The 57,671-nt window shown below is 33.9% G+C and carries 46 protein-coding genes (1 of these 46 only partly in view); 29 read left to right on the forward strand and 17 right to left on the reverse strand.

The window, feature by feature from the left end:
* Positions 1-172: 172 nt before the first annotated feature.
* The 5 genes from ACHRV0_RS20835 to ACHRV0_RS20855 form a co-directional block, all read right to left on the reverse strand.
* Positions 173-628: a hypothetical protein gene (locus tag ACHRV0_RS20835; protein ID WP_395442354.1), complete on the reverse strand. Its 456-nt coding sequence runs from the start codon at positions 626-628 to the stop codon at positions 173-175.
* A 370-nt stretch (positions 629-998) separates the two neighbouring features.
* A complete protein-coding gene (locus ACHRV0_RS20840) occupies positions 999-2,417 on the reverse strand; it encodes a TolC family protein (RefSeq protein ID WP_395442355.1) in 1,419 nt (472 codons plus the stop codon).
* 324 nt (positions 2,418-2,741) lie between these two features.
* Positions 2,742-5,906: an efflux RND transporter permease subunit gene (locus ACHRV0_RS20845; RefSeq protein WP_395442356.1), complete on the reverse strand. Its 3,165-nt coding sequence runs from the start codon at positions 5,904-5,906 to the stop codon at positions 2,742-2,744.
* A gap of 12 nt (positions 5,907-5,918) precedes the next feature.
* Complete coding sequence (locus ACHRV0_RS20850) at positions 5,919-7,136, reverse strand: efflux RND transporter periplasmic adaptor subunit (protein WP_129023681.1); 1,218 nt, start codon at positions 7,134-7,136, stop codon at positions 5,919-5,921.
* A gap of 249 nt (positions 7,137-7,385) precedes the next feature.
* Positions 7,386-7,979 carry a TetR/AcrR family transcriptional regulator gene (locus ACHRV0_RS20855; protein ID WP_071638568.1) on the reverse strand — a complete coding sequence of 198 codons (594 nt, stop codon included), beginning with the start codon at positions 7,977-7,979 and terminating at the stop codon, positions 7,386-7,388.
* 563 nt (positions 7,980-8,542) lie between these two features.
* Here ACHRV0_RS20855 and ACHRV0_RS20860 point away from each other — a divergent pair.
* Entirely contained in the window at positions 8,543-8,977 is a 435-nt protein-coding gene (locus ACHRV0_RS20860; protein ID WP_129023674.1) for a cupin domain-containing protein, read from the forward strand.
* Between the two features lie 228 nt (positions 8,978-9,205).
* On the opposite strand, the gene ACHRV0_RS20865 is transcribed toward ACHRV0_RS20860, so the two are convergent.
* Positions 9,206-9,523 (reverse strand): GIY-YIG nuclease family protein, encoded by a 318-nt coding sequence (locus tag ACHRV0_RS20865; RefSeq protein WP_395442358.1) that lies wholly within the window; start codon positions 9,521-9,523, stop codon positions 9,206-9,208.
* A 651-nt stretch (positions 9,524-10,174) separates the two neighbouring features.
* On the opposite strand from ACHRV0_RS20865, the gene ACHRV0_RS20870 reads away from it, so the two are divergent.
* The 3 genes from ACHRV0_RS20870 (at position 10,175) to ACHRV0_RS20880 (ending at position 11,720) form a co-directional block, all read left to right on the forward strand.
* Positions 10,175-10,408, forward strand: a complete 234-nt coding sequence (locus ACHRV0_RS20870) for a hypothetical protein (RefSeq protein WP_129026296.1) — start codon at positions 10,175-10,177, stop codon at positions 10,406-10,408.
* A gap of 153 nt (positions 10,409-10,561) precedes the next feature.
* Positions 10,562-11,014: a hypothetical protein gene (locus tag ACHRV0_RS20875; protein WP_395442359.1), complete on the forward strand. Its 453-nt coding sequence runs from the start codon at positions 10,562-10,564 to the stop codon at positions 11,012-11,014.
* Between the two features lie 10 nt (positions 11,015-11,024).
* Positions 11,025-11,720 (forward strand): hypothetical protein, encoded by a 696-nt coding sequence (locus ACHRV0_RS20880; RefSeq protein WP_395442360.1) that lies wholly within the window; start codon positions 11,025-11,027, stop codon positions 11,718-11,720.
* A 116-nt stretch (positions 11,721-11,836) separates the two neighbouring features.
* Here the strand turns inward: ACHRV0_RS20880 and ACHRV0_RS20885 are convergent, their stop codons facing one another.
* Together ACHRV0_RS20885 and ACHRV0_RS20890 are read right to left on the reverse strand one after the other, a co-directional pair.
* A complete protein-coding gene (locus ACHRV0_RS20885) occupies positions 11,837-12,181 on the reverse strand; it encodes a hypothetical protein (RefSeq protein ID WP_395442361.1) in 345 nt (114 codons plus the stop codon).
* Between the two features lie 99 nt (positions 12,182-12,280).
* A complete protein-coding gene (locus tag ACHRV0_RS20890; protein WP_129026304.1) occupies positions 12,281-12,625 on the reverse strand; it encodes a hypothetical protein in 345 nt (114 codons plus the stop codon).
* Positions 12,626-13,638: 1,013 nt separating this feature from the next.
* Here ACHRV0_RS20890 and ACHRV0_RS20895 point away from each other — a divergent pair.
* Genes ACHRV0_RS20895 through ACHRV0_RS20905 form a run of 3 tightly spaced genes read left to right on the forward strand, consistent with a single transcriptional unit; the run spans position 13,639 to position 15,689 of the window.
* Positions 13,639-14,523 carry a hypothetical protein gene (locus ACHRV0_RS20895; RefSeq protein WP_395442363.1) on the forward strand — a complete coding sequence of 295 codons (885 nt, stop codon included), beginning with the start codon at positions 13,639-13,641 and terminating at the stop codon, positions 14,521-14,523.
* Positions 14,524-14,546: 23 nt separating this feature from the next.
* The gene (locus ACHRV0_RS20900) at positions 14,547-14,771 is read left to right on the forward strand and encodes a hypothetical protein (protein ID WP_395442365.1); all 225 of its coding nucleotides are present in this window, start codon (positions 14,547-14,549) and stop codon (positions 14,769-14,771) included.
* Between the two features lie 33 nt (positions 14,772-14,804).
* Entirely contained in the window at positions 14,805-15,689 is an 885-nt protein-coding gene (locus ACHRV0_RS20905) for a hypothetical protein (RefSeq protein WP_395442366.1), read from the forward strand.
* A gap of 372 nt (positions 15,690-16,061) precedes the next feature.
* On the opposite strand, the gene ACHRV0_RS20910 is transcribed toward ACHRV0_RS20905, so the two are convergent.
* The 3 genes from ACHRV0_RS20910 to ACHRV0_RS20920 form a co-directional block, all read right to left on the reverse strand.
* Positions 16,062-17,150 carry an efflux RND transporter periplasmic adaptor subunit gene (locus ACHRV0_RS20910; protein ID WP_395442367.1) on the reverse strand — a complete coding sequence of 363 codons (1,089 nt, stop codon included), beginning with the start codon at positions 17,148-17,150 and terminating at the stop codon, positions 16,062-16,064.
* A gap of 109 nt (positions 17,151-17,259) precedes the next feature.
* Positions 17,260-20,550, reverse strand: coding sequence for an efflux RND transporter permease subunit (locus tag ACHRV0_RS20915; protein ID WP_395442368.1), 3,291 nt, complete (start codon positions 20,548-20,550; stop codon positions 17,260-17,262).
* A 12-nt stretch (positions 20,551-20,562) separates the two neighbouring features.
* Positions 20,563-21,948, reverse strand: a complete 1,386-nt coding sequence (locus ACHRV0_RS20920) for a TolC family protein (protein ID WP_395442369.1) — start codon at positions 21,946-21,948, stop codon at positions 20,563-20,565.
* Between the two features lie 162 nt (positions 21,949-22,110).
* Here ACHRV0_RS20920 and ACHRV0_RS20925 point away from each other — a divergent pair, with 162 nt between their 5' ends.
* The 3 genes from ACHRV0_RS20925 (at position 22,111) to ACHRV0_RS20935 (ending at position 24,412) form a co-directional block, all read left to right on the forward strand.
* Positions 22,111-23,148 carry a sensor histidine kinase gene (locus tag ACHRV0_RS20925; RefSeq protein WP_089054061.1) on the forward strand — a complete coding sequence of 346 codons (1,038 nt, stop codon included), beginning with the start codon at positions 22,111-22,113 and terminating at the stop codon, positions 23,146-23,148.
* Positions 23,148-23,846, forward strand: a complete 699-nt coding sequence (locus ACHRV0_RS20930; protein ID WP_395442371.1) for a LytR/AlgR family response regulator transcription factor — start codon at positions 23,148-23,150, stop codon at positions 23,844-23,846. The genes ACHRV0_RS20925 and ACHRV0_RS20930 overlap by 1 nt, the downstream gene beginning before the upstream one ends.
* A 92-nt stretch (positions 23,847-23,938) precedes the next feature.
* A complete protein-coding gene (locus ACHRV0_RS20935; protein WP_395442373.1) occupies positions 23,939-24,412 on the forward strand; it encodes a PepSY-like domain-containing protein in 474 nt (157 codons plus the stop codon).
* Between the two features lie 129 nt (positions 24,413-24,541).
* Here ACHRV0_RS20935 and ACHRV0_RS20940 read toward each other — a convergent pair whose 3' ends face one another.
* The 5 genes from ACHRV0_RS20940 to ACHRV0_RS20960 all read right to left on the reverse strand — a co-directional run bounded on the left by ACHRV0_RS20940 (position 24,542) and on the right by ACHRV0_RS20960 (position 28,766).
* Entirely contained in the window at positions 24,542-25,306 is a 765-nt protein-coding gene (locus ACHRV0_RS20940) for an SDR family oxidoreductase (protein WP_395442374.1), read from the reverse strand.
* Positions 25,307-25,454: 148 nt separating this feature from the next.
* The gene (locus tag ACHRV0_RS20945; protein WP_395442376.1) at positions 25,455-26,378 is read right to left on the reverse strand and encodes a helix-turn-helix domain-containing protein; all 924 of its coding nucleotides are present in this window, start codon (positions 26,376-26,378) and stop codon (positions 25,455-25,457) included.
* A gap of 158 nt (positions 26,379-26,536) precedes the next feature.
* The gene (locus ACHRV0_RS20950) at positions 26,537-27,097 is read right to left on the reverse strand and encodes a 2'-5' RNA ligase family protein (protein WP_395442377.1); all 561 of its coding nucleotides are present in this window, start codon (positions 27,095-27,097) and stop codon (positions 26,537-26,539) included.
* Positions 27,098-27,122: 25 nt separating this feature from the next.
* Entirely contained in the window at positions 27,123-27,437 is a 315-nt protein-coding gene (locus ACHRV0_RS20955) for a hypothetical protein (RefSeq protein WP_089058561.1), read from the reverse strand.
* A 432-nt stretch (positions 27,438-27,869) separates the two neighbouring features.
* The gene (locus tag ACHRV0_RS20960; protein WP_395442379.1) at positions 27,870-28,766 is read right to left on the reverse strand and encodes an alpha/beta hydrolase; all 897 of its coding nucleotides are present in this window, start codon (positions 28,764-28,766) and stop codon (positions 27,870-27,872) included.
* Between the two features lie 445 nt (positions 28,767-29,211).
* Here ACHRV0_RS20960 and ACHRV0_RS20965 point away from each other — a divergent pair, with 445 nt between their 5' ends.
* From ACHRV0_RS20965 to ACHRV0_RS21005, 9 genes are all read left to right on the forward strand, one after another.
* Complete coding sequence (locus ACHRV0_RS20965) at positions 29,212-30,681, forward strand: MFS transporter (RefSeq protein ID WP_089054069.1); 1,470 nt, start codon at positions 29,212-29,214, stop codon at positions 30,679-30,681.
* 47 nt (positions 30,682-30,728) lie between these two features.
* A complete protein-coding gene (locus ACHRV0_RS20970) occupies positions 30,729-32,045 on the forward strand; it encodes an MFS transporter (RefSeq protein ID WP_129055958.1) in 1,317 nt (438 codons plus the stop codon).
* A 99-nt stretch (positions 32,046-32,144) separates the two neighbouring features.
* Positions 32,145-32,984: a 5-dehydro-4-deoxy-D-glucuronate isomerase gene (kduI, locus tag ACHRV0_RS20975; protein ID WP_129024948.1), complete on the forward strand. Its 840-nt coding sequence runs from the start codon at positions 32,145-32,147 to the stop codon at positions 32,982-32,984.
* Between the two features lie 4 nt (positions 32,985-32,988).
* The gene (locus ACHRV0_RS20980) at positions 32,989-33,780 is read left to right on the forward strand and encodes a gluconate 5-dehydrogenase (protein WP_089058565.1); all 792 of its coding nucleotides are present in this window, start codon (positions 32,989-32,991) and stop codon (positions 33,778-33,780) included.
* A 24-nt stretch (positions 33,781-33,804) separates the two neighbouring features.
* Entirely contained in the window at positions 33,805-35,208 is a 1,404-nt protein-coding gene (gene uxaC / locus ACHRV0_RS20985; RefSeq protein ID WP_395442381.1) for a glucuronate isomerase, read from the forward strand.
* Positions 35,209-35,266: 58 nt separating this feature from the next.
* The gene (locus ACHRV0_RS20990) at positions 35,267-36,289 is read left to right on the forward strand and encodes a sugar kinase (RefSeq protein ID WP_129024950.1); all 1,023 of its coding nucleotides are present in this window, start codon (positions 35,267-35,269) and stop codon (positions 36,287-36,289) included.
* A gap of 11 nt (positions 36,290-36,300) precedes the next feature.
* Positions 36,301-36,969 carry a bifunctional 4-hydroxy-2-oxoglutarate aldolase/2-dehydro-3-deoxy-phosphogluconate aldolase gene (locus tag ACHRV0_RS20995; RefSeq protein ID WP_089058568.1) on the forward strand — a complete coding sequence of 223 codons (669 nt, stop codon included), beginning with the start codon at positions 36,301-36,303 and terminating at the stop codon, positions 36,967-36,969.
* A gap of 215 nt (positions 36,970-37,184) precedes the next feature.
* Entirely contained in the window at positions 37,185-38,630 is a 1,446-nt protein-coding gene (locus tag ACHRV0_RS21000; RefSeq protein WP_395442382.1) for a tagaturonate reductase, read from the forward strand.
* A gap of 35 nt (positions 38,631-38,665) precedes the next feature.
* The gene (locus tag ACHRV0_RS21005; RefSeq protein WP_129024952.1) at positions 38,666-40,288 is read left to right on the forward strand and encodes a UxaA family hydrolase; all 1,623 of its coding nucleotides are present in this window, start codon (positions 38,666-38,668) and stop codon (positions 40,286-40,288) included.
* Positions 40,289-40,479: 191 nt separating this feature from the next.
* On the opposite strand, the gene ACHRV0_RS21010 is transcribed toward ACHRV0_RS21005, so the two are convergent.
* Positions 40,480-41,508: a LacI family DNA-binding transcriptional regulator gene (locus tag ACHRV0_RS21010; protein WP_129024953.1), complete on the reverse strand. Its 1,029-nt coding sequence runs from the start codon at positions 41,506-41,508 to the stop codon at positions 40,480-40,482.
* 289 nt (positions 41,509-41,797) lie between these two features.
* Here ACHRV0_RS21010 and ACHRV0_RS21015 point away from each other — a divergent pair, with 289 nt between their 5' ends.
* From ACHRV0_RS21015 to pelA, 10 genes are all read left to right on the forward strand, one after another.
* A complete protein-coding gene (locus ACHRV0_RS21015) occupies positions 41,798-43,228 on the forward strand; it encodes a glycoside hydrolase family 28 protein (protein WP_395442383.1) in 1,431 nt (476 codons plus the stop codon).
* Positions 43,229-43,272: 44 nt separating this feature from the next.
* Positions 43,273-46,404, forward strand: a complete 3,132-nt coding sequence (locus tag ACHRV0_RS21020) for a TonB-dependent receptor (protein WP_129024955.1) — start codon at positions 43,273-43,275, stop codon at positions 46,402-46,404.
* 12 nt (positions 46,405-46,416) lie between these two features.
* Positions 46,417-48,090, forward strand: coding sequence for a RagB/SusD family nutrient uptake outer membrane protein (locus tag ACHRV0_RS21025; RefSeq protein WP_395442384.1), 1,674 nt, complete (start codon positions 46,417-46,419; stop codon positions 48,088-48,090).
* Between the two features lie 103 nt (positions 48,091-48,193).
* A complete protein-coding gene (locus ACHRV0_RS21030; protein ID WP_395442385.1) occupies positions 48,194-49,129 on the forward strand; it encodes an alpha/beta hydrolase fold domain-containing protein in 936 nt (311 codons plus the stop codon).
* Between the two features lie 10 nt (positions 49,130-49,139).
* Positions 49,140-50,105 carry a DUF4861 family protein gene (locus ACHRV0_RS21035; protein ID WP_089054083.1) on the forward strand — a complete coding sequence of 322 codons (966 nt, stop codon included), beginning with the start codon at positions 49,140-49,142 and terminating at the stop codon, positions 50,103-50,105.
* Between the two features lie 311 nt (positions 50,106-50,416).
* Positions 50,417-51,616, forward strand: a complete 1,200-nt coding sequence (locus ACHRV0_RS21040) for a glycoside hydrolase family 105 protein (RefSeq protein WP_395442386.1) — start codon at positions 50,417-50,419, stop codon at positions 51,614-51,616.
* A 13-nt stretch (positions 51,617-51,629) separates the two neighbouring features.
* Positions 51,630-52,835, forward strand: coding sequence for a glycoside hydrolase family 105 protein (locus ACHRV0_RS21045; RefSeq protein WP_395442388.1), 1,206 nt, complete (start codon positions 51,630-51,632; stop codon positions 52,833-52,835).
* Positions 52,836-52,859: 24 nt separating this feature from the next.
* A complete protein-coding gene (locus ACHRV0_RS21050; protein ID WP_395442390.1) occupies positions 52,860-54,080 on the forward strand; it encodes a glycoside hydrolase family 105 protein in 1,221 nt (406 codons plus the stop codon).
* 199 nt (positions 54,081-54,279) lie between these two features.
* A complete protein-coding gene (locus ACHRV0_RS21055; protein ID WP_395442391.1) occupies positions 54,280-55,878 on the forward strand; it encodes a glycoside hydrolase 43 family protein in 1,599 nt (532 codons plus the stop codon).
* Positions 55,879-55,886: 8 nt separating this feature from the next.
* Positions 55,887-57,671, forward strand: the 5' portion of a protein-coding gene (gene pelA / locus ACHRV0_RS21060) for a pectate lyase (RefSeq protein WP_395442392.1). The gene runs 219 nt beyond the window's last position; only the first 1,785 of its 2,004 coding nucleotides appear in the window; it begins with the start codon at positions 55,887-55,889; its stop codon lies beyond the right edge, outside the window.

A 57,671-nucleotide genomic window follows, 5' to 3' on the forward strand; every position in this document is an offset into this window, starting at 1 on the left:
ACGAATTTTCGCGAATTATTCTAGAGTAAAAAAGAAATTAGTGAAAATTGGTGCAATTTGTGGCAAACATAAAAAGTTTGGTGCCTCGACGACTTTAGAGCAAATAAAAAACCGCCAGAAACTCAAAAGCTTTTAGCGGTTTAATCAGAAGTTATTTGTAACGTTTTAGAGTTTAATCAGCATAATGATAAATGCTTCTTTTTACGGTATTATTTATTTTTTCGAGCGTTACTTCTGTCACACCGCCTTCATAATTCATAGCAATAGCCACTTTATCTTTAGTGATTTGATATTCAATTGAGATTAACCCGTTTTTATTTATTTCAACAGATTTACTTTCGTTTGGAATGGCACTTAAAAAATATTCTGACTCTTCGACTTCTTTATTTTTAATAAGATTTTGATACACATTAGCAAGATCGGTATCTTTTAGAATACATTCTCTTCCAGATCCCATTTCTACTTCGATGTCTTTACAATCCTCTTTTTCCTCTGCCTTTTTTTCTTCTTTTACAACCGCAGTTGTATCTGTCGGCTTAGTTTCTGATTTAACTTCTTCATTTGAATTGGTTTGTTTGCAGTTTACAAATAGTAAAGCTAAAAGAGCAAGGCATGTAATTTTCTTCATGGGTTTTGATTTATTGATTAACAAGATTCAAAAGTAAGGAAATATGCGCATATTTTTTATTGGAAACACAGAAGCAAACCAATTTTTAAAGTTTTTTTAGTTGTTAATTGATGAACTTACGATACAGTTTGTCATCCCGAGGAACGAGGGATCTCCGCAAGAAACTCCGCAAACTAAATCGACAATCTTTGTAGAGCTACTTGTAGAGATCCCTCGTTCCTCGGGATGACAAGATTGTGTGTAGATCTGTGAGAAATAAAAACTTCGCACCTTAGTGTCTTTGCGGCAAAACTAAAAAAACGCCATGAAACCCAAAGGTCTCACAGCGTTTTCATCTCAAAAAATAGATAATTAACGGGTATTGGGTATATTATTTCCAGCCACCGCCAAGAGCGCGGTACAAATCTGTGTTGGCTGTAAGTTGTTGTCTTTTAATATCAGCAAGTTCTAGTTCGCTTTGCAATAGATTTGCCTGAGCTGTTAAAACTTCCAGATATTCTGCCATACCGTTTTTGAATAAAAGGTTGGCATTTTTAATGGCTTGTTGTAATGTTTTTACTTTTTCTTTTAAGAAAGTTTCCTGCTGCTGTAATTTCTCTACTTTAACCAAAGCATCCGAAACTTCGCTAACAGCAACTAAAACAGATTGTCTAAAACTTAAAACTGCTTTTTCTCTTTCCGCGACAGCGATATTATATTGCGTTCTCACTCTTTTGTTGTTTAAAAGTGGTTGTGTTAAACCTCCTGCAACAGTTCCGAATAATGAAGCTGGAATGTTAAACCAATTGCTGGCTTCAAAAGAGTTTACGCCGCCTTGAGCCGTGATTCTCAAAGCTGGATATAAATCGGCTTTTGTGATTCCTACGTTTGCGTTGGCCGTTTTAAGAGCCAATTCAGCGCTTTTTACATCAGGTCTTCTGCTTACTAAGGCAGATGGAATTCCAACAGCTGTATTGTGTTTTACTTCAATTGAACTCAAACGAATTGTTCTTTCTTTAGAATCAGGAAATGAACCAGTCAAAACACTCAAAGCATTTTCCTGAATCGAAATATTCTGTTCCAATAACGGAATCAATTGCGCTGAGTTTAATTTCTGTGCTTCCGATTGTTGAATTGCCAATGTAGTAACCTGACCAGCATCGTATTTTAATTTGATAATATTGGTTGTACTATCATTTAAACGAAAATTTTGTCTGGCAATATCCAATTGAGCATCCAGCATTAAAAGATTATAATATCCTCTTGAAACATTGGCTACAATATTCGTTTGCAGTGCTTTTTTAACTTCTGCAGATTGTAAATATTCTGCGTAAGCGCCTTTTTTCTGATTTCTGATTTTTCCCCAAATATCCGCTTCCCACGAAAGTGAAGCTCCTGCAGAAAAGTCATCAATATGATTTTGACCCAACGCCTGACCTAAGTTCTTACCTGTAAAACTATTGTCAGAAGGATTGCTGGTACTTGCGTTTACGAGTAAATTAACCTGCGGTACATTTCCCCATTTTGATTGTGAAAAACGGTAATGTGCAATTTCAATGTTCTTTTCGGCAATCTGCAAATCGTTGTTTCTGGCAACGGCACTGTCGATCAATTTGATAATATCTTTTTCTGTAAAGAAGTTTTTCCACTCCACATCGGCAATACTTGTTGTATCACTTGAAACTGATGCATTCCTGAAATTCTCAGGAAATGCATTTTTTGGAGTTTCAATATCCTTCGAAACTTTACAGGATATTAAAGTCGTGATCAGAATGGCGAAGGTCACGATTTTGGTTATATGATTTTTCATTTAGTCTCTTTTTATTAAAATTTTTTTATCCGTTGGGTTTAGTTTTTTAAACACATAGAAACATAGTTTTTTGAGGATTAAAAAAAAGGCGTTTCACTTATTTTAGATGCACATAGTTTTCTATGTGTGGAAACTAGTTTCTTTTATTCTCTTTTTTCGAAATAAGAAATCTATGTTTCTATGTGTTAAAATATTTCCCCAAAAAGGTTAAATTTCTGTACAAGTATCTTTTCTAGTTTCAAGATCTTTTGAGATTCTGTACGATATATATCCGATGCCAAATATGATGGCGACAAGGATTGTTGTGATATAGTTTTCCATATATTATTTTTCTTCGTTATGAATTACGGCAACTGGTTTTCCAGAAACCTTTTCTTGTAAATGCTGGAAGATGATGAATAAAACAGGAATGATAAACAAGCCTAGAATTACTCCCGAAATCATACCTCCTGCAGCACCAATACTAATAGAGTGGTTACCTTGAGCTGATGGTCCTTTGGCACTCATCATAGGAACTAAACCAACAATAAAGGCAAGAGACGTCATGATAATTGGTCGCAAACGCAATTTGGCTGCATCGATTGAAGCTCTAACTAACGCTTGTCCTGATTTTCGTTTCTGCACGGCAAATTCGACGATTAGAATGGCATTTTTGGCAAGAAGTCCAATCAGCATGACAAGAGCAACTTGTACATAAATATTGTTTTCGATTCCAGTTAAACCAATAGCAACGAATACTCCAAAAATACCTGCAGGGATCGATAAGATAACCGCTAAAGGAAGGATATAACTCTCATACTGTGCAGCAAGTAGGAAATAAATGAATATCAAACACAGCAAGAAAATTGTAGCCGATTGCCCTCCGGAAGAAATCTCCTCACGAGTTTGGCCCGAGAATTCAAACCCGTAACCTGCAGGTAATTGTTGTGCTGCTACTTCTTCAATTGCTTTAATGGCATCTCCGGAACTAAATCCAGGTTTCGGAATGGCATTAATAGAAATTGAATTAAATAAATTGTATCTAGAAGCGGTTTCTGAACCATAAATACGAGTCAGTTTTACTAAAGTATTTATTGGAACCATTTCGCCTGTTTTGTTTTTTACAAAAACTCTGTCAATTGCTGTTGGATCAGCTCTGTCTTCGATATCGGCCTGAACAACTACACGGTAGTATTTACCAAATCGGTTAAAGTCAGAAGCTTGTGCACTACCAAAGTAAGCCTGCATCGTTTGTAAAATGTCTTTTACATTAACACCCAATTGATTTGCTTTTTCATCATTAACTTCCAATTGCAATTGCGGATAATCGGCTTTGAAAGAAGTAAAGGCAACTGCAATTTCAGGACGTTTCATTAATTCTCCGATAAAGTTTTGAGAAATACCGCTGAATTTATCCAGTTTTCCTCCCGTTTTATCTTGAAGAACCAAATCTAAAGCCTCAACGTTACTAAATCCGGGAACAGTTGGGAAACTGAATACGAAGAAACTTCCGCCAGAAATAGCGCCCAGTTTACCACGAACCTGATTCATGATTTCGTCAATGTTTTTGATATCACCGCGTTCTTCGTTTGGTTTAAGCAATACGAAAACCACTGCTGAAGATGGACTTGTAGAATTTGTCAATAAGTTGAAACCTGAAATCGCTGTTACGAATCTTGAAGCATCTAAACCTCTTAAAGTATTCTCAGCTTCGGTCATTACTTTTTGAGTTCCGTCTAATGATGTTCCAGATGGTGTATTTACCGCAATCGCGATAAATCCTTGATCTTCTGTAGGGATAAATCCTGCAGGAGTTGTTTTTACCATTATAACAGTTGCTATAGTAATTAAAGCCAATCCTCCTAAACTCAACCATTTTCTTCTAATTAGGAATTTAAGCCCGCCAACGTAACGATTCGTTAAAGATTCAAAACTGCTGTTGAAAGCGGTAAAGAATTTTTCTTTAAATCCTTTTTTCTGATAAGGTTCATTGTGATCGTGTGCTCCGTGATTATCTTTTAAGAATAATGCTGCAAGCGCTGGACTCAATGTTAAGGCATTTACTGCTGAAATTACAATTGCAATCGCCATCGTAAAGGCAAACTGACGATAGAACACTCCTGTTGAGCCTTCCATAAAACCAACCGGCAGGAATACAGCAGCCATTACCAGCGTAATCGAGATAATAGCACCCGTTATTTCGTGCATTGCTTCATGGGTTGCGATTTTTGGAGACAATCGTTTATGCTCCATTTTCGCATGCACCGCTTCGACTACCACAATGGCATCATCGACCACAATACCAATCGCCAGAATTAATGCGAAAAGCGTTAAAAGGTTGATCGAAAATCCGAATAACTGCATGAAGAAGAACGTTCCTAAAATTGCTACAGGTACAGCAATAGCCGGGATTAATGTTGATCTAAAATCTTGCAAGAAGATAAATACCACAATAAATACTAATATAAAAGCTTCTAATAGAGTATGTTGAACCTGTTCGATAGATTGGTCAAGAGATACTTTTGTGCTATAGAAAATATTGTGTTTTATGCCTTTAGGAAAATCTTTAGAAGCCTTTTCCATCATTTTATTGATAGCAATCTGGATTTCATTAGAGTTAGATCCTGCTAATTGAATCACCCCAATTACAACTCCTTTTTTACCATTTAAACGTGTTAAACTGTTGTAAGAGTAAGCACCAAGTTCAACTCGCGCTACATCTTTTAAGCGAAGTACTGAACCATCTGCATTAGAACGTATAGCAATATTTTCATAATCTTCAGGTTTAGTTAATTTCCCTTTATATTTAATAACGTATTCAAAAACTTCTTTGCTTCGCTCTCCAAATTTACCTGGAGCTGCTTCCAAACTTTTGTCTTGGATTGCTCCCATAACTTCGCTTGGCGTCACTTTATAAGTTGACATTTGTGTTGGGTTTAACCAAACACGCATAGAGTAATCTTTTACACCACCAAAAATACTGGCAGAACCTACACCCGGAATACGTTTTAGTTCTGGAATAATATTAATCTGTGCATAGTTGGCAACAAAAGTCTGATCGTATTTTGCTTCATCATCAGTATACATACCAATTGCCATGATGAAACTGTTTTGCTGCTTAGCTGTAATAATACCTTGCTGTACAACCTCGGCAGGAAGCTGGCTCGTTGCCTGTGCAACTCTGTTTTGCACGTTTACAGCAGCCTGATCCGCATCTGTACCCAGTTTAAAGAAAACTGTAATAGCCAAGGTACCGTCATTACTGGCTGTAGAACTCATGTAAGTCATGTTTTCTACACCATTTATAGATTCTTCGATAGAAGGTGCCACAGAACGTAAAACCGTTTCTGCGTTTGCTCCCGGATATACCGCCGTTACCAAAACCGATGGCGGCGCAATATCAGGAAACTGTTGTAAAGGCAGTTTAGTTAAACCCAATACCCCCAGAATTACCAATAAAATGGAAATTACGGTTGCCAGTACAGGTCTTTGTATAAATATTTTGAACATTGTCTTTTAGAATTATTTTTGATTAGTTACTTCGGCAACTTTAGTTGATTTTTCAGGCTGAATCGCTTGTCCATCCTGAAGTTTGTCAATACCGCTTAACACGATTTGGTCACCCGTTTTTACACCTTCTTTAATTAAATAATTGGTACCGCTTTTACCTACAACGGTAATAGGCATTTTTGTCACTTTGTTGTCTTTGCCTACAGTGAAAACAAATACTTTATCCTGCATTTCGACTGTAGCAGCTTGCGGAACTAAAATAGCATCGTTATGGTTTAATCCTAAACGAATTCTTCCTGTGTTTCCAGAACGTAACGTTCCGTTTGCATTTGGGAAAGTTGCTCTAATTGTGATTGCACCTGTAGTTTTATCAAATTGACCGTCAACCATATCGATTTTTCCCGTTTGAGGATAAGCATTGTTATCAGCCAAAATCAAAGTAACTGGAGGTAATTTTTTGATTTTATCGCCAAGTGAGCTTCCCGCATATTGAGTCTTAAAGTTGATAAAATCTGTTTCGCTCAAAGAGAAATAAGCAAATACTTCGTGAACATCAGATAAAGTGGTAAGCGCTTCAACATCCGATGCAGAAACTAAACTTCCTTGTTTTTTAGGCAGTCTTCCAATGTAACCGCTAACTGGAGCAGTAACATTAGTATATCCTAAATTAATTTTAGCAGAACCTACCATTGCTTTTGCCTGTTCGATATTTGCTGCAGCAATTTTTTGAGAAGCTTTAGCTGTTTTTAACTGATAATCAGAAACTACTTTGTTTTGAACTAGCGGAGTCAATTTATCAACTTCTAAATTTGCGTTGATCAATGCCGCTTCTGCAGCGTGAAGACTAGCCAAAGCATTATTTAACTGCTCGCGAAACGGACGTTCGTTTATTTTGAATAAAGTTTGTCCTTTGCTTACATAAGCACCTTCGTCAACAAAGATTCTGTCAAGGTTTCCGCTTACTTGCGGACGAATTTCAACATCTACAGTTCCTTGTATAGCAGCTGGATATTCAGCGTCAGTTGTTGTATTTGCACTTGTTATAGCCAAAACAGGTAAAACCGGTGGAGGTGGAGCAGTAGGCGCCTGATTTTTATCGGCACAGCTGCTTAATACTAGGGCCAGAATAAAACTGGTTATAATTACATTTTTCATTTTCATTGTGGTTTTAATTGGTTGAACATTTTCTCGGATTAAATTCATTGGTATTCTGGCATTCTCGGGATTCATATTTAATTGAATTAAATTATCTAACATTGTTAAGTAAATGTGCACAAACTTCTATACTTTATATCTTTTTTAATTTATTTTTAAATCACTATTAAAATATTTAACGGTGTTAAGTAAAAGTCCAAAAAAAGAGCTTTTATTACCTCTATTAAATTTTCTAACAGTGTTAAGTGAAGGTTGTAAAAAAAAGGATTTTATGTTATCCTGTTTAAATTATTTTACACTGTTAAGTAAAAAATCAAAAAAAAACTATTGTATTGATTTGATGATACCGCCAATGGCATCTTTCAAAATTTGAGCATTTATTGTTTCTAAAATATCACTTTTATTAATGATGTTGATGGCGATTAAACCATGAATAACAGAAAAGAAAGTAAAATATTTTTGTTTAATGATATCTTCACTAGGATTGCTGTCTTTCATAACTTCAGCAATAACACCAGTAAATAATTTGTAAGGTGCTTCCTGAGCCGAGCATCGCTGTGCACAGCACGTCATTTGAACACCAAACATTAACTGATACATTTCAGTATTAGTAAAAGCGAAGTCCCAATACGTCATCCACATGGCTTCTAATTGATCTTCGGGTTTCTCAAACTTATCGATTGCAATTTGCAATTCTTTAGTCAGCTTAATAAAACCTTTGCCTGTTAGTTCTTCTAATATTGCTTCCTTATTCGAAAAGTATTCATAAATAATAGGAGCAGTATATTCGATTCTGTCGGCAATTTTACGCATACTCAAACCATTCCAGCCTTCTTCTTTTACGATATCATAAGCAGCGCCAAGAATGTTATTTCTTGTCTCTTCTTTTTGTCTTAAAATTCGATCTTTGCTAGCCATTTTATTCGAGTATTAAATCGTTTAACACTGTTAGGCAAATGTATGGCGGATTTTCTAATAATGAAATATTTTTATCATAATATTTTCTTATCGTACAATAAGTGTTTTTAAAATTCTTTGCGAAGTACTTATTTTATTGAACTTTTAGTTGGAATGTTTTTTTTAAGTAGCAGGTCTTTTTCGTTTTATAAGACCATTTGTCCCGCTCTACATTATATTTTTTGTGGTGAACCCCACCACAAAAAGATACCACTTCGATCGGGGCTAGGCAAGAAGATGTATTTTTTCATTAGATTTAACAAAATAATTATATGGTTAGCTGGACTGAAGTCCAGCTCTACAATATTGAACGAACTTTTGGTTCTTTTGAATTTTGAGATTATTTTTTTTTTCGATTTTTTCAAAGCATTTTTTTCATTTCAAAAAAAACAAAAGTTCCAAAGGAATAATTTATATTGTAGAGCTGGACTTCAGTCCAGTTTACAAATAAAACGTAGAAACAGCAAAAAACAGAATACAAATTCGCGCGCTAAATTTTTTTCGTAACATTACAACAAAAAGAAATGAAACTAACAACTATCCTAAAAACCACAATTGCAATCTTAATTTTCCAGAAAACCTTTTCTCAGGAAACCAAAAAAGAAACTGCGCCGCCACAATACACAATCGAAAACTGTGTCAATCATTTTGACATAAATAAAGCGACCAAAACCAAAGTAGGTTATCAATATTGGTTTGCCGATAAAAATTTCACACAAGAGAACACACTCAAAATGAGCATTGTTGAACCTGGAAAATCAACTCACGCGCCGCATCACCATCCCGAAGAAGAATTTTTCTATATCTTAGAAGGAACAGCCGAGTTCTTTTTAAACGGAAAAACCGTTACAGGCGGTCCAAATACCAGTTTTTATTGTCCGCCAAATGCCGAACACGGAATTAGTAATGCAGGAAAAACAGACTTGAAATATTTGGTAATTAAAAAGGATTTGAGGTAGGTTGTTATTAATTTGCTCATATATTTTGATGTTTTGATATAAGAAGGCTCAAACGATAGTGAACCAATAAAAAGATATTTATAGAAGAAACTCAATATAGAATTACCTCAAATTCCATAAAGAATTACCTCAATCTTGTCATTTCGACTGAAGGGAGGCACATGAGATCGCAAACTCATGAAGTAAATCGCACAAGTATATCGACAAGGGTTTGTTATAGAGCAAAACTTATTCAAAATGAAAATCAAGAAATTCAAAAGTTTCATTAAAACTTCTTATCAATTCGATTTTTTTATCTCTCCGCCATTTTTTTAATTCTTTTTCTCGGGCAATTGCTTCCTGTATCCAAGTAATTTTTTCGTAATAAACTAAAAACTGAATATTATATTTAGCTGCAAAACTATTTATATTTAAATCTATATTTTCTTTATGTTTTGAAAGTCTTTTTTTTAAGTTGTTAGTAACTCCAATGTAAAAAGATGTTCGATGTTCATTTGTTATAATATAGACATAGTAACTATGAAAACCAAGTTGCGGATTTAGCATTTTGTATTTTTTGTACGAATATACTTATTTTTTTTAGGTTGTCATTTCGACCAAAGGGAGAAATCACACACGTATATCGACAAAGATAGTCGACCTAGTTTGTGGAGCTTCTAGTGCGATTTCTCCTTCCAGTCGAAATGACAAGATTGTGTCAAATCGTACAGTATGTCAATACTCACAGTTTGTCATTTCGACCAAAGGGAGAAATCACACACGTATATTGACAAAGATTGTCGACTCGCTTTGTGGAGCTTCTAGTGAGATTTCTCCTTCCAGTCGAAATGACAAGATTGTGTCAAATCATACAGTATGTCAATACTCACAGTTTGTCATTTCGACCAAAGGGAGAAATCACACACGTATATCGACAAAGATTGGCGGTTTAGATTGCGGAATTTCTAGTGTGATTTCTCCTGCCAGTCGAAATGACAAAAATGTGATAAATGTTTGCTGAAATATAGATTTCTTATATTTGATAAAGGAAATATATTAATCGAAAGAAAAATCTTTCTTTTTGAAGTATTTTTCTCTATATTTGAACTTCTTAAATCTTCACATTTAAAATAAAGTAAACTTTGCCTTTATGGTTTGATTTGTACTTAAAATTACAATGACACACCAGATTTGGCTTTAATTCACTAAATGGAAGACATGAAAACAAGAACCCTTTCCAAAGAAGCCGAAACAAGGCTGATTGATTTTTTTAACCATGTTATAGATCTCGAAGATATGGCTAAAGCATTACGACAAGTAAATTATATTTTAGCTTTAGGCGTATTGCGAGAACACGAAACCCTCCAAACCAGAATAAATGAGTTAGAAAACGGCTTTTTTTGGTTGAATGAATTAGCTGAAGTTTTGAATCCTTATTTGAGTGAGGAATAAGATTTACAAAATAAAACCTCGGTTTTTTAAGATCGAGGTTTTATTATTTGTATTGTTGTTGAGATTTTGATGCGTTTACAAGACTCATCTTTAGGTTAAAAACAGATTTTTGTTAGAGATTTCAGGTTGTAATCTTTGTTATATTTAATTCAAATGAAAAATTCAAAAAATACTATAATTCATATTCTTTGTTTACTAATAATTCTTGTTGTATCGAATGGTTGTTCTTCAAAGCACATTAAAAAGGTAAATCAAGATATAAAAACAGACTTTGGTATAACGGTGACTTCGCCTTCACAAGGAATATTTTTTGTTGAAAATCAAAAAGTTGCAGCCTCAGAAGAAGAAATTGAGATTCATAAAAAAACGGCAGATTCCATTTATAATACATATGGCCCGGCAACAGATAACAGATTTGTAGGCAGAACAAACGCCAGAGAATTAAAATTTATTACTGCTAAAAAAACATACCTTATCGATATTACGATGCTTAACAAAAGAACAGCAATGGTTTTGTTTGATGGTAAAAATAAACCTGTTTTAAAGTACAACCCTAAAAAATATAAAAGTATTGTTGAAAAGCATTTTATTGCCAATTCTAACTAAAATAGCACCCATGCAAAAAAGCAAATACAGTATTATTTGTATCCTTTTTTTCTTTAGCCTATATTCTTTTTCACAAGAAAAAGCGACCGATAGTCTAACTTACAATTTTTCATCTTATGTAAAAGGAGCAGACAAAACCAAGGATAATACTTATGTCCGAAAAGTAAATATTTATAAGTCAGATATATCAGATCAAATCATCAAGTATACTTTTTTGTGTATGGATTTTAAATTTGAAGGTCCAAATAATGTTTCCTACATTCGAAGAGTTGCTTATGTTTTTGATGAAATTACAGTTTTGGTCAATCCAAACGGAAAGATAATTGATGTTATAAAACCTGAGGATATGGATAAAAGATGGCAGGAAACAAAGGAAAAGATACTGCTTAGTTATTCTGGTTCGGCAATAACAAAATATTTAGAACAAGTAGAAGAAACTATAAATAACAAGCAAAAGCTAACTGATTTTTTGCAGTCAGACGCCATGTACGGACTCTTTTTAAAAGGGCTTTCACAAATAAATAATCCTGACCAATTATCGAAGATAAAATTTAATAAAAAAGAGGATTTAAAAACAATTGCACCAAAATCGTTATCAAAAGATGGTAAGGAACAGTTTGTCATCAAAAAAAATACCCTTATAAAAGCTGTTAAAACTGGTGAATCCGTTAGATACGAAATTGATTTATTGCCATACCAAGAGTAATAATTTTTAAAATATTTACATAGGCAACACATCCATATTGGGGAGTTGTTTTATCTTTATTTTGTGTTTACAAGCGTGATTTTTTGTATTTGCGCTGTTCTTCTTTTTTGGATTGTTTATTCAATTTCTATATATTCAGAGTTTCCTTTTTCGTTTCCATTTGTCAGCCATTCCCAATCCAAAGACAATTTTATTTTATCATTCTCTGTCAAACTAATTTGTGCCAATGCTTTGCCCGCTTTTAGCTCATTATCTGTAGTCAAGCATTGATAAAGCATATTTAATTCGTTGTCTTTTAATTCTGCAATAATCTTTCCGTATTTTATTGTTCCTCCAAAATAGTCTGCGGTCACAAGATTTCCGTCCTGATTATAATTAAAAACAGTTTCTGTATTTACTTGTCCATTATTTGAATTTTGAATTAGGGCAAACTTTTTATTCTTGAAATTAAATTTACTCATATTGTTTTGCAGTTTTATTTCAGTTGCTTTAAGTTACAATTTAGTTCTTAATTTGAACTCTGAGCTAAGTTCGCATATACAAATTTGAATGGGCAAAAATTATTCGATATTGTGTTTGTGTTTTTCGAAGTATTCTACAGCCATTTCCAGAATTTCTTCTTTTGTAGTGAAGTTGTATTTTATTCCATCATTAGCGACATACAATTCGCCGAGTTTAGGCGTGTAATGTTTTCCATTTGAAGGAAATGATTGTACAAGTGTCATCCAATGATTTCGATGTTGATCTTTGAAAGAAAATAAAGTGTTTTCTGATATTATAAAAGTAGTTCCGTTATCGTGATCTAGAATTGAAGCACTTTTACTGCTGTCATAATTGCCAAAAATAGTTACATTGGGGTTGTATTTTTTTGACAATAATTCCGTTATTTTTGGTGTTAGCGGCATGATAAGTGGTTTTAGTTTTTTGAGTAGGTCTCGTAAAATTAAGACTACGGTTTTCAGTTATTTTACTAATATACGACTTTTTTGTGTCACAATACGTCTTTTTTTTAGTCAAAAAGAACAAGCAGTTTCGATTATGAAATTTATAAAAGAAGATAAAGTTGAGAGACTTTATGTAGTGTGGGGGAGGATTGCATTTTAATTTTATCCGTAATGCGACAACACGAAACCCTCCAAATTGGACTAACCAATTTTGAAGACAATTAGTATTTGCTTAATGAATTGGTGGAGATTTTTAATTCTTATTTGAGTGAGGAGTTAGGTTTATAAAAATGGAAAAAACCTCGCTATCGGACGGAATCGCTCAGCCTGACAAAATGTTTACGTGCAGTTTATCATCCTGAGGAACGAAGGGTTACACGCGACAATAGACAAAGATTGACAATGAATAGCCCCTAGTTTTAACTAGGGGATTTGATGATGTTTATAAAAGAGAAGGCTTTAGCCAAAATGCGTATTTTTTGGCTAAAGCCATTTTTCTTGAATTTATTTATACCTCCAGTTAAAACTGGAGGCAATTGATTTTTTTAATTAAAATGTAATTTTTAAAGCTACAAAAGAGAATTCCGGAGGAATGAAATATTTATAGATTCATAATACGTGCCGTACCAAAAGCTCCAGCGGAGCGACATATCATAAATAAGATTTCACCCCGCTGGGACTTCTTAAAAAATTGATTTATTTTTTTTCAGGACTAGACAGATTATGAAATTAAAAACCTCGATTTGTTATGATCGAGGTTTTTGTTCTTAGCGATATAATGTGCTCATTACTTTGCGGGCACGGATTGCAAATCCGCGCTATCGTTGCGGAGATATATCTACGCGATCGGGTTTTTAAAACCTAAATACCACCATTTTGAAAGAAAATATATTTATTATTTGTATAAAACATTAAAAAATATATTACTTATGTCTTTACTTATTTCTTATGTTTGTCACAACTAAATGCAACCAATGACATTAGCCGATTTAATTAAAGATTTTATTGACACAACAAAAGAAAGATTAAAAACTCCGATTTCAGGAGCATTTTTATGGTCTTTTATTATTTATAATTGGAGACCATTATTTTTATTACTTTTTTCTAGTGCATCTATTGAAGATAAAATTATTGTAATAAATCATGAGTATTGTAATTTTTGGGCAATATTTTGGCCAATAGTAATAGCAACGTTTTACACTTTGTTTATACCTAAAATAATGTTGTTAATTGATAAAGATTTAGCTCCTACAAAAGATGAAAGGGTTACGACAATTTATGAATCGAAAAAGCATTTAATAATCGAAAAGACAAAGGTTGCTCATGAGGAATTTTTGTTAAAAAATGCTGAATCTGGAAATAAGGAAATTCAGAATTTACAAGATGAAAACGCAACACTTAAAGGCCAAATTTCTACTCTGCAAGACAGCATTAAACAAATAAATGAAACAAATAAAGCTAGTAACGATCAAGTCAATAATAGTCTAAAAACTGCTAATGAGACTATTAGTAAATTGCAACTGCAAATTGCTCATTCCAATGATGTAAGAGATTCAGTATTAGCCTTTAAAAATTTGCGAGACAAAATTATTAGAGAAATATCCAGTTTGGATACAGAATTAGCAAAGGAGTCATTAAAAATAGTTGATTCATTAAGCTTTGATGAATACTTAATATTAAAACAAATTGATAATAATACAACAGAACCTATTCATTTTGATAGATCACCAAATACTATCATTACATTAGAAGACTTATCAAATAAGAAAGTGCTGACTTATCGAGTTGTTGATAATGGTTTAGAGGTTACTTTTACCGATTCTGGCTTAATCATTTTAAACACAATCAAATCGATTTAAATTATTAACGAAAAAAATATTCTATGTCAAATCAAGATAAAATAACAATTTATGATTTAAAATTGCATGAAACTGTAATTATTGATTCTTACTCTGGTGAACAATCATCTAAGTCGTTTACAGTTGTTAGAGTTCCCGGAGGCTGGATTTATAGAACTGAAAGAATTGAAGGAAGTAAAGAAATATTAAGTAGTTCTGTTTTTGTTCCACTAGATTATGAGTTCCAAAAACGTGAAAACGATTATTAATTAATGTAAAACCTGATTTAACAAGACAAGCGAATGGATTTTTTCGAATTTTTAAAAGACTTGAATGACACAGCCAAAGAAAGATTAAAAACACCAATTTTAGGAGCTTTTTTACTTGCTTTTATTGCTTATAATTGGAGACCACTATTATTGTTAGTTTTATCAGATGCCTCAATAGAAGATAAGATTGTTTTTATAAATAAGGAATATTGTACTCCTTGGGGAATTATAATTCCATTGATTATTGCTACTATTTATACTATTGTTGTTCCCATATTATCCGTTGCTATTGATAAGTTACTGATATCAACAAAAAAAGGAAGAATCAAAAATATATATGCTTCTAAAACAAAAACTGTCGAAGAGAAAATTGAATTAGCAAAAAAGGAATTTGAACTAAAAAATATTGAAACTGGTAATAAACAAATCGAGGATTTTCAAACGCAAATCAGCATACTTGAACAAACAAAAGATCAGATGAATGATTCTCATAATTCTATTGTTCTTGACTTTAATAAACAGCTTTCTGATGCAAATGTTATAATTCAGGAGTTAAGGAAAGCAAACAATAATCTTTCCGATTTAGTCAATTCACAAAAGAAACTAATAGAATATCCGATTGATTACAAAGTGAAAATGATAAGTGTCAAAGTTGGTTCTGACGGAGTAGTTGATTTAATTAATAGTGAAAATGACGAAGACTTTTTTAAGTGGGGAGAAGTAATAGGTTTCTTTGCTAGGGATTCTAATAATGCTTTAAAAATTACTGAAAATGGACGTACATTTAGAAGAGAAACTAAAAAAGAATTTAACAGCGGGAAAGTGCAGAACTTACAAGAGTTAAGGATAAAAAAGGAGAGTGAGCCTCGCATAGTTGAGATAAAAACTAATAAAAATAATATATTAGGAACTAAGTAAAAATTCAAATAAAAAAATATACAACTATTTTCGTTAACATTAATTTCATGCACCTGAAAGAAGGCGTAAGGCGTAGCTTCGGCTCGTGCATTTTTCAAGAGAATATTTTCTGTGATGTTTTTTTTAATTAAATTTTGGCATTTTTTGCGTTCACTAACAGGATGCTAGCTATCAGGGAGTATCTTATATAATTATTGAATATCAATTTACCAATATCAACAACTACGTACTTTTACCTGATTTATCAAAACAAAAAAAAGAACAGCTCCTCCAATTAAAGAAGAACTGCCCTTTTTAAACAAATTTTTAAATTTGCATTCCTAAGAATGCGTACAGTTTTTGGTAATCACTAAAATAAAGACAAAACGCAGGTTATTCGTTTATAGCATCTCCTTCTTTAGTTTCTTCGCTGGCAATTTTTACCAGTTTGTCTTTTGGGTTTAAATCGCCGAATATTTCGATTTTATCGTCGATTTCTCTACCTTTTTTTACGTTAACTCTTGTTGCTTTGTGATTAAGTACTTTGATTACAAAAACGCCTTCGGCAGCATTTACCACTGCTGATTTTGGAACTACAAATGTGCTGTCTTTTGCGTTTAAAGGCAATAAAACTTCGGCAACCATTCCCGGTAATAAATTTCCTTTTGTGTTGTGAACGTCCATTTCTACACGTTCAGAACGTAATTTTAAGTCTAAGGCGCCGGACATTCTTGTAATTTTAGCCGTAAAAGTATCAGGCAGAGACTTTACATTAAAACTCATTTCTTCACCATTGTGTAAATATCCTGTGTATAATTCTGGAACAGAAACTGCCAAACGCAATTTACTTTGTTCCTGAATCGTTAATAATGGTAAATCTGAACCTTTTCCTGCCGGTCCGACAAATGTTCCTAAATTAACATTTCTAGCTGCTACAACACCATCAAAAGGAGCACGAATTTCTAGATATCCTCTCATAATTGCGACTTCTTTATGCGCCGCAATTGCCGCTTGTAATTGTGCATAATCAGAGTTCTTTTTTCCGCTTGCCATTTCAAGATCGTTTTTAGAAATCGTTCCTTCAACTTTACTTGTTTCGTACAAACGATTGTAAGTGCTTTTGCTGGTAGCATAAATGGCTTCCATCGATTTTAATCTCGATTCGGCAGCAGCCAATTGCGAACTGATTTCTGGCGCTTCAAGAACAATTAAAAGCTGTCCTTTTGTAACTTTAGAACCAATGTCGACTTTTAGCGTTTTTACAAAACTGCTCACTTTTGCATATAAATCTACTTGCTGGAAACCTGTTAATTCAGCAGGTAAACGCAGTTCAGTAGTCAGCTTTTCTTTTTCTAAAAGAAACGTTTCTGTTTTAGGTTCGATTTCTGCCGCAGCGGTTTCTTCTTTTTTTGAATTACAGCTGTTCAGGAAAAATAATGCTGCAAAAAACAGCGGGCTATATTTTATAATTTTAGTGTTCATTTTTTGGTTTTATATGATTATTGCCTTGTTTTATAAAAAAGCGTAAAGGATAAAAGTTATCGAAGTTTTTTCACCACGATTAGACTTTAAGACTTTCGACTTTCCAACTTTATGACTTTATGACTTTCGGCTTATTTAATGATGAGATATAATGGATACTTTCTTCGTCTTCAGGATCTAAAGAAACGGATTGTGTCGATGCTTTTTCTTGTGCCCAGGCAAATATTTGCGGTAGAATCAATAGTACGGCAAAAGTCGAAAATAATAAACCGCCAATAACTGCTCGTCCTAACGGAGAAACTTGATCGCCTCCTTCGCCATGACCAATTGCCATTGGTAACATTCCCGCAATCATCGCAACGGATGTCATAATAATCGGACGAAGACGCAGCGCCGCAGCTTCACGTGCTGATTCTAATGCGTTGCCGTTTATTTTTCGCAATTGTTCTGCATTGGTAACCAATAAAACAGCATTTGCAATCGAAACTCCTACAGACATAATAATTCCCATATAAGACTGTAAATTTAAAGTTGAGCCTGTTAATGTCAGCATGATTAAAGCTCCCAAAACTACCGCTGGAACTGTTGTTAAAATAACCAGCGAAACTTTGAATGACTGGAAATTAGCGGCCAACATTAAGAAGATTACAAAAATGGCAACCAATAATCCTACTTGCAAACTGCTTAATGTTTCTTCCAATACTTTACTTAAACCAATAGGATTAATGAACAAACCACGAGGCAGTTCTCCTAAAGATTTAATTGTTACAGAAACATCTTTCGCTGCCGTCCCCAAATCGGTTTGATTGATGTTTGCTGTAACTGTAATGTATGGCATTGCCCCTAAATTGTCATTTTCACCGCTTACAAAGCCGGGTGTAATTTTTGCAACGTCGCTCAAAACAGGACGAAGCGAATTTTTTAATAACGGAATTTCTCCCATATCCGTTTTACTTTTCATTTGATTCAATGGTACTTGAACCTGAACGTTGTAGGATAATCCGGCTCTTTCATCAACCCACATATTTTTTTCGGTATATCGAGATGATGAAGTCGAAGCCACAAGAGAACGTGAAATATCATTCATATCTACTCCAAGTTCAGCAGCACGCGTTCTGTCAATATCAATGTTCATTGCTGGATAATGAATAGGCTGACCAATTTGAACGTCTCTGAAATACGAAATCGCTTTTAGTTTATCGACAATTTGATTGGCGTATAATTCATTTCGTTTTTTGTCTTTTCCTGCAATTCTAATTTCAATTGGAGTAGGAGAACCTTGGCTTAATACTTTATCTGTTAACTCGATTGGTTCAAAAGAAACTTTAGTGTCTGGCAGTACTTTTTTAAGTCGTGCTCTAAAGTCATCTTTAAAATCATCCATATCAACGTGATAATCTTTTAAACTTACCTGAAAAACGGCTTCATGCGAGCCAGCCATGAATAAATAAATTGGATTAATGGAGAATAAAGATGGGTGTTGTCCTACATAAACAGAAGAAATTCCGATATGCTCTGGTCCAACCATTTTTTTCAATTCTTTTAAAACAATTACGGCTTGTTCTTCCGTTCTTTCCAAACGCGTTCCGTCTGGAGCACGAAGTCTTAATTGAAACTGACTTGAATTTACTTTTGGAAAAACATCTTTTCCAATAAAAGTAAGTAACACAATAGCTAAAACTGTTGCAGAAACTAGATAAACAATACTCGTTGCTTTTTTATGAACAAACAATCGATCTAGAGTTCTCATAAAACGAACTCTGAAACGTTCAAAAGCACTTATTTTTCCGTCTTGATTGGTATCTTCTCTTTCAACCATTACTTTTTTCTGGCTGATTAAGTCTTTTTCAGATTCTGGTGTTAAACCGCAGGCATTAAATTCGGCTTCATCGTCTGTAATTTCTGGCGTGTGTTCATGTTTTGGATGTGCTTTCATTAACCAGTTTGCCATTACAGGAACAAATGTTTGAGATAATAAAAATGAAATTACCATCGAGAATCCAATGGCTAAAGCCAAAGGCAAGAATAAAGCTCCTGGAATACCAACCATTGTAAATGCAGGCGCAAAAACGGCAAGAATACAAAGCAAGATCAATAATTTTGGCAATGCAATTTCTTGACACGCATCCCAAATGGCAAGTGCTTTTGGTTTTCCCATATCGAGATGCTGGTGAATGTTTTCAATTGTAACCGTACTTTCATCTACCAAAATTCCAATTGCCAGCGCCAATCCGCTTAAAGACATTAAGTTGATAGTTTGCCCGAACAATTTCAAGAATAAAACTCCCGAAATAATCGAAATAGGAATGGTTAAGATTACAATTAATGCGGCACGTTTATCTCCAAGGAATAATAAAACCATTAAACCCGTTAAAACAGCTCCAATAATTCCTTCGGTAATTAAACTTTTAACGGAATTGATTACATAAACAGATTGATCAAATTCATAAGATAATTTTACATCTTCGGGTAACGTACTTTGAATCTTTGGAAGTTCAGCTTTTAATTTCTGAACCACATCCCAAGTCGAAGCGTCTCCCGCTTTTGCAATACTAATATAAACTGAACGTTTTCCGTTTACTAATGCATAACCTTGCGTAATATCGGCACCATCTTTTACGGTGGCAACATCGCCTAATTTTAAGTTTTGAACGCTTCCTTTAAATAACGGAATGTTTTCAAAGTCTTTAACTTCTTTAATCGTATTGTTTGTTGGCGTAATATAGTTTTTATCGCCCATTCTCACGTTTCCAGAAGGAGCCGTTTGGTTGTTTACACGAATCGCTTCTACAATTTGATCGGGTGTCATATTGTGCGAACGCAATAAATCTGGATCAACGTTTACCTCAATTGTTCGTGGGCTTCCGCCGAATGGTGCCGGCGATAATAAACCTGGAATCGAAGTAAACGAGGCACGAACATAAACGTTGGCTAAATCCTGTAATTCGTTATTTGACCTGATTTTACTGCTCAATACCAATTGACCAATTGGCAATGAAGAAGCATCAAAACGAATGATAAACGGCGGTTGTGTTCCGGGAGGAAATGCCGCCTGAATCCTGTTCGAAAGTGAACTTAATTCGGCTGCAGCCTGCGCCATATTTGTGTTTTCATAATAGGTTAATTTCATAATCATTAACCCTTGAATGTTTTTGGTTTCTACTGATTTTACACCATTGGCAAAAGGCAGAATGTTGACATAAGTCTTAGCAAAATAAGCTTCCATCTGGTCTGGAGTATAACCTCCAAATGGATGCGCAATATAAATAACCGGCAAGTTCATTTTTGGCAGAATATCTACCTTAATGTCTTTGATGGCACCAATTCCGAAGAAAAATAGACCCGCAACCAATACTAATATGGAGATGGGTTTGCGGAGTGCAAAACGTATTAAATTCATTAGGATCTATAATTAAAATTCATTTATAAATAAGTCAAAATTGCCCGTTGCAGCGACTTTCAATAAGTACGACTGCCATACATTATTATTGACAATATCTCGGTCGATTTCGGCACGGTTTAAAGTGTAAATTGTTTGAGTCAAATCTGTTAAATCCGTTAAACCATTTTTGTATAAAGTCGATTTTTGAATGTAAGCTCTTTTTGCCGCATCGACCTGAATAGGAGCTTCGACATAATTATCCATGGTAATTTTGATCTTATCTTCGGCAAAAGTCAATTGCGATTTCAATTCTCTGTCAGCCTGATTGTATTCTTCCTGCAAAGCTTGCGAAACAAATTTTTGAGCGCTCACTTGTTTGCTTGATCTAAAAGGAGTTGTTAAATTCCATGTAATTCCAATTCCAACCAAATAATTACTGCGATCTGGATTTACGCCATCCCAATAATTTCTGCTGAAAGCATGTTGATCTGTTGCATAACTATTCTCAAACCCTGAAGCTCTGGTTTGCAAAACACCAAAAGCACTCATAGTTGGATAATAAAAACGTTTGTATAATTTTACCTGTTGATTGCTGTAATCAATTTTAGTTTTATAAAATTGCAATAAAGGATGAAGGCTGTCTGTTGCAGTATTTTCTTTTATAAGTTCTTTTGGAATTTGAGTTACAAAAAGCGTGTCTGCAGCAAAATCCTGAGGCGCAACACCCATTAAGTCAACCAATTTATTGTTTTGTTCTTTCACGAAATTCTTTGCAAGATTCAAAGCAATTTTAGCTTTCGAAACCTCGGCAGTTGCCAATGTTGAATCTACGCCGGCTAATAATCCATTTTTAACCCTTGCAACAGCTGTTTTTTTGAAAACCTCTGCACGGCTTAAATTCTTCTGTTGCGAAATCAATAATCTTTGGCTTGCTAATAGATTTAAATAAGCGGCAGAAATTTTGATTTCCTGTTGGAATTTTTCCTGTTCTAAATCTTTTTCCTTGGCCTGAACATCAATTTTAGACAGGTTGATTTTTTCCTGTGTTTTTCCAAAAGTGAAAAAATCCCAGTTCATGTTTACCAAATAAAGTGCTCCAAATGCTGAATTCCAGTTTTGTTGCGGAAGTGGAAGTCCAGACGAAGCAACTCCAAGTCCGCCAAAACCATAAAGCGGTCCGTTTTGCCCGTTTACAGTTCCGTAATCTTGCTGAGCCGATAAATTCAAGTTAGGCAGATAATCACGACGAGATTGTTTTAAAGTCTCTTTTGAAGCATTCGTGTAATTGTTTTTTGCTCGAATCGAACCGTAGTTTTCAAGCCCTGTTTTTATCGCTTCTTTTAAAGACAAGGTTTGAGAGTAACCGATCGAGGCAAAAATCAAGAAAAATAATAAAGTAATTTTTTTGAAATACATAAACTCAAGTGTGAAATTATAGAACAAATTTATTTACCTTGAACTGATAAAAGTCAGGTTAAGTGATGTACTGCAATTATAAATGACAAATTCAATTGGTCATTTTTACGAAATAATAATTAAAATTTTGTCCGTACTTTGTATCCAATTTAAGTTTTAAAAATGAACGAGAAGTTTGACAGTATAGTGGATAATAAATGGTGGCAGGAAATTGCCGTCGTCGCTTTTTCTTTTACCATCTATACGTTAAAAAACGATTGGATGTTGTTTAGTTCTATGGCATCCATTTTAATGGGTATTTTTTTCTACCTGATTCTTTACCTGCATGCCCAGTTTAATCGTTTTTTTCTTCTTCCAATATTATTTAAAACCCGTCGACCAGTTACCTATATATTATTAACGCTTTTTGGAGTTGTGGTTTTCTCAATCGTTTTGTATGAGATTACAACTTTAGATATGTTTAATAATTGTCGTTTATATCAAAATTCGCATCAACGAAGTTATGTTTATCAACTCGCAAGCGTTTTGGGAACATTAGTTTGTATTTTAAGTCCAATTATTGTTTTCAAATTTTATAGAATTCATAAAAGAAGAACAGATGAAGCATTGCTTTTTAATCAAATGCAGTTGAATTCTTTAAAAGGACAATTGAATCCGCATTTCTTATTTAATACTTTCAATACGCTTTACGGAATTAGTCTGGAGTTTCCTGATAGAACGCCGGATTTAATTATGAAGGTTTCGCAATTAATGCGTTATCAGCTAGAAAGTAACAGTAAACAATGTGTGTCTTTAGAAGATGAACTGGAGTTTATAAACAGCTATGTGCAGCTCGAAAAAGAACGAGTAGGGTATCGTTGTGATGTTACTTACGATTGCAAAATCGATAATGAGAATGCCTATAAAATCTCGCCAATGCTTTTAATTGCTTTTATCGAAAATGCATTTAAACATGGTACTTGCGCCATTGAAAAGTGTTTCGTAAGGATTTTTATTACCGTCGAAAAAGGAGATCTTCATCTGCATGTAGTAAATTCTATTCCAACGAAGAAAACTGATGTTGTTTCAACCAAAATTGGTTTAAAAAACACAATCGAAAGACTGAATTTGATTTATGGTAAAAACTATAAACTCGATATTCAGGAAGAAAAGAATACGTATATAGTCGATTTGAAACTGCAGCTGAAAAAGTTTGTGTAATGAAAGATCCAAAAAAGTGTATAATTGTTGATGATGAGCCGGCAGCACATTATGTTTTGGCGAATTATATTAAGCAGAATCCGCAATTAGAATTGGTTTTTCAAGGTTATAACGGCATTGAAGCGATGGACTTTTTAAGAGAAAACAAAGTCGATTTGATGTTTCTAGATATCAATATGCCTGAAATTTCTGGAATGGAATTGCTCAAAATAATTCCGAATCATCCTAAAACTATTTTAACAACTGCTTATTCTGAATTTGCGCTGGAAAGTTATGATTATGGAGTAATTGATTATTTACTGAAGCCTATTTATTTTCCGAGATTTCTAAAAGCAGTTGAGCGTTTTTTCTCTACAGAAAATATAAAAGGAAAAGAAGAGGAAGTTGTTATTGATACTCTAAATGTAAAAGTTGATGGTTATTTTATCGATATAGAATTAGATCAGCTTTTGTTTGCGCAGAGTTTTGGAAACTACGTAAAACTGCATACTCAAAAGAGAACTTATTTAGCTTCTATTACTACAACTGAACTTGAAAAATGCCTGCCGGAAAAGAATTTTATACGAATACATAAATCTTACATTGTGGCTTTGGATAAAGTGGACAGTACTGAAAAAGATTTTGTTAGAATTAGAAATGAAAAACTTCCAATTGGTATTACTTATAAGAGAGAACTTTCAGATCGTTTAAAAAAGTAAAAATTGTTAATAATATTTTGTTTAAAGTTTGATTAAAAGTAGTAATTTTAATACGGTTATATTATAGCTTTTTAATTTGAAACTGAGAAAGTATGAAGAATGTTTTGCTTGTAATGCTCTTTTTGTACAGCGGTTTATTGATTGCTCAGAATGGATTGTCTGAAAACAAGATTGTGACACCGCCAGAAAAAGTGTTGTTTAGTTTTCAAAAGGAATATCCAAATAAAGAAGCAGTTTGGTCACTCAATTATGTTGGAGATGATGATGATGAAATTAGATATGAAGCTAAATTTAATACTGATAAGAATATTAAAGCTCTTGCGATTTATGATAATTTAGGAATATTAAAAGCATTTGAACAGCAAATTCCGTTAAATCAATTGCCGTTGAAGGCACAAAACTATCTGAAGAAAAATTATCAGTCAAAAGCAATAAAAGAAATTGCGGTAGTTGTAGACTATAAAAATGTAACGACCTATGAAGTTGGAGTAGAAAAAGAGGGAAAATTTTATGATCTTGTTTTTGATAAAAACGGAGGTTTTGATGTGAGCATCGAAAAAAACTAAAATGTTTACTTACTAATTCAATTATATTTAGAACGACAAACCCGATAAGATTTTAAAGCTTATCGGGTTTTGTTTTTTTAGATTAAAAGACTGAACAGTTTTACAATTAATTTAGAGTTGTGAGTTAAACTACAAATTCATACCGCCAGAAACCTCAATTCGTTGTGCGTTTACCCATCGTGCTTCTTCAGTGCATAAAAAAGCAACTACTGCGCCAATATCGTCCGGCAGACCAACTCTTCCTAAAGCCGTTACGCTCGCTATACTTTTATTCAATTGTTCGTTATCACGAACTGCGCCGCCGCCAAAATCGGTTTCAATAGCACCGGGAGCGACTACATTTACTTTAATTTTTCTTTCGCCTAATTCTTTCGCCTGATATTTAGTTAAGGTTTCAACAGCCCCTTTCATAGATGCGTAAGCGGCATAACCAGGAAATGAAAATCGTGTTAAACCAGTTGAAATATTTACGATTCCGCCGCCATCATTCATTATATTCAGCGCTTTTTGAGTTAAGAAAAAAGGACCTTTAAACTGAATATTGGTCAATTGATCAAATTCAGCTTCTGTTGTGCCAATAAATGAATTGTGAATTCCGATTCCGGCATTATTTACCAAGAAATCAAATTGATCAGTTTTAAAAGTGCTTTTTAAAGCAGTCTGTACTTCTTTAAAAAAAGTATCAAAACTTGCACTATCTGCTACGTTTAGTTGAAGAGAAGCAGCTTTTTGACCTAAATTTTCGATTTCTTTTACAACCAAGTCAGCTTCATCTTTTTTGCTGTTGTAAGTTATAATTACATCGATTCCTTTTTTTGCAATTGCGATTGCCATGTTTTTTCCTAAACCTCTGCTTCCGCCTGTAACCAGAGCTATTTTTGTTTGTATTGCCATTTTTATATTTGTTTTAATTGATACTGCAAAGATAGGAGCGGGGCAGATTTGGAGAATTGTAAATATCAAATCGATGTTTGCAAAATTCAAATCAAAAAAGTAATTTCTAATTTTTTAAGTTCCAAACTTGAAACGTGAAACAGAACAACTAACTCCTAAAAGCCAAAGGCGTTAAAGAAGTTTGCTTTTTAAAGAAATTAGAAAAATGTGCTAATTCTTCAAAACCAAGCGAATAGGCAATTTCAGAAATATTCCAGTCTGTTTGTTTTAAAAGGATTTTGGCTTCGTTTGTTAATCGTGTACTGATTAATTCGGTTGTAGTTTTTCCTGTGTTTTCTTTTAAAACCTTATTTAAATGATTTACATGTACAGATAGTCGTGCGGCAAAGTCTTTTGCAGTTCTTAATTCTAATCGTTGATGCGGAGATTCTATAGGAAATTGCCTTTCTAATAATTCAGCAAATAATGACGAAACTCGTGCAGCAGAATTGTGCTTAGAATAAAGAGCCGAAATGGGTTGTAATTTTTGACCAAAATGAATCAATTCAGCAACATAATTTCGGATTAAATCATATTTGTAGATATAATCAGAGTTGATTTCTTTTTGTATTTTGTTGAAAATCAATTCAGCTTCTGAAACTTCTTCATCTGAAAGCTGAAAAATAGGATAACCGTCTGAAGCAAAAATTGGAAGTTCGTCAAGATCAATTCCACTTTTGTTTTTAGATAGAAATTCGCTGGTAAAAACACAAAATTGTCCTGATTGATTGGTGTCTTGTGGAAGGTAATTGTATGGAATTTTGGGTGTTGCAAATAATAAACCCTGTTTTTCGATATCGATTATTTTGTCGGCATATTCAGCCCTGTTATTCCCTTTTATCAAACTTATTTTGTAATAAGCTCTTCTGTCATAAGGCATAACCGATTTTCCCTGCAAACGTTCTAAAAGTTCTTTAATGTCAAAAATATTAAAATGTCCAATTTCTTTTTGAATATCATTTGGCAGCAGCGAAGCAGGATTCACATTTGAACCTTCGGTAATATCCTGATAAAATGAATCTAGGGTTTTCATATCGTGATGAATTGCGAAATTCAAATATACAAAAAATAAGTTTCGTGAACTTAATCGCGAAGAACGCAAGGTTCGCAAAACATACACGCATTTTATGTCATTTCGAGGAACGAGAAATCACACGCGGGATTGGGGAAAGATTAAAAATTACTGAATAATTAAAAAAGACTTCCCTGTACAAACTCAGGTTCTGGATTACTTCCAAAAGGAAAAGCATCAATTACAAAAAACTGTTTTGCTTTTGGATCAAATTCTCTAAGAACAATCTCATTACATTCAAATTGAAGATCAATTTCTGTAAATAGTTCAGAAGCAATTTTAAGATTTTCTGGAGTTAATCTTCTTCCTATTGATAAATGCGGATTATCACTTTTCTTAAGATTTAAAGACTTTAATGTTTCATGAGTTTTTTTCATGATGGGCACAAGATTGTTTTTTGAATCTTTGGTTACGCCAATAAAAAAAGCGCCGCTATTTGGGAAAGAATCAAAATGATCTAATGATACTTTAAAAGGCGTAAAAGTGTCAGAAATTTTAGAAAGCTTTTGTTTGATTGAATCCAATTGAGATTCATCAATTTTGAATTCGCAAATTGTAATGTGCGCTTCAGAATTACAGCTGTTATACCATTCGATTTTACTTCTTAAAAAGTCTTTTAACTTTTTAACGGGCTCAATTATTGATTTAGAATAAAATACAACTGAATAGGTTTTTTCCATTTTGAGGCTTTAAATTATTACAAATTTATAGCTTTCCTTTTAAATGTAATCGATGGAGAATTTCAGATTTTAATAAACCGCTTCCTCCTCCAAAATGTTCAATTACTTCAACTTCGGGTTGCTTTTTTAAGCAAAAAGAAGTGAATTCTTTCTCGATATGGTTTTCGATTCCAGAACTTAAAAGTACAATGTCGATTTTGTGATTTAGAAAGTATTCCTGAGCCTCTTTTTCATTATTGAAGGCAATAGCATTCCAATTTTCATCGGCATTTACGAGACGAAGCAAAATAGCTAGAATTTCTTCGTTTTTACCCAAAAGCAAGAATTCGAGAGTTTTCATAATCTTTTATTTAGATAACAAATTTACGAGTATAAAGGTAATGGTAACTTAATCTAGGACAAGAAATCAGCTTGTATATTAGTTTATTACGTATTTTTTATTTAGAATTCGTACTTATTTTTAATTACAACATTTTGAAGCACAATGTACTAGGATTTGTTAACATAAAAATAACGTAAAATAGTACAAAAATGAGGAAACCCGTAATGAAATCTGAAAAGACGGCTGTAGATTTGTCTTATAGAAATACCAAGATTATTTTTTATTTTTCTATGATTAAACTGTTTTTGGAGAAACTTTTTAAAGGAAAATTAAGCACATTCATTTGTGTGGACTGCATTGTATAAATTTGCAATAATACAATAATGTATAATTTTCTTAAGGTTTTTAGATTTGGTTATTTAGTTAATCATATCTAAAAACCTTTTTTTATTAAAGCAGTCCATTGCTTTTAAGCCATTCTGCGCAGTCTTTAGTCCAATATTTACTAGTGTCTTGTACGCCTAATCCAAAACCATGTCCGCCTTTTTCGTATAAATGTAACTCTGCTGCAACATTATTCTTTTTAAGGGCTAAATAATAATTAATGCTGTTTTCTGGTAATACTGATTTGTCATCTGTAGCATGAATTAAGAAAGCTGGCGGTGTTTGAGGAGTAACTTTTTTTTCATTAGAAAAAGTATCTATAAGATCCTGTGAAGGATTATTTCCTAATAAATTGGTTTGTGAGCCTTTGTGTGTTATTTGATTTTCCATTGAAATTACGGGATAAATAAAAAGCGAAAAATCAGGACGTGCACTTGTTTTAAAAGAGGATTCGTATACTTTGTCATCATAATGCGTAGACAAGGTTGAAGCCAAATGCCCGCCGGCAGAAAAGCCCATTATTCCAATTTTTTTCGGATCAATATTCCATTTTGCAGCATTTTGACGTACGTAACGCATCGCTTCTTGCGCATCTTGAAGCGGACCTATATTTTTATTTTTCATTATCAAATCGCTAGGAAGGCGATATTTTAATACAAAAGCTGTAATTCCTAAACTGTTGAGCCAAGCTGCTACTTTGGTTCCTTCTTTATCAATCGCCAAATGCGAATAACCGCCGCCTGGAAGAATAATTACAGCAGTATGATCGGGATTGCTTGCAACGGGAAAAAAGGCTGTAAGAGTAGGTGTTGTAACTAAACTTGTGCTTTGAATAACTCCGTTTTTAAAATCTGGTTTTTCTTTATAATCAGAAGATTTTATTTCATCAGGAATTTGCTCCCAAAGATTTATAGTTTGATTTTGTGCCGATGTTGAAGCTAAGTTTCCAAGTATTAAAATCATAAAAAATGCAGCTTTTTTGAAATATTGTTTTTTTGTGCTTTTCACGGTAAATAGAGTTGTTTAGGATTAATTTTAAGAGAACAGACAGATTAAGAATGTTAAATTTCATCAAAACTTAAATAATTAAAACCAAAATTGAAACATTCTGTTTTTCAGCGGACAATTTTGATGCCGAAAACAGGTTATTTTTGCATGCTCGCAATTAACAAATATATTGTTTAATATTTAATTTAGTAGTCATTTTTTTAAGTGATGTGTTTATTTATGCGACAAATATAAATTTTTATATAATTTATTTGGAATATAAAGATTTAAAACTATATTTGTGCAATCGATTACATTATTTTCGTTTGTTTGTTTCGGATTCTTGATTTTGATCTTTCGAATTTTACTTAATAGTGTGTTGATTTTCCAAAAAACTTTATAACTATAATAAGCCGTTACCATGAATCAAACCGATGCCGTTACCGTAAATCAAACCGTCAAATCCTCAGGAAAATATCGTTGGAGCATATGTGCGCTGCTGTTTTTTGCAACGACAATTAATTATTTAGATCGCCAAGTTCTATCGTTAACATGGAGCGATTTCATAGCTCCTGAATTTCACTGGACAAATAATGATTACGGAAATATCACAGCATTGTTTTCTATATTTTATGCTGTTTCTCTTTTGTTTGCAGGACGATTTGTAGATTGGCTTGATACAAAAAAAGGATTTCTTTGGGCAATTGGTATTTGGTCTGTAGGAGCTTGTTTGCATGCATTTTGCGGTATAGCAACTTCAGGAATTATAACTGGTAATTGGTTCGTAGGATTTCATGGCTCAAAAGAAATAATCAGTACAATAAATGACACTGCGCTGGTAATCAACGTGAGTGTGGCTTTGTTTATTTTTGCCCGCTTTGTCTTAGCAGTTGGTGAGGCAGGAAATTTTCCTGCAGCGATTAAAACTACAGCAGAATATTTCCCTAAAAAAGACCGCGCATTTTCAACAAGTATTTTTAATGCGGGTGCAACTGTAGGTGCTTTAGCGGCTCCGATTACCATTCCATTTATTGCAAAATCATTTGGTTGGGAAATGTCTTTTATCATCATTGGTGCTTTAGGATTTGTGTGGATGGGATTTTGGGTTTTTATGTATGATAAACCTGAAAGACACCCAAGAGTAAGTGCAGAGGAATTAGCTTATATTCAACAAGATGATATTGCAGACAGTAAATTAGAAGGTTATGTACCGGAAACAACTTCAAAAGTTTCTTTTGTAGACTGCTTTAAATACAAACAAACTTGGGCTTTTGCTTTTGGTAAATTTATGACAGATGGTGTTTGGTGGTTTTTCTTGTTTTGGACGCCTGCTTATTTAAGCTCTGTTTACGGAATGGATTCAACAGAAGCGGCATTGCCATTATTTGTATTGTATATGATTACATTATTGTCAATTATTGGCGGATGGCTTCCAACTTATTTTGTTGAAAAGAAAGGAATGAATCCTTATGAAGGAAGAATGAGAGCAATGTTGATTTTTGCCTTCTTTCCTCTATTAGCATTGATTGCACAGCCTTTAGGATATATCAGCTACTGGGTTCCAGTTGTAATTATCGGAATTGCAGGTGCGGCGCATCAATCTTGGTCGGCTAATATTTTTACGACTGTTGGAGATATGTTTCCTAAAAAAGCGATTGCAACTATTACAGGAATTGGAGGTTTAGCAGGTGGAGTTGGATCGACTTTAATTAATAAAGGTTCGGGGGTTTTATTTGATCATGCTAAAGAAACGAATATGGTTTTTATGGGCTTTAAAGGTATTGAAGCAGGATATTTTATAATCTTTTCAATTTGTGCGGTTTGTTATTTAACTGGCTGGATTGTAATGAAATCACTTGTTCCAAAATACAGTCCAATTACAAATCTCTAACCAAGATTTTTTAAAACTAACTAACCAACCTAAACCAAAAGCTAATCATGAACCAAGCTAATGCAGCAATAGGAAAATACCGTTGGACTATTTGCAGTTTAGTTTTTTTTGCTACAACTGTCAATTATCTGGATAGAAATGTAATAAGTTACCTAAGACCTTTTTTGGCTGAAGCTTTTCAATGGACACCAGAACAAGAGGTAATAGATTATTCAAATATAGAGCTGGCTTTTAAAATTGCGTATGCTTTAGGGATGTTGGTTGCAGGTGGAATTATTGATAAATTAGGAACTAAGCTAGGTTATGCAATTGCAACCGGTTTATGGAGTTTGGCCGCAATTGGACATGCTTTTGCGACAGGAACTGGAGGTTTTTTGATCGCTAGAGTATTTTTAGGAATTACAGAAGCAGGAAATTTTCCAGCGGCAATAAAAGCAACAGCGGAGTGGTTTCCACAAAAAGAAAGAGCATTAGCAACTGGAATTTTTAACTCAGGGAGTAATATAGGGGCTATTATTGTGCCGTTGTCAGTCCCTTTTATAGCAGAGAATTATGGATGGCAATGGGCGTTTATTTTAACCGGAATTGTTGGTTTTATTTGGTTAGGATTGTGGTTTCTTTTGTATGAAGTGCCGCAAAAACAAAAGCGTCTATCTCAAGCTGAGTTAGAATATATCACGTCAGATCAAGCTGAAATTGCTGAAGTTGAAGATACAGGAAAAGTTTCTTGGTTAAAGCTGCTTTCATTTCGCCAGACTTGGGCTTTTGCAATTGGTAAGTTGTTGACAGATCCGGTTTGGTGGTTTTATTTGTTTTGGCTTCCAGATTTCTTGATGAAACAATACAAACTGACAGCAACAGAAATTATATGGCCTTGTGCGCTGGTATATATGATTGGAAGTATTGGAAGTATTGGCGGAGGCTGGCTTCCTCTGAAATTGATAAATAATAATTGGCCGGCTTATAAAGCAAGAAAAGCAAGTATGCTGTTGTATGCTTTGGCAGTTTTACCAGTTTTGTTTTCGCAGTACTTAGGAGCAATAAATATGTGGTATGCAATTTTGGTTATTGGTTTTGCAGTTTCTGCACATCAGGCTTGGAGTGCAAACATTTTTACAACTGTTTCTGATATGTTTCCTAAAAAAGCAACAGCTTCGGTTACAGGAATGGGAGGGATGTTTGGAGCGCTTGGCGGAATTTTACTAACCTTGCTTGTACAGAAGAATATGTTCGTTTATTATACTAAAATAGGTAAAATAGAAACAGGTTACTTTATTATGTTCTGTATCTGTGGCGCTTCCTATTTATTGGCTTGGCTGATAATGCATATACTGGTTCCGAGGATGAAAAAGGTAGAATTATAAAGAAAAATGTAATTCAAGTTAAATAATTGTTGGTTTCAATTATGCTATTTCAATATAAAAAATTAATTTTGTGCAATCGATTACATTAAAATAAAAATTATGACAAAATATAGTTCAAGATACGCGTCAAGCCCTGAAGCTGTTAAAAAATATGATACGCAGCAGTTAAGAGAAGAATTCTTAATTGATGATTTAATGCAGGAGGATGAAGTTGTATTGGTTTATTCTCATTATGACAGATACATTGCAGGTTCTGCGGTTCCAGTAAAAGGTGATTTAGCTTTGGAAACAATCGATCCGCTTAAAGCACCGTATTTTTTAGAAAGAAGAGAACTTGGAATTATTAATGTAGGAGGAAGCGGTTCTGTAGTTGTAGAAGGAACTTCTTATGAGTTAGGTTTTAAAGATGCTTTGTATATCGGAAGCGGAAATAAAGAAGTTATTTTTAAAAGTAACGACAGCAAAAATCCAGCAAAATTTTACCTAAACTCTGCGCCGGCTCATACCACTTACCCAACAGTAAAAGTAAGCTTGGCAGAAGCTAATAAGTTAGAATTGGGTACGATGGAAACAGCTAATCACCGTACCGTAAACCAAATGATTATTGGAAGTGTTGTAACAACCTGCCAATTGCAAATGGGTATGACGGAATTAAGACCAGGAAGTGTTTGGAACACAATGCCGGCACACGTACACGATCGCAGAATGGAAGTATATTTTTATTTAGATATTCCAGAAAATCAAGCTGTTTGTCATTTTATGGGACAACCGCAGGAAACAAGACATATTTGGATGAATAATCATCAAGCAGTTATTTCTCCGCCTTGGTCGATTCACTCAGGTTCAGGAACCAGCAACTATACATTTATCTGGGGAATGGCTGGTGAAAATTTAGATTATGGAGATATGGATGTTTGTAAAATTACGGACTTAAGATAAGATCATGACAAACCTATTTGATGTAACAGGAAAAGTTGCCCTTATTACAGGAAGTACTCACGGACTGGGAATGGCAATGGCAAAGGGATTAGGAAATGCCGGTGCAACAATTGTTGTTAATGGTAATTCGTCTCAACAAAAGATTGATGAAGCTGTAAAAGAGCTAAAAAATGAAGGTATTAATGCTTTTGGATACAGGTTTAATGTAACAGATGAAAAGGAAGTTATAGAAGCTGTAAAGAAAATTGAAAGCGAAGTTGGACCAATTGCTATTTTAATTAACAATGCTGGAATCATCAAAAGAATTCCATTACTAGAAATGGAAGTTTCTGATTTTAGAGAAGTTATTGATATTGATTTGGTAAGTCCTTTTATCGTTTCTAAGCATGTTGCAAAAGGAATGATTGAGAGAAGACAAGGTAAAATAATCAACATTTGTTCAATGATGAGCGAATTAGGCCGTAGTACAGTTTCGGCTTATGCAGCTGCAAAAGGCGGTTTGAAAATGTTGACCAAAAACATGGCAACAGAATGGGCAAAATATAATGTACAAATTAACGGAATTGGACCGGGTTATTTTGCAACAGAACAAACAAAACCAATCAGAGTCGACGGACATCCGTTTAACGATTTTATTATAAGCAGAACGCCGGCGGCAAAATGGGGAGATCCAGGTGATTTGGCTGGAGCTGCAATATTTTTATCATCGAAAGCTAGCGACTTTGTAAACGGACATATTTTATATGTTGACGGCGGAATTCTTGCCACAATTGGAAAACCTTCAAACGAAGATTAATTATCAAATTTTATTAAAAAAGACATGAGCAATCAGACATTCATAAACGATAATTTTTTATTGGAAAATAAATTTGCTGAAGAGTTATATCATAACTACTCAAAAAATCAGCCTATAATTGATTACCATAATCATTTAAATCCTCAGTTTATTGCCGAAGATAAAATTTTTGACAATATAACTCAGGTTTGGATCAACGGTGATCATTACAAATGGCGTGCAATGCGTACATTAGGAATCAATGAGCAGTTTGTGACTGGAAATGGTTCAGATAAAGATAAATTCTTAAACTGGGCGAAAACAGTTCCGTATACGATGCGTAATCCTTTGTATCACTGGACGCATTTAGAATTAGCTCGTTATTTTGATATCTACGATTTACTGAATGAAAAATCGGCAGAGAAAATTTATATCGAAACGACTGAGAAAATTAACTCTCAGGCTTACAGCACACAAAATCTGCTTAAAAAAGTAAACGCTGAATTAGTTTGTACAACAGAAGATCCAATTGATTCTTTAGAATTTCATCAGAAATTGGCAAAAAATCCATTTGGAACAAAAATGAGTACAGCTTTCAGACCAGATAAAGCTATCTTAATTTCTAATGATGGTTATAATGCATATCTAGACACATTAGGGGATGTGTCTGGAGTTGCAATTAATACTTATGTTGATTTACAAACGGCGTTAAGAAATAGAATTGAGTTCTTTAATGCAAACGGATGTAAATTGAGTGATCACGGTTTAGATCAAATTTATTTTGAAGAATTTACAGAATCTGAAATCAGTTCAATTTTCAAAAAGAAAAGAGAAAACAGAATTATAACTCCAGAAGAAGCTTTAAAATTCCAAAGTGCTGTTTTAGTATTCTTATCTGAAACGTATCACGAATTTGGATGGGTACAGCAGTTTCACTTAGGGGCATTGCGTAACAATAATGCTCGTATGCACAGAATTTTAGGTCCTGATACTGGTTGGGATTCTATTGGTGATTACCCGCAAGCACAAAAGTTATCAAGCTTTTTAAATGCTTTAGACAGTAAAGATAAATTGACAAAAACAATTATCTACAACTTAAATCCTGCTGATAATGAAGTTATGGCAACAATGATTGGAAATTTCAACGATGGAAGCGTTCGAGGAAAAGTACAATTTGGTTCTGGATGGTGGTTTTTAGATCAAAAAGACGGAATGACAAAGCAGTTAAACGCGCTTTCAAATATGGGATTAATCAGCTGTTTTGTTGGAATGCTTACAGATTCAAGAAGTTTCTTATCATTCCCAAGACACGAGTACTTCAGACGTATTTTATGTAATCTTTTGGGAGACGAAATCAAACGTGGAGAACTTCCAAATGATATGGAATGGATTGGAAAATTGGTTTCTGATATTTCATATAACAATGCAAAAGAATATTTTAAATTTTAATTAAAATTTTAACCGCAATCCCGATAGCTATAGGGAGTGGCAAAAAAAAAAATAAATAATGAGTAGAGTAGTTGCATTTGGAGAAATCATGCTGCGTTTATCAACAGAAAGACATTTACGTTTTTCGCAATCTACAGCATTTGGTGCTACTTATGGTGGTGGAGAATTTAACGTATGTGTTTCTTTAGCAAATTACGGAGTAAATGCTGAATTTGTTACAAGATTACCTGAAAATGAAATTGGTTTTTCTGCATTAAAAGAAATCAGAAAAATGAATGTGGAGTCTAAAAACATTCTTTACGGAGGAGAACGTTTAGGGATTTATTTTCTTGAAACAGGTGCAGGAACACGAGGAAGCAACGTAGTTTACGATCGTGCGCACAGTGCAATGTCGACTATTGAAAAAGGACAAATTGACTGGGAAAAAGTTCTTGAAGGTGCTGAATGGTTTCACTGGAGCGGTATTACGCCAGCAATTTCACAAAGCGCTGCAGAAGCTTGTTTAGAAGCGATTAAAACGGCTCACAAACTTGGAATTAAAATTTCATGTGATTTAAATTACAGATCAAAACTTTGGCAATACGGTAAAACACCAAGTGAAGTTATGCCAGAAATGCTGAAATATAGTAATGTTATTTTAGGTGATATCGATACAGCATATTTTATGTTAGGAATTCCGAAAGTGAATCCGAATTATCAGGATGAAAAAACGCTTCCGGTTTTGTATACAAAGTTGTTTGAATTAATTCCAAATTTAAAAGTGGCGGCGACAACATTACGTTATTCTGTAAGTGCATCTCACCAAAGAATTGGCGGGATTTTGTTTGACGGAAAAGCGGTTTATCAAGCGGCTGTTAAAGAAGTTACGCCGGTTGTGGATAGAGTAGGAAGCGGTGATGCGTTTATGGGAGGATTGATTTACGGATTGTTAGAATATCAAAATAATAACCAGAGAGCATTAGATTTTGCAGTTGCAGCTTGTTGTTTAAAGCATACAATTGCAGGAGATTATAATTTGGTTACTTTAAAAGAAGTTGAAAATATGATTGATGGTGATGGTTCTGCATTAGTGTCAAGGTAATTAAGAGAAATATGGCAAAATTTTCAAGAATAGAGGTTGCTCAGACGATGAAAGATAACGGAATGGTTCCTTTGTTTTTTCATTCTGACATTGAATTAAGTAAAAAAGTTTTAAAAGCATGTTATGATGGTGGTTCTAGATTAATGGAATTTACCAGCAGAGGTGACTTTGCTCATGAAGTTTTTGGAGCTTTAAATAAATATGCTTTGGCTGAACTTCCAGGAATGATTTTAGGAGTTGGCTCTATTACAGATGCTGCGGCAGCTTCGTTGTATATGAGTTTAGGAGCAAATTTTATTGTTACACCAGTTTTTAGAGAAGATATAGCAATTGCCTGTAATCGTCGTAAAGTATTATGGTCTCCTGGCTGTGGTACACTAACGGAAATTGCAAGAGCAGAAGAATTAGGCTGTGAAATTGTAAAATTGTTTCCTGCAGATACTTATGGTCCAGAGTTTATTAAAGCAATAAAAGGACCATGTCCGTGGACAAATATTATGCCTACAGGCGGGGTTTATCCAACGGTTGAGAGTTTGAGTTCATGGCTTAATGCAGGGGCAATTTGCGTAGGATTAGGATCGCAGCTGATCTCAAAAGATATATTAGAAAATAAAGATTTTGACGGTTTAACTGCAAAGGTTAGTCAGGTTCTTGATATTATAAAAAATATAAAAAAATAAATAAGGAGTAATCATGCCAATCCTTATTTAGATGCGTTTTTTTTAGATTTTAGAGATTGTAATTGAACATTACGCTTGCAAAATAATTTCTGTCACTCCTCACAGCGGGTTTTATTTTACATTCAAGTGTAATGTTTCATTTACAATTTAAAAGGCAGAAATAAAGAAATAGGGTTTATAAATGGTTATTTATAACGCATTAAAGAAAATTTAAAATGAAAAAATTAAATAGAATAAATACAGGATTAGAAAAGTTACAGCCAATTAAGGTAGTTCAGTTTGGAGAAGGTAACTTTTTAAGAGCCTTTGTTGATTATGCTTTTTACAAACTAAATAAAGAAGTTGATTTTAATGCTGGTATTGCAATAGTTCAACCTTTGAAGGACGGTATGGTAAATATGATTAATGATCAGGACGGTCTTTATACCTTGTTTATGAACGGAATTAAAAAAGGTGAAAAGATACAAGACATTGAGTTAATTACTAATATCGTAAAAACTGTAAACCCATATACTGAATTTACAAATTATTTGGCTTTAGCTAAAGAAGAAGAACTTCAGTTTATTGTTTCTAATACTACTGAAGCTGGAATTGAATTTATTGAAAGTGATACTCCAGATATGCAGCCACCAGTGTCATTTCCTGCAAAATTGACTGTTTTATTATATGAAAGATTTAAGCATTTTAATGGAGATGCTTCTAAAGGAGTTACAATAATTCCTTGTGAATTAATTGATTATAACTCTGAGACGCTTAAAAAATATATTTTACAATATGTTGATTTATGGAAATTAGAAGATACATTTAAAACTTGGGTATCAGATGCTTGTACCTATCATAGTACTTTGGTTGACAGAATTGTTCCTGGATATCCAAGAGCTGAAATTGAAGAATACAATAATAAATTAGATTATGAGGATAATTTAATTGTTGCGGCTGAACCTTTTTTCCTTTGGGCTATTGAAGGAGGAGATGATCTAAAAGCAAAATTGCCTTTTCATAAAACAGATTTGAACGTAAAAATCGTTGATGATATACGTCCTTTTAAAATGATTAAAGTTCGTATTTTAAACGGTGCGCATACGGCAATGGTTCCTTTTTCACTTTTGCATGGTAATAAATTAGTAATGGAAACTGTTAACGGAGATTTTACTGGAAAATTTGTAAATAGCGTTATTAGTGAAATTAGTGAAACTCTTGATATGGACAAAAATGAAATTACGGCCTATTCTGAGGAAGTAATGGACCGATTTAAAAATCCATTTATCAAACATGCACTTGCTGATATTGCATTAAATTCTGTATCGAAATTTAAAGTAAGAGTTTTGCCTAGTTTATTAGGATATTATAAGGCTAACCAAAAATTGCCTGTTAATTTGACTTTTTCATTAGCGAGTTTAATTCGTTTCTACAAAGGAACTTGGAATGATCAAAGTTTACCGGTTAAAGATGGTGAAGATATTACAGCTTTCTTCAACGGACTTTGGAAATCGGATGATTACGAAAAAATCGCTCGTTTAACATTACAAAATAAAAGTTTCTGGGATGAGGATTTAACTGAAATCTCTGGTTTGACAAAAGCAATTACAATTGCATTAGAAGAAATTGATGCAAATGGTATTGAAGCTGGCTTTGCTAAGTTTCAAGAAAGAATAAAATAAAAAAAAGATAAAAAAATAAAGAACAAGGGTTAATTATGGCAACGCAAAAAAAACTTATAAAAGTTCACCCAACCGACAATGTAGCGGTTGCTTTGGTGAATCTTACAGCGGGCGAAGTAATTGATTTCGAAGGAGAATCAATTACTATTGAGTCTGATGTAAAAATGAAACATAAGATTGCAATGGTTCCTTTTAATGTGGGAGACAGAATCATTATGTATGGTGTTTTGGTAGGAAAAGCAAGTGCAAGAATTGAAAAAGGAGGATTGCTTTCTACTGTAAATGTGAAACACGAAAGTGATAAAGTTACTGGTAAAACAGAAACTATTGGCTGGACAGCTCCAAATATTGATAAATGGAAAGATAGAACTTGGCAGGGCTATCATAGAGAAGATGGGCAGGTTGGAACTGAAAACGTATGGTTGTTTTTTCCATTAGTATTTTGTGAAAACAGAAACATCGAAATCTTAAAAGATATTTTTGAGAAAGAATTGATGAAACCAAAAGAGAACGATTACCAGTTATTACTGCGTTCTTTGGTAAAATCAGAAACAGGCGGAGCAGGAAATGAAGCAGCTTCAAATGATGCTAACTTGTTCAATAATATCGAAGTTAAGTTTATTACGCACCAAGGCGGCTGCGGCGGAATTCGTCAGGATTCTCATAGTTTAGCTAAATTATTAGCAGGTTATGTAAACAATCCTAATGTTGCTGGTGCTACTGTTTTGAGTTTAGGATGTCAGAATCTGCAAATTCAAATTTTTAAAGACGCTTTAGATGCAATAAATCCAAATAGTAAAAAACCAGTTTTGATTTACGATCAGCAATCTATTGGAACTATTGAAACCATGTTGAGCAGCGTTGTAAAAGATACTTTTGAAGCGATTAAAAAAGCAAATGAAATAAAGAGAGAACCAGCTCCATTATCTAAACTAAGAATTGGTTTAGAGTGCGGTGGATCTGACGGATTTTCTGGTATTTCAGCAAACCCAACATTGGGAGTGTTATCGGATCATTTAGTTGCTTTGGGAGGAACTACAATTCTTTCGGAATTTCCTGAATTATGTGGAGTAGAACAAGAATTAGTAAATCGTTGTGTAGATGATAAGGATGGAAAACGCTTCTTAGACTTAATGCAATGGTACGAAAAAACGGTTGTAGATGCAGGTTCAGGATTCGATATGAATCCGTCTCCAGGTAACATTAAAGACGGTTTGATTACAGATGCTATGAAATCGGCTGGTGCTGCTAAAAAAGGAGGAACATCGCCAATTACAGGTGTTTTCGATTATGGAGAATATATTAACGAACCAGGCTTTACATTGCTTTGCACGCCAGGAAATGATGTTGAATGTACTACTGCAATGGTAGGATCTGGTGCTAATATGGTATTGTTTACAACAGGTTTAGGAACACCTACAGGTAATCCAATTGCTCCAGTTGTAAAGATTTCATCAAACACGCAATTAGCAACTAAAATGTCTGATATTATTGATATTGATACCGGTGGAATTATTACTGGTGAAAAATCAATTGACGAAATGGCTGATGAAATGTTAGAATTCATTATTGATATTGCAAGTGGTACAATTAAAACCAAAGCAGCGATTTTAAATCAAAACGATTTTATTCCTTGGAAAAGAGGAGTTTCTTTATAAGAAAAGATTTAAACATATATAAAGACGCACAGCAGTGCGTCTTTTTTTTTTTTTTTTTCATATAAGTTATATAAGTTCATTCTAGATTGTGCTTACAATAAAAAAGCAGCTCTGTAAGAGCTGCTTTTTTTGTTATATTTTAAAGTAAACTTAAATTTACTTATATGACTTATATGGTTTGAGAAAAAAAACTAAAAGGTAGTTCTGGATGATGATTTACGGATGTGTAATTCTGGTGCAAGAACAACCTTTTTTTCTATTTTTATAGTATCTGTTTTGTCTACTTGTTCTAAGAAAACGCGAGCAGACATTTTTCCCATTTCCAGTGGTGATTGATCAACAGAAGTAATAGACAATTCCATGAATTTGGTAAAAGGTTCATTACTGAATCCTGCGACACAAAATTCTTTTGGAATGCTGATGTTTCTCTCTTTTAGTTCTTGTATTGCGCCTAAAGCGGCGAAATCACTTGAAGAGAATATAGCATCAGGAGGTGTTTCTAATTGTAATAATTTGTCAACAGCTTCTTTTCCGGCATCAACACTACTTTTTACAGGAATTACATATTCTTCTCTAAATATCATTCCGTTATCAAGTAAAGCTTGCTTATAGCCTAAAAATCTATTTTTAAATATATCTAAAGATTGATCACCAGATAAGTGAGCAATACATCTGCAGCCTTCATTAATTAAGTGTTTTGTGGTCAAATAACCGCCTCTAAAATCATTAATAGTTACAGAGCTTACTCCATCAATATGTTTGCTTCTATCAAAAAAGATTAACGGAACATTTTTTCTAAGTACGTTATGAAAAGCATTGTCATTTTCGGAAGTAACATCAGTAACAGACATGATAATGCCGTCAACCTGTGCATCTATTAAAGTATATAGATTTTCATTTTCTCTTTTTTTGCTTTCATGAGTCTGGCATATAATTACCTGATAACCGTGCGGATGCAGTTCTTCTTCAATACCTCTAATAACAGAGGCGAAAAAATTGCTGTCAATTCTCGGTACAATTACTCCAATATTATTGCTTCTGCCGCTTTTTAATGCTAATGCAAGCTTGTTTTGCTTGTAATTCATTGAAGCAGCTGTTTTAATAACCAATTCCCGAGTGCTTTCTTTTATTTTAGGATTATTGTTAAGTGCTCTGGAAACAGTAGCTGCAGTGATATTTAATTTTTCGGCAATATCATAAATGGTTACTTTTTCGCTCATTAAAAAGAGATTTTACAAATTAATTTATAGACAAAAATACATTTTTTTTATATAATGTGATATTTAATGTTATCGATTACCATAATTCATTACTTAAACGATTTCTGTTTTACAATGATAATAAATTATAATATTTTTTGCATTAAATGTAATAATAATTATTAATAAAAATTAAATGTATAAATTATTTCTAAATAAATTTGGTTGGGTGGAACATATTTTTTAATTTCGTGTAATCGATTACATAATTGTTGATGTTTTCGCCTGTTAAACTATAATTTCCATTTACATGATTGCAAATAAGAGTATAACGTATAAAGTGGTTGTTTTTTACAGCTTAATGATCATGATGATTATATCATGTTCAAAGAAAGTTACTGCTGTAACAGAGGCGGATCCTTGGAAAAGAATGGAATCGATAGTAAAAAGTATTCCAGAAACTCATTTTTCAGACAAAACATATAATATAAACGATTTTGGAGCAGTAGCTGATGGAAAAACTTCAAACACTTTAGTTTTTGAAAAAGCAATTAAAGCTTGTGCATCAAATGGAGGAGGAAAAGTTTTGGTTCCGAATGGGAAATACCTTACAGGTCCAATTCATTTAGAAAGTAATGTAAATCTGCATTTAGAAGATAATGCTGAGATCCTTTTTAGTTTGAATCCAAAAGAATATCCAATTGTTCATACTTCTTGGGAAGGAACAGAAGTAATGAATTACTCACCGCTTATTTACGCTAAGGGTAAAACGAATGTTGCTGTAACTGGAAAAGGAACTTTAAACGGACAGGCAGACAGTACAAATTGGTGGATTTGGTCTGGCGGAAAAAACTACGGATGGAAAAAAGGTATTCCGTCTCAAAACGATCCAAACAACCGTCAAGTTTTGGTTGATATGGCAGAAAAAGGAGTTCCAGTGGCGGAAAGAGTTTTTGGAGAAGGAAGATACTTGAGACCAAATTTTATTGAGTTTTTTGAATGTAACACCGTTTTAGTAAAGGATGTAACCATAATAAATGCTCCTTTTTGGATTTTGCATCCTATCAAAACAAACAATATGATTATTGATGGTGTAACGGTAAACAGTCACGGACCAAATAACGATGGCTGCGATCCTGAGTATTCTCAAAATGTAATAATTAGAAACTGTACCTTCAATACAGGTGATGACTGCATTGCTATTAAAGCAGGTCGTGATGGTGACGGAAGAAGAGTTGGATTACCAAGTAAAAATATCATTGTGCAAAACTGTAAAATGATCGACGGGCACGGAGGCGTTGTTATTGGAAGTGAAATATCGGCCGGAGTGAACAATGTTTTTGTAGAAAACTGCAATATGGACAGTCCAAATTTGGATCGTGCCATTCGAATCAAAACCAATTCAAAAAGAGGCGGTGTAATCGAAGATGTTTATGTTAGAAACCTTGAAGTAGGAACTGTGAAAGAATGTGTATTGAAGTTAAACATGTTTTATAATGTTTATGGATCACAAACAGGAAATTTTATACCAACGATAAGGAACATAAGTCTTGAGAATGTAAATGTAAAAAATGGTGGAAAATACAGCGTTTGGGCAGAAGGTTACAAAGAGTCTCCAGTAGAAAATGTAACACTTAAGAACGTAAAAATTCAAAAAGTAGATTCGATCTATAAATTAAAAAATGTTAAGAATATAAAATTTATTAATACCTATATCAATGAAAAAAAAGTAAATAATTAAAGACGAGTAACTATCAATTAACCAAAAAACCACTAAACAAAATTATGAACATTAAACAATCATTAAAGAAAAAAATAAAATACAATATTGTATTTTTATTTTTCCTAAATTTCCTGTTGAGCTTTTCAGCAAAAGCACAATCTACCACAATAGAAGGGAAAATTACAGATGCGTCGGGATTGTCACTGCCGGGGGTAAACATTAACGAGAAAGGAACCAAAAATGGAACTTCGACAGATTTTGAAGGAAGTTTCAAGATAAATGTAACAAGTAATAAAGCAGTTTTAATAATAAGCTATCTGGGTTTTCAAACTCAGGAAGTAAGTGTTGCTGGAAAAAGCAAAGTAAATGTTAGTCTTGTAGAGCAGTCAAATTCATTAAATGAAGTTGTAGTAGTAGGATACGGTTCTGTTAAGAAAACAGATCTTACCGGTTCAGTAAGTACAATTAATGCGGCTACAATTACAGAAAGAAACACGATCAGTCCGCTTGAAGCAATTCAGGGAAGTACTCCCGGAGTTCAAATTTCATCTAGTACAGGTCGTGCAGGTGATGGATTTAAAGTTGTAATTAGAGGAAATAACTCTCTAATCGCAGATTCTAGTAATCCAAGTATGGTTGGTTCTTCTCCACTATATGTAGTTGACGGCGTTCCTATGGATGGAATTGATTTCTTAAATCCACAGGATATTGCGAGAATGGATGTTTTAAAAGATGCATCTTCTGCCGCAATTTATGGTTCTAGAGGATCAAATGGAGTTATTATCGTTACGACAAAAAGTGGTACAAGTGCAAAAGCAGGTATCAGCGTAACATTTGATACTTCATATGGAAATAAAACAGCAGCTAGACTTCCAAAAATGATGACGGGAGAAGAATGGTGGAAATTTCACCAAGTTGCTTACATGAGTGCTACTCCTGCAACTCAGACTCCAGCTCAATTAGCAGCATTAGCAGGAAATCAAAGTCCATTATTAGTTTCTCGTGCCAATAGCGGTTACAATTATGACTGGTATGATGCAGTACTTAAAACTGGAATGACTGAGAATAATTACTTAAATATTTCTGGTCGTTCAGATTCTGGTTTGAGTTATAACTTAGGATTTGGTATTCAAAGTGACAGAGGTCTTATCGATAATGATTCAACAGACAAATACTCTTTTAAATTAGGATTAAATCATAAAATTAATGACAAGTTTTCTACAGGAGTAAATGTTACAATTGCTAGATTAGACAATCAATTAGGAAGTGATTTAGCTATGCAGGATGCTTTTAGACTAAGTCCTTTAATGTCTCCTTGGGCTGTTGATGCAGCTGGAAATGAAAAAGTAGGAACTTTATTTTTCTTACCTGGTAAATTAACTTATCCTGATGGTTCTTGGGCAATTAATAAAACGTCTACAGTAAACCCATTAATGGAAATTGCTAATTCTTCTCAAACAGAGAAAACATGGCAGACAGTTGGTAATGCTTATTTTCAATACCAGCCTCTAAAATGGCTTTCGTTCAAAACTACATTTGCTGCAGGTATTATGGATACGCAAGGCTCAAAGGCTTATACTGCACAAACAAATGCAGGGGTAACATTAAACGGAAAAAACTCTGCAACTCTTGAAAACTCAAATAACTTCAATTATACTTGGGACAATCAAATTGATTTAAAACATACATTTAACGATGTACATGATTTTAGTTTGTTGTTATTACAAAGTTTGTACTCAAATGTTGATGAGTTTTCTTCTTTGTATTCTAACAATCAGCCGTTTGATGTAGGAACAGATAACATGGGTTCTGGAGTACAAACTAGTTATGTAGTAAAATCATCTTATGCAAAGAACACCTTAAATTCTTATGCAGTTCGTTTAAACTATGCTTATAAAGACAAATATTTAATTACAGCTTCTACAAGATGGGATGGTTCTTCTGTTTTATCTGAAGGTAATAAATGGCAAAGTTTCCCTTCTGTAGCATTAGGATGGAAAATCAGCAAAGAATCTTTCTTAGAAAACAGTTCAGTAGTTTCTGATTTAAAATTACGTGCGAGTTTAGGTTATACAGGAAATGATAACGTTGCACCATATACTTCTCAAGCATTACTAAATCAGCAGACATTTTATGCTGCAGGAGCAAATGTTGTTTCTGGATGGCAGTCAGAAAATTTAGCCAACCCAAATTTAACTTGGGAAAAAACAAGAGAATACAATTTAGGAGTTGATTTTGGGTTCTTAAAAAACCGTATTAGCGGTAGTGTTGACGTTTATGACAGATTATCAGATGATTTAATTTACAAGCAGCAATTACCAGCAGAAACAGGTTGGAAAAATACATTTGCAAATGTTGGATCTGTAAGTAACAAAGGTATTGAGGTTTTATTGACAACAAAAAACATTAAATCTAAAAATGTAAATTGGGAAACAACTTTTACATTTACTAAAAACGTAAACAAATTAGAGTCAATTTACAATCAAGACAAAGTAAGTGATATTGGTAATAAATTGATCCTTGGCGCACCTTTGAATCCTAACTACAATTATGTTTATGATGGAGTTTGGCAAGAAAGTGAAGCAGCTAAGGCAGCAACTTACGGAATGGCTCCTGGACAAGCAAGACCAAAAGACTTAAATGGGGATGGTAAATTTAATCAAGATGATAGAACTGTAATTGGTAATCCAAACCCAGAATGGCAGGGAAGTTTTTATTCAAAATTAACTGTTGGACAGTTTGATTTCAATTTCTCAGTTTTAACTAGTCAAGGACAAACTGTTTTGAGTACTTTCCACCAAAATTTTGCTGATGTAAGCGATAGAGGACGTCAGAAAATTGCAATGGATTACTTTATTCCAACTAACGGTACAGGAATCGCAGCTAATGCTAACAATGAAAATCCAAGACCAGGACCAGTTGCAACAGGAGCTGGAGCTTATTGGACTTCTTTATTTGGATATTATAGAGATGCTTCTTACGTAAAAATTAAAAATATATCTTTAGGTTATACACTAGATTCTGAATTGTTGAAAAAATTAAAAATCAGTAATCTAAGAGTTTATGTAAATGTTTTAGACCCATTTGTATTTACAAAATTTGACGGGTACGATCCAGAGTGGGCAGGTTCGCCATTTGGAGTAAATCGTCCAGCATCTGTTACTACACAATTGGGATTAAGTGTTAAATTTTAATAAAGATATCAAATGAAAAAAATAATAATAATGTTAGGAATAATCGCTGTATCTGTAAGTTCATGCAGTGATTATATTGAAGAAGAAAGCCGTTCTTATGTACCGGCAGATGCAACCTATAAAACCGCATCAGGATTTCAATTATTGGTAAACACAAATTACGCTTGGTTAAAAGGCATATATGGCGGAAATCCTTGGCTTTTTGAGGCAGGAACAGATATGTATGCAGAAGGAAGAGGACCAGAACCTGCAGGTTTAAGTCAGTATACACTTTTAATACCTTCATCAGATAATGTGGCAGATTTATACAATCCTTGTTATCAGTTGATTCAGGCGGTAAATAAAACGATTCATTTTTCGACTATAACAGAGCAGACTTCAATTTTAAATGCTCAGGTAGGTGAGGCAAGATTTTTAAGAGCACAAGCTTACTTTTTGTTGGTGCAGACTTACGGAGGTGTTCCAGTTGTAAACGATTATATTTCAACACCAATTTTATCTTTTACCAGAAATTCGGCTGAAGAAGTATATACACAGATTATAGGTGATTTAGATTTCGCATTGGCAAATGTTGGAACAGCAGCTTATAGCTCAGCAGGAAAAGTAAACAAAAGAGCCGTAAATGATTTATTGGCAAAAGTTTACTTAACTAGAGGATACGAAACATTTGGTAAAGCAGATGATTTTACTAAGGCTGCATCTTATGCTGATGCTGCGATTGCAGGACAAACTTTGGCAATTGCTTTTGATCAATTATTTAAACCTGGAAACGATTTAAATGCTGAAACGATTTTTTCTGTACAATATGATAAAGCATCAACAAGTACAGACCCGACAAAATTGGGGAATAATCAGTTTTACTATTTTAGTTCTTACTTAGGTGGAGCAGAAACTGGAGCACCGTTAAGAAGCTACAATTTATGCCCGACAGATTATGCTTTAGGATTATATGAAAAAGGAGATAAAAGATGGGATGCTACTTTCATGACTGAAATTCTTGAAGGTCCAGAAACTACAAATGGAGTTACTAAAACTATTTTGTACTATCCATACTATAGAAGTTCAAATCCAGCATCATTAAAAGTAAGACACTTTTACGAGCCAAAATGGTTTACACCTGCTGACAGAACAGCTTGGGAAACTGCAAATGCTTCAAGAAAAGCGGCTACGTTTGTTTACCATCCTTGGGGAGAATATTCTGCAGCTCATACTTTAATTAAAAATTTAGACTGTTACACTATTCCAGTGAAGAAGTTTGACGATCCAGATCCAACTACACCTTCAAGCACAGGACCAGTAAGTACAAGAGATATTATCGTATCTCGTTTGGGAGAAACTTACTTAATTGCTGCAGAAGCGTATTTAAAAGCAGGACAACCAGGAACAGGTTTAGCTCGTTTAAATGAAGTAAGAAAAAGAGCGGGAGTTGCAAATGCGACAATCGGACAATTTACTATCGATTATATTCTTGATGAAAGAGGTAGAGAATTGCTAGGCGAATATAAAAGATGGTTTGATTTGAAGCGTACTGGAACATTAGTTGACAGAGCTTCAGCATACAATTATAAAATTAAAGCATCCAACTTTGTTGGTGTAGGCGGTAAACTTAAAATCTTAAGACCAATTCCACAATCGGTTTTAGATTTAAACCAAAATAAAGATTTTCCTCAGAATCCTGGTTATTAGTAATTGATTAATATTTTGAGACTATTGTTTTTTTGAAGCAGTTAAAAAGGAGTTTGGCCAAAGTGCCGAACTCCTTTCTTAACTAAAAAGTAAAAGGATTTTAATGCGAAAAATTGTATTGATTTTATTGGGACTTACATGCTTTGCAAATGCACAGCAGACTTATAGTGTCGACACTTCGTACACTGTAAAAAGCACCTATGCTAAATTGATAAAAAAATACCCGTCGATTACGATTCCAGTTATCGCTGAGAATGAAAACGTCGATAAAATTGGCGATGTGGCTTATTTTACATCAAAAGAAAGAACACTGCATTTAGATGCTTTTGTAAATAACAAACAAAAACAAAATCCAGCTGTAATCATGATTCATGGCGGCGGATGGAGATCAGGAAATAAAAGCCAAATGAATCCTTTGGCACAAGAAATAGCTTCAAAAGGCTATTCTTGTTTTACAATAGAATACAGATTATCGCTCGAAGCAAAATATCCATACGGCGTGTATGATGTAAAAAATGCAATTAGATTTATAAAAGATAATGCAAAGAAATTCAATGTAGATCCAAACAAAATTGCGGTTTTAGGCTGTTCTTCGGGAGGGCAAATGGCAGCTTTGATTGGTACAACAAATGGAATTTCGGCTTTTGATGATCCTTCAAATAAAAGTAAATCATCTTCAAAAGTAAATGCAATCATCAATGTAGACGGCATTTTGGCATTTAGGCATCCAGAATCTTCGGAAGGAGAGATGGCATCGTTTTGGCTTGGAGGTTCTTATGAAGAAAAAACAGAGAACTGGAAAAACGCATCGGCTTTAAGCCATACCAATAAAAATACACCTCCAATATTGTTTATAAACAGCAGTATCGACAGGTTTCATGCCGGAAGAGATGATATGATAAAAACTCTAAATCGATATAAGATTTACAGTGAGGTTCAGACAATCGAAAATTCGCCTCATTCCTTCTGGTTTTTTCAGCCTTGGTTTAATCCAACCGTTGATTTTACAACTAATTTTTTAAAAAAGACATTCAAATAATTGCAATAAAATGAAAACAAAAATCACAGTCGCAGCCTTATTTTTAATTGGTTTGACATCAGTAAATGCTCAAAAGTATGATATTAAAACCGCTAAAACATATGCCGAAATTTCTGCTAAAACAGATGGACATTGGGAGGGAAGAAAATACAAAGGCGGAACCGTTTTTAAAAATGTAGACAGACTAAAATTAGCTCCAGAGCATACAGATCATTCTTTTGATATTCGTTACGAAGGTCCGGGATGGGAAAGTAACCGAATTGGATACCGTTTGTATCTAGACTGGAGAAATGCGATTGATATTTTTGGAAAGAAAACTTCTAAAATGATTCTGCCAATAGTAGGTCAGGATAATTTTGATTCGTATCACGAAATGAGCGATTGGGGAGCGGATATTCTAAAAGCAGGAAAAGGAATTGGGATTGGATCAATTGATCGTTATTTAAACAACGAAAAATTGCATTTCCGCGAAGTAGATTCTACAATTGCAACTGTTGTAAATAAAAACAACGAATCGGGCGTAAAAGTGAATTATTATGGATGGAAAACAGCTTCAGATAAAATTGATTTTACTTCAACGTTAACAATAAAACCAGATCAGCTTTATACAAAGCATACCATTCAAGCTTCAAAAGAAATTAAAGGAATTTGTACTGGAATTGTAAAACAGAAAAATACAGAACTTCTTAAAAAAGAAAGTAAAAACAAAAAATGGGCATATTTGGCAACGTACGGCGTACAGTCTCTAGTTCCAGATAAATTAGGAATGGCTATTTTTTATGAGGTAAACACAATCGAAAATATTGCTGATACTGATTTAGATTACTTATTAGTTTTCAAACCAACAACAAAAGCGACTTCATTTTACCTTTTAGGGGCTTGGGAACAAGAACAAAACGGGATAAAATCGAAAGAAGATTTCGTGAAATATTTAGACGCTCAATTAGAAATTCTGAACAAAAAAGGAAAAATGTAATTTTTTTGTCACAGATTATAAGGATTAAAATGATTCGAAAAAATCTGTTGGATCTGCTACCCGAGCGATAGCGAACAGGCGAAGCAAATCTGCGTGAAAATATTTAAACATATAAACATAGAATTATTGTATTTTCAAAGGAGTATAAAAGAAACAAGTCTAATGTTTGTTAATACAAGTGAAACGGCTTTTATTAAGTTTTCATCCAGATAGCTTTCGGGAATGTTTCTATGTGTTTAAAACAAGCAAAGAATAATCCAAATATTCCATTATCCCGATAGCTATCGGGAGTGGCAAAACAAAATATAAGAATGAATTATAAAAAAACAGTCTTTGCGTTTTTCTTGTTGTACAGCATTTTTACAACTGCTCAGAACAATGAAAATCAGAATAAAACTGCAGTTTCAGCCAATTCAAAATGGTCAGAGAAAACAGCAGTGACAATTCTGAATAAATACCCGAAAGCCTGGCAGATCGACGGAACAGAGAAACCAAAATGGGATTATAAAATGAGCTTGACTTTGTCTGCTTTTGAGAAATTGTATTTGAAAACAAAAGACAAAAAATATCTCAGTTATATCAAAGAATATGAAGATGAACTGATTGACAGCAATGGAAACATCGCTAAATATGATATTAAAGAATACAATATCGATTATGTAAATCCGGGAAAACTACTGTTTAATTTATATGAAGAAACAAAAGACAATCGCTATTTAACGGTTATCAAACAATTAAGAACGCAGCTTGAAAGTCAGCCAAGAACACCAAGCGGAGGATTTTGGCACAAACAAATTTATCCAAATCAAATGTGGATTGACGGTTTGTATATGGCAGAACCTTTTTATGCCCAATATACGGTTAAGTACGAAAAAGGTAAAGGTTTAGACGATATAGCTAAACAGTTTGAATTGGTTCACAATCATTTATTAGACAAAAAAACAGGATTGCCATATCAGGCTTGGGATGAAAGTAAAGAAATTGGCTGGGCAAATAAAGAAACAGGAACTTCGCCAACAATATGGAGCAGAGGAATTGGCTGGTATATGATGGCGTTAGTAGAAACATTGGATTATTTCCCTAAAAGCAATCCAAAGCAAAAAGAACTAGTTACATATTTAAATGAAATTGCCAAGAATGCAGTCAAAGCGCAAAGCCCGTCAGGATTATGGTATCAAGTTGCCGATAAACCAGAATTGACAGGTAATTATTTAGAATCATCAGGTTCAGCAATGATTATTTATGCTTTGGCAAAAGGAGCTGATAAGGGATATTTAAATGCATCGTACAAAAAAACAGCGCAAAAATCTTTTGATGCATATGTAAACGAATTTGTCAAAACAAACGAGAATAATGAGATTACGATTTCAAATGTTTCATCCAATGTAGGATTGGGCGGAAAACCTTTCCGAGATGGTTCAAATGAATATTATGCAAAAAGCAAAACAAAAGATAACAGTTCGCCTGCATTAGCCGCATTTTTGCTGAGTGCAGTGGAATTAAATAAATAACAAACGATTTATTATGATAAAGAAAAGCCATTTTAGTTTTGCCCGAATTGTACTGATAAGTGCGATTGTATTTTCATTTAATGCAATTTCGGCGCAGTCTTCCAATACTATTTCAAAAGATCTAAAATGGTCAGAGCGAATGGCGCTTTCTATTATCAAACGTGCTCCAAAAGCTTGGCAGGTCGATAATAACGAAAAACCAAAATGGGATTATAAATTGGGTTTATTGATGACTTCTTTTGAAAAATTACATCAAAAAACAAATAATCCTGTTTACGGCGATTACATCAAAGCTTACGGAGAAACAGTAGTTAATCCTTCGGGAGAAATTATGAACTACAAACTCGAAGATTATAATATCGATTATGTAAATCCGGGTAAGTTTTTGTTTGAACTTTACAAAAGAACAAATGATAATCGTTATTTAACGGCAATGCAGACTTTAAGAAAGCAATTAGAAACACATCCAAGAACAAACTCAGGAGGATTTTGGCACAAAAAAATATATCCGTATCAAATGTGGCTCGACGGTTTGTATATGGGAACACCATTTTATGCAAGATATACGGTTGAATTTGATAAGGGAAAAGATTTAGATGATGTTGCCAAACAATTCGAACAAATTCATCTGCACACGCTGGACAAAAAAACAAGATTGCTTTTTCATGCGTGGGACGAAAGTAAACAAATGCCTTGGGCAAATAAAGAAACAGGAACTTCACCCAATTTCTGGTCACGTTCTATTGGCTGGTACATGATGGCATTGGTTGATGTTTTGGATTACATGCCAAAAGAACATCCAAAAAGAAAAGAATTGATTCAGTATTTAAACGATATTTCAAAAGCAGTGGCAAAATATCAAGACAAATCTGGATTATGGTATCAGGTTACCGATGCAGGAAATAAAGAAGGTAATTATCTTGAAGCCTCCGGATCTGAAATGTTTGTTTACGCTTTTGCGAAAGGAGCAAAAAAAGGATATTTACCAGAATCGTATAAAAAACTCGCTTTAAAAGGTTTTGATGCCATTACTAAAAAATTGGTTACCGTTGATGCAGATGGTGAAATTCATATTACACAAGTTTGTGCCAGTGCAGGATTAGGAGGAAATCCGTACCGCGATGGTTCTTTTGAATATTATATAAAAGAGAAAATAAAAATAGATAACTCACACGGATTAGGTCCATTTATTTTGGCCGCATTAGAAGTAGAACAATAGTAGAATTTTTAAATATATTTTGAAATGAAAAATAGTAGGAAACACAGTTTTATGTCGGTTTTATTAGTTTGCGTAATGGCTTTAACGGGCTGTAAAGTAACTTCACAGGAAACTGCAAAAAAGGAAATCGTTATTTCGAAAGACATGAAATGGTCAGATAAAATGGCTTTAACCTTGATGAAACGTCATCCAGAAAGTTACATGATCGACGATTCTAAAAAACCAAAATGGGATTATGTTCATGCCTTAGTATTACACTCTATCGAAGAATTGTACAAAAAAAATCCAGATCCACGTTACAAAGCCTATATAAGAGGTTATGTAGACGAATTGGTGCAGGAAGACGGTACGATTAAAACCTACGAACTAGATAAATACAATATCGATTTGGTGGTTCCGGGGCGCTTACTTTTTGCTATTTATGCCGAAACAAAACAGGATAAATATTTAAAAGCAATGCAATTGGTTCGCAAACAATTAACAGAGCAGCCTCGTACAGCGAGCGGCGGATTCTGGCACAAACAAATTTATCCAAACCAAATGTGGTTAGACGGTTTGTATATGGGAGAACCATTTTACGCAGAATACACGTCGACTTTTGAGAATGGAAAAAGTTTTGATGACATCGCAAAACAATTTGAGTTGATTCAATTACACGCCACAGATCCTAAAACAGGATTATTGTACCACGGTTGGGATGAAAGTAAAGCAATGCCTTGGGCAAATAAAGTTACAGGAAACTCACCAAATTTCTGGTCAAGAGCTTTAGGCTGGTATGCAATGGCACTTGTTGACGTTTTAGATTATATGCCAAAAGAACATCCAAAGAGAGCAGAATTAATTAAGTATCTAAACAATGTATCTGCAGCTTTGGTTAAATATCAAGATAAATCTGGATTGTGGTATCAAGTTACAGATAAAGCAGGAGGAAAAGGAAACTATTTAGAAGCTTCAGGATCATCAATGTTTGCTTATGCTTTTGCAAAAGGAGCAAACAAAGGATATCTTCCTGCAAAGTATAAAAAATTAGCCAACAAAGCTTTTGACGGATTAACAACAGTTTTAATCAAAAAAGTAGATGAAGACGGTGGTATTACATTAACAAATTGCTGCCAAGTTGCAGGTTTAGGAGGAACTCCATACCGTGATGGTTCTTATGAATATTATGTAAACGAAAGAAAAAAAGACAACGATCCTAAAGCAACTGGTCCTTTTATTTTGGCTGCTTTAGAATTAAATAGATAGTTATAATTGTTAATTATTAATTATTAATGATTGGTTAGTATAATTATTAGGAAAGCACAAAGTATTGTCATTTCGACCAGAGGGAGAAATCGCACTCGTAATTCGACAAAGATTGAAGACATTCTGTACGGAATTTCTAGTGCGATTTCTCTCCCGAAGCCTCGGGATCGAAATGACAAAAAAACAAAACAAAACAAAAATGAAAAGTATAAAAATCGCTGTTCTTCTCCTTTCCGTATTTTCATTTCAGAAAAATACAGCACAAGTATGGACACCAGATAATGGAGACGGAACGTATACAAATCCAATTATTCATGCCGATTATTCAGATCCTGATGCAGTAAGGGTTGGAGATGATTTTTATATGACAGCATCGTCTTTTAATTGTATTCCGGGATTGCCAATTTTACATTCGAAAGATTTGGTAAACTGGAAAATTATAAGCTACGCGCTGCCAAAACAGCCGCCCTTTGAAACGTATGATAAAGTGCAGCACGGAAACGGTGTTTGGGCGCCTAGTATTACTTTTCACAACAACGAATTTTACATTTATTATCCAGATCCCGATTTTGGGATTTATATGATAAAAGCTAAAAAGGCTGAAGGACCTTGGTCAGAACCGCTTTTAGTAAAAGCAGGAAAAGGACTTATTGATCCGAGTCCGCTTTGGGATGATGATGGAAAAGTTTATTTAGTGCACGCATTTGCAGGAAGCCGAGCGCAGATTAAAAGTTTAATTGTGGTGTGCAGCATGAATGCCGAAGGAACAATTGCTAATAATGATGAAGTAATGGTGATTGACGGACATGACAGTGAAGGTACCATTGAAGGTCCTAAATTCTACAAAAGAAACAATTACTATTACATTTTTGCACCAGCTGGAGGAGTACCAACAGGCTGGCAGACTATTTTAAGATCTAAAAATGTTTTTGGACCTTATGAAAAGAAGAAAGTTTTAGAACAAGGATCAACCAAAATAAACGGTCCGCATCAAGGAGCGTGGGTACAGACACAGACAGGCGAAGACTGGTTTATTCATTTTCAGGATAAAGGTGCTTACGGAAGAATTGTGCATTTGCAGCCTATGAAATGGGAAAAAGATTGGCCGGTTATGGGACAGGATTTTGATAAAAATGGAATAGGAGAACCGGTTACAACTTATAAAAAGCCAAATGTTGGCAAAAAATATCCAATAGAAACCCCTGCAACATCAGATGAGTTTAACGAACCAAAATTAGGATTGCAATGGCAGTGGCACGCAAATTCTCAGATCAACTGGGGGTTGCCTACAAGTCTTGGTTATTTGAATTTGTTTTGCATGACCACAATTAAAGACAGTAAAAGAATTTTTGATGCACCAAATTTATTGCTTCAAAAATTTCCTGCTGAAGAATTTTCGGCAACAGCCAAATTAACTTTCAATGCAAGATTAAACGGAGAATCGACGGGATTGATTATTATGGGATTGGATTATAGTTATTTGTGCTTTAAAAACGATAACGGAAAATTATATCTAAACCAAAAAACAGGAACTTTTAATAAAACCGTTTCAGAAACAGAAACAAAACCTATTTTAATTTCAAGCAATACAATTTATTTGAGAGTAAAAGTAAAAAAAGGTGGAATTTGCAGTTTCTTTTATAGCTTAGATGATAAAAACTATCAGCCGATAGGAAGTGATTTTACTTCAATCGAAGGAAAATGGATTGGTGCAAAAATGGGGCTTTTTGCTTTAAGCGAAAAAGTAACAAACGATTCAGGAAATGTGGCAGTTGATTGGTTTAGAGTAACGAAATAAAATTTAGAATGAATCAGTTAAAAAAAATCCTATTGCTTTTTAGTATTGTTTTGAGTTTTAGTATTCAGGCACAAAACACCTATAAAAATTGGCAGGATATAATTCGTAAAAACGATGCTTCATGGTTTGGTACCGAAGAAGCTAAAAAGATTGCCGAAAATGTACTGCTTTACCAAAGAGATATTGGGGGCTGGCCAAAGAATATTCAAATGCAGAATGAGCTGACTCCTTCGCAGAAAAAGGATTTACTCGATATTAAAAAGACCACAAAAGAAACCACAACAGACAATGGAGCAACTACTCAGGAAATGCTTTATATGTCTAAAATGTATGCTCAGGTAAAAGACGAGCGTTACAAAGAATCATTTTTAAAAGGGTTAAATTATTTACTGGAAGCACAATATGCAAATGGCGGCTGGCCTCAATTTTATCCTTTAAAAAAAGGATATTACACCCATATTACGTACAATGACGATTCGATGGTTCGTATTTTAGAGGTGATGAAAGAAGTAAGCGAGGAAACAGATTTCTACAGCATCAAACCTTCAAAAGAAAGTATTGCCAAAGCAAAAACAGCTTTTGATAAAGGAATAGACTGCATCATCAAAACACAGTATAAACAAAACGGAGTTTTAACAGCTTGGTGTGCACAGCATGACGAAGTTACACTGCTTCCTGCAAAAGCGAGAGCGTATGAACTGCCTTCGCTAAGCGGAAAAGAATCAGCTAAAATTGTACTGCTTTTAATGGCAATTAAAAAACCTTCACCAGAGGTTATGACCGCTGTAAAAAGTGCCTATGCATGGTTTGAAAAAACAAAAATTACCAATCTAGAAGAAAAGCGTGTTTTAAATGATGCAGGAAAAGTTATTGATAAAAAGATGATTCCAACTCAAAATGCCGCGCCAATCTGGGCAAGATTTATGGAATTGGATAACAACGAACCTTTCTTTTGTGATCGTGACGGAATCAAAAAGAAATCACTAGATGAAATTGGTGCAGAACGCAGAAACGGTTACGCTTGGTATACAGATGAACCAAAAGAAGTATTGAAAAAATATACAGCTTGGGGAATTAAAAATGGTACGAAAGTTTCAGAAACAGGAGCAGAGAAAAAGAAAGTTGTTTTTTTTACCGTAGCACAGGACGGTACTGGAGATTTTACCAAAATACAAGATGCCATATATGCGAGCCCCTCTTTTCCTTATGAAAAAGTAACCATACTCATTAAAAATGGAACATACAACGAAAAGCTTAGAGTGCCTGAATGGAACAACAATTTGATTTTATTTGGCGAAAGTAAAGAAAAAACGATCATTACTTTTGATGATAATTTTTCGAAAATCAACTTAGGACGAAACAGCACCTTTTATACTTCAACACTTTTAGTAGAAGCAGATGATTTTACAGCATTTAACCTAACCATTAAAAATGCTTCGGGCGATAAAGGTCAAGCAATTGCATTATCAGTTACCGGGAATCGTGCTAGAATTACCAGCTGTATTATTTCAGGAAATCAAGACACCCTATATTTATCAGGAAAAAATGCCAAGCAGTATTTTAGAAACTGTTATATCGAAGGAACAACCGATTTTATTTTTGGCGGAGCTACAGCTTTATTCGAAAACTGCGTCATTCACAGCATTAAAAGTTCGTACGTAACAGCTGCTTCAACTCCCGAAGGAGTTGCTTATGGTTTTGTTTTTAAAAATTGCAAACTAACCGCAGAACCTGAAGCAAACGCTGTTTATCTGGGAAGACCCTGGCGTATTTATGCCAAAACCGTTTTTATC

The organism is Flavobacterium sp. FlaQc-30 (genome assembly GCF_044005885.1).
Lineage (GTDB): Bacteria > Bacteroidota > Bacteroidia > Flavobacteriales > Flavobacteriaceae > Flavobacterium.

What these genes read in the sequence shown, in the direction of transcription:
- ACHRV0_RS20835 (WP_395442354.1), bottom strand. Translation starts at nt 628, where the DNA reads ATGAAGAAAATTACATGCCTTGCTCTTTTAGCTTTACTATTTGTAAAC.
- ACHRV0_RS20840 (WP_395442355.1), bottom strand. Translation starts at nt 2,417, where the DNA reads ATGAAAAATCATATAACCAAAATCGTGACCTTCGCCATTCTGATCACG.
- ACHRV0_RS20845 (WP_395442356.1), bottom strand. Translation starts at nt 5,906, where the DNA reads ATGTTCAAAATATTTATACAAAGACCTGTACTGGCAACCGTAATTTCC.
- ACHRV0_RS20850 (WP_129023681.1), bottom strand. Translation starts at nt 7,136, where the DNA reads ATGAATCCCGAGAATGCCAGAATACCAATGAATTTAATCCGAGAAAAT.
- ACHRV0_RS20855 (WP_071638568.1), bottom strand. Translation starts at nt 7,979, where the DNA reads ATGGCTAGCAAAGATCGAATTTTAAGACAAAAAGAAGAGACAAGAAAT.
- ACHRV0_RS20860 (WP_129023674.1), top strand. Translation starts at nt 8,543, where the DNA reads ATGAAACTAACAACTATCCTAAAAACCACAATTGCAATCTTAATTTTC.
- ACHRV0_RS20865 (WP_395442358.1), bottom strand. Translation starts at nt 9,523, where the DNA reads ATGCTAAATCCGCAACTTGGTTTTCATAGTTACTATGTCTATATTATA.
- ACHRV0_RS20870 (WP_129026296.1), top strand. Translation starts at nt 10,175, where the DNA reads ATGAAAACAAGAACCCTTTCCAAAGAAGCCGAAACAAGGCTGATTGAT.
- ACHRV0_RS20875 (WP_395442359.1), top strand. Translation starts at nt 10,562, where the DNA reads ATGAAAAATTCAAAAAATACTATAATTCATATTCTTTGTTTACTAATA.
- ACHRV0_RS20880 (WP_395442360.1), top strand. Translation starts at nt 11,025, where the DNA reads ATGCAAAAAAGCAAATACAGTATTATTTGTATCCTTTTTTTCTTTAGC.
- ACHRV0_RS20885 (WP_395442361.1), bottom strand. Translation starts at nt 12,181, where the DNA reads ATGAGTAAATTTAATTTCAAGAATAAAAAGTTTGCCCTAATTCAAAAT.
- ACHRV0_RS20890 (WP_129026304.1), bottom strand. Translation starts at nt 12,625, where the DNA reads ATGCCGCTAACACCAAAAATAACGGAATTATTGTCAAAAAAATACAAC.
- ACHRV0_RS20895 (WP_395442363.1), top strand. Translation starts at nt 13,639, where the DNA reads ATGACATTAGCCGATTTAATTAAAGATTTTATTGACACAACAAAAGAA.
- ACHRV0_RS20900 (WP_395442365.1), top strand. Translation starts at nt 14,547, where the DNA reads ATGTCAAATCAAGATAAAATAACAATTTATGATTTAAAATTGCATGAA.
- ACHRV0_RS20905 (WP_395442366.1), top strand. Translation starts at nt 14,805, where the DNA reads ATGGATTTTTTCGAATTTTTAAAAGACTTGAATGACACAGCCAAAGAA.
- ACHRV0_RS20910 (WP_395442367.1), bottom strand. Translation starts at nt 17,150, where the DNA reads ATGAACACTAAAATTATAAAATATAGCCCGCTGTTTTTTGCAGCATTA.
- ACHRV0_RS20915 (WP_395442368.1), bottom strand. Translation starts at nt 20,550, where the DNA reads ATGAATTTAATACGTTTTGCACTCCGCAAACCCATCTCCATATTAGTA.
- ACHRV0_RS20920 (WP_395442369.1), bottom strand. Translation starts at nt 21,948, where the DNA reads ATGTATTTCAAAAAAATTACTTTATTATTTTTCTTGATTTTTGCCTCG.
- ACHRV0_RS20925 (WP_089054061.1), top strand. Translation starts at nt 22,111, where the DNA reads ATGAACGAGAAGTTTGACAGTATAGTGGATAATAAATGGTGGCAGGAA.
- ACHRV0_RS20930 (WP_395442371.1), top strand. Translation starts at nt 23,148, where the DNA reads ATGAAAGATCCAAAAAAGTGTATAATTGTTGATGATGAGCCGGCAGCA.
- ACHRV0_RS20935 (WP_395442373.1), top strand. Translation starts at nt 23,939, where the DNA reads ATGAAGAATGTTTTGCTTGTAATGCTCTTTTTGTACAGCGGTTTATTG.
- ACHRV0_RS20940 (WP_395442374.1), bottom strand. Translation starts at nt 25,306, where the DNA reads ATGGCAATACAAACAAAAATAGCTCTGGTTACAGGCGGAAGCAGAGGT.
- ACHRV0_RS20945 (WP_395442376.1), bottom strand. Translation starts at nt 26,378, where the DNA reads ATGAAAACCCTAGATTCATTTTATCAGGATATTACCGAAGGTTCAAAT.
- ACHRV0_RS20950 (WP_395442377.1), bottom strand. Translation starts at nt 27,097, where the DNA reads ATGGAAAAAACCTATTCAGTTGTATTTTATTCTAAATCAATAATTGAG.
- ACHRV0_RS20955 (WP_089058561.1), bottom strand. Translation starts at nt 27,437, where the DNA reads ATGAAAACTCTCGAATTCTTGCTTTTGGGTAAAAACGAAGAAATTCTA.
- ACHRV0_RS20960 (WP_395442379.1), bottom strand. Translation starts at nt 28,766, where the DNA reads ATGATTTTAATACTTGGAAACTTAGCTTCAACATCGGCACAAAATCAA.
- ACHRV0_RS20965 (WP_089054069.1), top strand. Translation starts at nt 29,212, where the DNA reads ATGAATCAAACCGATGCCGTTACCGTAAATCAAACCGTCAAATCCTCA.
- ACHRV0_RS20970 (WP_129055958.1), top strand. Translation starts at nt 30,729, where the DNA reads ATGAACCAAGCTAATGCAGCAATAGGAAAATACCGTTGGACTATTTGC.
- kduI (WP_129024948.1), top strand. Translation starts at nt 32,145, where the DNA reads ATGACAAAATATAGTTCAAGATACGCGTCAAGCCCTGAAGCTGTTAAA.
- ACHRV0_RS20980 (WP_089058565.1), top strand. Translation starts at nt 32,989, where the DNA reads ATGACAAACCTATTTGATGTAACAGGAAAAGTTGCCCTTATTACAGGA.
- uxaC (WP_395442381.1), top strand. Translation starts at nt 33,805, where the DNA reads ATGAGCAATCAGACATTCATAAACGATAATTTTTTATTGGAAAATAAA.
- ACHRV0_RS20990 (WP_129024950.1), top strand. Translation starts at nt 35,267, where the DNA reads ATGAGTAGAGTAGTTGCATTTGGAGAAATCATGCTGCGTTTATCAACA.
- ACHRV0_RS20995 (WP_089058568.1), top strand. Translation starts at nt 36,301, where the DNA reads ATGGCAAAATTTTCAAGAATAGAGGTTGCTCAGACGATGAAAGATAAC.
- ACHRV0_RS21000 (WP_395442382.1), top strand. Translation starts at nt 37,185, where the DNA reads ATGAAAAAATTAAATAGAATAAATACAGGATTAGAAAAGTTACAGCCA.
- ACHRV0_RS21005 (WP_129024952.1), top strand. Translation starts at nt 38,666, where the DNA reads ATGGCAACGCAAAAAAAACTTATAAAAGTTCACCCAACCGACAATGTA.
- ACHRV0_RS21010 (WP_129024953.1), bottom strand. Translation starts at nt 41,508, where the DNA reads ATGAGCGAAAAAGTAACCATTTATGATATTGCCGAAAAATTAAATATC.
- ACHRV0_RS21015 (WP_395442383.1), top strand. Translation starts at nt 41,798, where the DNA reads ATGATTGCAAATAAGAGTATAACGTATAAAGTGGTTGTTTTTTACAGC.
- ACHRV0_RS21020 (WP_129024955.1), top strand. Translation starts at nt 43,273, where the DNA reads ATGAACATTAAACAATCATTAAAGAAAAAAATAAAATACAATATTGTA.
- ACHRV0_RS21025 (WP_395442384.1), top strand. Translation starts at nt 46,417, where the DNA reads ATGAAAAAAATAATAATAATGTTAGGAATAATCGCTGTATCTGTAAGT.
- ACHRV0_RS21030 (WP_395442385.1), top strand. Translation starts at nt 48,194, where the DNA reads ATGCGAAAAATTGTATTGATTTTATTGGGACTTACATGCTTTGCAAAT.
- ACHRV0_RS21035 (WP_089054083.1), top strand. Translation starts at nt 49,140, where the DNA reads ATGAAAACAAAAATCACAGTCGCAGCCTTATTTTTAATTGGTTTGACA.
- ACHRV0_RS21040 (WP_395442386.1), top strand. Translation starts at nt 50,417, where the DNA reads ATGAATTATAAAAAAACAGTCTTTGCGTTTTTCTTGTTGTACAGCATT.
- ACHRV0_RS21045 (WP_395442388.1), top strand. Translation starts at nt 51,630, where the DNA reads ATGATAAAGAAAAGCCATTTTAGTTTTGCCCGAATTGTACTGATAAGT.
- ACHRV0_RS21050 (WP_395442390.1), top strand. Translation starts at nt 52,860, where the DNA reads ATGAAAAATAGTAGGAAACACAGTTTTATGTCGGTTTTATTAGTTTGC.
- ACHRV0_RS21055 (WP_395442391.1), top strand. Translation starts at nt 54,280, where the DNA reads ATGAAAAGTATAAAAATCGCTGTTCTTCTCCTTTCCGTATTTTCATTT.